Annotated in this window: 48 protein-coding genes, 2 tRNA genes and 1 pseudogene; 34 read left to right on the top strand and 17 right to left on the bottom strand. The window is 41.1% G+C overall.

The window, feature by feature from the left end:
• Window positions 1–232 precede the first annotated feature (232 nt).
• From rpsF to alr, 9 genes are all read left to right on the top strand, one after another.
• Window positions 233–574 carry a 30S ribosomal protein S6 gene (gene rpsF, locus MSC25_RS19445; RefSeq protein ID WP_004588455.1) on the top strand — a complete coding sequence of 114 codons (342 nt, stop codon included), beginning with the start codon at window positions 233–235 and terminating at the stop codon, window positions 572–574.
• Between the two features lie 43 nt (window positions 575–617).
• Window positions 618–935: a primosomal replication protein N gene (gene priB / locus MSC25_RS19450; protein ID WP_004588456.1), complete on the top strand. Its 318-nt coding sequence runs from the start codon at window positions 618–620 to the stop codon at window positions 933–935.
• Between the two features lie 12 nt (window positions 936–947).
• On the top strand, window positions 948–1,175 hold the full coding sequence (gene rpsR / locus MSC25_RS19455; RefSeq protein ID WP_002962753.1) for a 30S ribosomal protein S18: 228 nt from the start codon (window positions 948–950) through the stop codon (window positions 1,173–1,175).
• 35 nt (window positions 1,176–1,210) lie between these two features.
• Window positions 1,211–1,663 carry a 50S ribosomal protein L9 gene (gene rplI, locus MSC25_RS19460; RefSeq protein WP_004588457.1) on the top strand — a complete coding sequence of 151 codons (453 nt, stop codon included), beginning with the start codon at window positions 1,211–1,213 and terminating at the stop codon, window positions 1,661–1,663.
• Between the two features lie 210 nt (window positions 1,664–1,873).
• Window positions 1,874–2,422: an RNA polymerase sigma factor gene (locus MSC25_RS19465; protein WP_004588458.1), complete on the top strand. Its 549-nt coding sequence runs from the start codon at window positions 1,874–1,876 to the stop codon at window positions 2,420–2,422.
• Window positions 2,415–2,891 (top strand): hypothetical protein, encoded by a 477-nt coding sequence (locus tag MSC25_RS19470; RefSeq protein WP_248444372.1) that lies wholly within the window; start codon window positions 2,415–2,417, stop codon window positions 2,889–2,891. The genes MSC25_RS19465 and MSC25_RS19470 overlap by 8 nt, the downstream gene beginning before the upstream one ends.
• Window positions 2,892–2,900: 9 nt before the next feature.
• A complete protein-coding gene (locus tag MSC25_RS19475) occupies window positions 2,901–3,839 on the top strand; it encodes a DUF4097 family beta strand repeat-containing protein (RefSeq protein WP_248444374.1) in 939 nt (312 codons plus the stop codon).
• Window positions 3,840–3,952: 113 nt separating this feature from the next.
• Entirely contained in the window at window positions 3,953–5,332 is a 1,380-nt protein-coding gene (gene dnaB, locus MSC25_RS19480; RefSeq protein WP_004588461.1) for a replicative DNA helicase, read from the top strand.
• Window positions 5,332–6,411, top strand: coding sequence for an alanine racemase (gene alr / locus MSC25_RS19485; protein WP_248444376.1), 1,080 nt, complete (start codon window positions 5,332–5,334; stop codon window positions 6,409–6,411). The genes dnaB and alr overlap by 1 nt, the downstream gene beginning before the upstream one ends.
• A 14-nt stretch (window positions 6,412–6,425) precedes the next feature.
• Here alr and MSC25_RS19490 read toward each other — a convergent pair whose 3' ends face one another.
• Window positions 6,426–6,665 (bottom strand): DUF2960 domain-containing protein, encoded by a 240-nt coding sequence (locus MSC25_RS19490; RefSeq protein ID WP_004588463.1) that lies wholly within the window; start codon window positions 6,663–6,665, stop codon window positions 6,426–6,428.
• Between the two features lie 98 nt (window positions 6,666–6,763).
• On the opposite strand from MSC25_RS19490, the gene MSC25_RS19495 reads away from it, so the two are divergent.
• From MSC25_RS19495 to MSC25_RS19505, 3 genes are read left to right on the top strand one after another with little or no spacing between them, the layout of a single operon-like run.
• A complete protein-coding gene (locus tag MSC25_RS19495) occupies window positions 6,764–7,015 on the top strand; it encodes a hypothetical protein (RefSeq protein WP_004588464.1) in 252 nt (83 codons plus the stop codon).
• Between the two features lie 41 nt (window positions 7,016–7,056).
• The gene (pnuC, locus tag MSC25_RS19500) at window positions 7,057–7,674 is read left to right on the top strand and encodes a nicotinamide riboside transporter PnuC (RefSeq protein ID WP_004588465.1); all 618 of its coding nucleotides are present in this window, start codon (window positions 7,057–7,059) and stop codon (window positions 7,672–7,674) included.
• Window positions 7,675–7,677: 3 nt separating this feature from the next.
• A complete protein-coding gene (locus MSC25_RS19505; RefSeq protein ID WP_248444377.1) occupies window positions 7,678–8,484 on the top strand; it encodes a phosphotransferase in 807 nt (268 codons plus the stop codon).
• Here the strand turns inward: MSC25_RS19505 and MSC25_RS19510 are convergent.
• Window positions 8,481–8,663, bottom strand: coding sequence for a helix-turn-helix domain-containing protein (locus MSC25_RS19510; protein WP_248444378.1), 183 nt, complete (start codon window positions 8,661–8,663; stop codon window positions 8,481–8,483). The genes MSC25_RS19505 and MSC25_RS19510 overlap by 4 nt on opposite strands.
• Window positions 8,664–8,897: 234 nt before the next feature.
• Between MSC25_RS19510 and MSC25_RS19515 the strand changes: the two genes are divergently transcribed.
• A tRNA-Arg gene (locus MSC25_RS19515) sits at window positions 8,898–8,972 on the top strand.
• Between the two features lie 151 nt (window positions 8,973–9,123).
• Window positions 9,124–10,350, top strand: a complete 1,227-nt coding sequence (locus MSC25_RS19520) for an HD-GYP domain-containing protein (RefSeq protein ID WP_029772471.1) — start codon at window positions 9,124–9,126, stop codon at window positions 10,348–10,350.
• Here the strand turns inward: MSC25_RS19520 and MSC25_RS19525 are convergent.
• A complete protein-coding gene (locus tag MSC25_RS19525) occupies window positions 10,310–10,633 on the bottom strand; it encodes a hypothetical protein (protein WP_029772472.1) in 324 nt (107 codons plus the stop codon). The two genes, MSC25_RS19520 and MSC25_RS19525, sit on opposite strands and share 41 nt — an antisense overlap.
• A gap of 281 nt (window positions 10,634–10,914) precedes the next feature.
• Between MSC25_RS19525 and MSC25_RS19530 the strand changes: the two genes are divergently transcribed.
• Complete coding sequence (locus MSC25_RS19530; protein WP_248444379.1) at window positions 10,915–12,216, top strand: outer membrane protein transport protein; 1,302 nt, start codon at window positions 10,915–10,917, stop codon at window positions 12,214–12,216.
• 105 nt (window positions 12,217–12,321) lie between these two features.
• On the opposite strand, the gene MSC25_RS19535 is transcribed toward MSC25_RS19530, so the two are convergent.
• The 3 genes from MSC25_RS19535 to pepA form a co-directional block, all read right to left on the bottom strand.
• A complete protein-coding gene (locus tag MSC25_RS19535; RefSeq protein ID WP_248444380.1) occupies window positions 12,322–15,174 on the bottom strand; it encodes a valine--tRNA ligase in 2,853 nt (950 codons plus the stop codon).
• Between the two features lie 55 nt (window positions 15,175–15,229).
• On the bottom strand, window positions 15,230–15,676 hold the full coding sequence (locus MSC25_RS19540) for a DNA polymerase III subunit chi (RefSeq protein ID WP_024031635.1): 447 nt from the start codon (window positions 15,674–15,676) through the stop codon (window positions 15,230–15,232).
• A gap of 269 nt (window positions 15,677–15,945) precedes the next feature.
• Window positions 15,946–17,457, bottom strand: a complete 1,512-nt coding sequence (gene pepA, locus MSC25_RS19545; protein WP_029772475.1) for a leucyl aminopeptidase — start codon at window positions 17,455–17,457, stop codon at window positions 15,946–15,948.
• Between the two features lie 308 nt (window positions 17,458–17,765).
• On the opposite strand from pepA, the gene lptF reads away from it, so the two are divergent.
• Together lptF and lptG are read left to right on the top strand one after the other, a co-directional pair.
• Complete coding sequence (lptF, locus tag MSC25_RS19550) at window positions 17,766–18,878, top strand: LPS export ABC transporter permease LptF (RefSeq protein ID WP_024031637.1); 1,113 nt, start codon at window positions 17,766–17,768, stop codon at window positions 18,876–18,878.
• The gene (lptG, locus tag MSC25_RS19555) at window positions 18,875–19,942 is read left to right on the top strand and encodes an LPS export ABC transporter permease LptG (RefSeq protein WP_031289389.1); all 1,068 of its coding nucleotides are present in this window, start codon (window positions 18,875–18,877) and stop codon (window positions 19,940–19,942) included. Before lptF ends, lptG begins: the two co-directional genes overlap by 4 nt.
• Window positions 19,943–20,239: 297 nt before the next feature.
• On the opposite strand, the gene MSC25_RS19560 is transcribed toward lptG, so the two are convergent.
• A complete protein-coding gene (locus MSC25_RS19560) occupies window positions 20,240–20,740 on the bottom strand; it encodes an RDD family protein (RefSeq protein ID WP_248444381.1) in 501 nt (166 codons plus the stop codon).
• 306 nt (window positions 20,741–21,046) lie between these two features.
• Between MSC25_RS19560 and MSC25_RS19565 the strand changes: the two genes are divergently transcribed.
• Together MSC25_RS19565 and MSC25_RS19570 are read left to right on the top strand one after the other, a co-directional pair.
• A tRNA-Leu gene (locus MSC25_RS19565) sits at window positions 21,047–21,131 on the top strand.
• 158 nt (window positions 21,132–21,289) lie between these two features.
• A complete protein-coding gene (locus MSC25_RS19570; protein WP_248444382.1) occupies window positions 21,290–21,652 on the top strand; it encodes a hypothetical protein in 363 nt (120 codons plus the stop codon).
• Between the two features lie 80 nt (window positions 21,653–21,732).
• Here MSC25_RS19570 and MSC25_RS19575 read toward each other — a convergent pair whose 3' ends face one another.
• From MSC25_RS19575 to MSC25_RS19600, 6 genes are all read right to left on the bottom strand, one after another.
• Complete coding sequence (locus MSC25_RS19575) at window positions 21,733–22,506, bottom strand: polysaccharide deacetylase family protein (protein ID WP_248444384.1); 774 nt, start codon at window positions 22,504–22,506, stop codon at window positions 21,733–21,735.
• Window positions 22,506–23,222 (bottom strand): GDSL-type esterase/lipase family protein, encoded by a 717-nt coding sequence (locus MSC25_RS19580; RefSeq protein WP_248444386.1) that lies wholly within the window; start codon window positions 23,220–23,222, stop codon window positions 22,506–22,508. The genes MSC25_RS19575 and MSC25_RS19580 overlap by 1 nt, the downstream gene beginning before the upstream one ends.
• Before the next feature lie 78 nt (window positions 23,223–23,300).
• Entirely contained in the window at window positions 23,301–23,594 is a 294-nt protein-coding gene (locus tag MSC25_RS19585; protein ID WP_055254763.1) for a hypothetical protein, read from the bottom strand.
• Window positions 23,594–24,061: a DUF4405 domain-containing protein gene (locus MSC25_RS19590; protein WP_055254761.1), complete on the bottom strand. Its 468-nt coding sequence runs from the start codon at window positions 24,059–24,061 to the stop codon at window positions 23,594–23,596. Before MSC25_RS19590 ends, MSC25_RS19585 begins: the two co-directional genes overlap by 1 nt.
• Window positions 24,062–24,382: 321 nt before the next feature.
• On the bottom strand, window positions 24,383–26,338 hold the full coding sequence (locus MSC25_RS19595; protein ID WP_248444387.1) for a TonB-dependent receptor: 1,956 nt from the start codon (window positions 26,336–26,338) through the stop codon (window positions 24,383–24,385).
• Between the two features lie 108 nt (window positions 26,339–26,446).
• On the bottom strand, window positions 26,447–27,361 hold the full coding sequence (locus MSC25_RS19600) for a LysR family transcriptional regulator (RefSeq protein WP_024031645.1): 915 nt from the start codon (window positions 27,359–27,361) through the stop codon (window positions 26,447–26,449).
• A 125-nt stretch (window positions 27,362–27,486) separates the two neighbouring features.
• On the opposite strand from MSC25_RS19600, the pseudogene MSC25_RS19605 reads away from it, so the two are divergent.
• A pseudogene (locus MSC25_RS19605) lies at window positions 27,487–27,825 on the top strand (LysR substrate-binding domain-containing protein); the annotation flags it as partial.
• 4 nt (window positions 27,826–27,829) lie between these two features.
• On the opposite strand, the gene MSC25_RS19610 reads toward MSC25_RS19605, so the two are convergent.
• The gene (locus MSC25_RS19610) at window positions 27,830–28,669 is read right to left on the bottom strand and encodes a LysR family transcriptional regulator (RefSeq protein WP_348983545.1); all 840 of its coding nucleotides are present in this window, start codon (window positions 28,667–28,669) and stop codon (window positions 27,830–27,832) included.
• A 155-nt stretch (window positions 28,670–28,824) separates the two neighbouring features.
• Between MSC25_RS19610 and MSC25_RS19615 the strand changes: the two genes are divergently transcribed.
• Together MSC25_RS19615 and MSC25_RS19620 are read left to right on the top strand one after the other, a co-directional pair.
• Window positions 28,825–29,793 carry an aldo/keto reductase gene (locus MSC25_RS19615; RefSeq protein ID WP_248444388.1) on the top strand — a complete coding sequence of 323 codons (969 nt, stop codon included), beginning with the start codon at window positions 28,825–28,827 and terminating at the stop codon, window positions 29,791–29,793.
• 20 nt (window positions 29,794–29,813) lie between these two features.
• Entirely contained in the window at window positions 29,814–31,553 is a 1,740-nt protein-coding gene (locus MSC25_RS19620; protein ID WP_248444389.1) for an alpha-amylase family glycosyl hydrolase, read from the top strand.
• A 59-nt stretch (window positions 31,554–31,612) separates the two neighbouring features.
• Here MSC25_RS19620 and MSC25_RS19625 read toward each other — a convergent pair whose 3' ends face one another.
• The gene (locus MSC25_RS19625) at window positions 31,613–33,682 is read right to left on the bottom strand and encodes a bifunctional 2',3'-cyclic-nucleotide 2'-phosphodiesterase/3'-nucleotidase (protein ID WP_248444390.1); all 2,070 of its coding nucleotides are present in this window, start codon (window positions 33,680–33,682) and stop codon (window positions 31,613–31,615) included.
• Between the two features lie 135 nt (window positions 33,683–33,817).
• On the opposite strand from MSC25_RS19625, the gene MSC25_RS19630 reads away from it, so the two are divergent.
• The 11 genes from MSC25_RS19630 to MSC25_RS19680 all read left to right on the top strand — a co-directional run bounded on the left by MSC25_RS19630 (window position 33,818) and on the right by MSC25_RS19680 (window position 43,179).
• Window positions 33,818–35,251 carry an amidohydrolase family protein gene (locus MSC25_RS19630; RefSeq protein ID WP_248444391.1) on the top strand — a complete coding sequence of 478 codons (1,434 nt, stop codon included), beginning with the start codon at window positions 33,818–33,820 and terminating at the stop codon, window positions 35,249–35,251.
• A 19-nt stretch (window positions 35,252–35,270) separates the two neighbouring features.
• Entirely contained in the window at window positions 35,271–36,560 is a 1,290-nt protein-coding gene (locus tag MSC25_RS19635) for a M20 family metallopeptidase (RefSeq protein ID WP_096042210.1), read from the top strand.
• A gap of 102 nt (window positions 36,561–36,662) precedes the next feature.
• Window positions 36,663–37,274 carry a TetR/AcrR family transcriptional regulator gene (locus tag MSC25_RS19640; protein ID WP_029771731.1) on the top strand — a complete coding sequence of 204 codons (612 nt, stop codon included), beginning with the start codon at window positions 36,663–36,665 and terminating at the stop codon, window positions 37,272–37,274.
• A gap of 30 nt (window positions 37,275–37,304) precedes the next feature.
• Entirely contained in the window at window positions 37,305–37,718 is a 414-nt protein-coding gene (locus tag MSC25_RS19645) for a GFA family protein (RefSeq protein ID WP_004588484.1), read from the top strand.
• A 371-nt stretch (window positions 37,719–38,089) separates the two neighbouring features.
• Complete coding sequence (locus MSC25_RS19650; RefSeq protein ID WP_024031649.1) at window positions 38,090–38,242, top strand: hypothetical protein; 153 nt, start codon at window positions 38,090–38,092, stop codon at window positions 38,240–38,242.
• An 85-nt stretch (window positions 38,243–38,327) separates the two neighbouring features.
• The gene (locus MSC25_RS19655; protein ID WP_248444392.1) at window positions 38,328–38,912 is read left to right on the top strand and encodes a glycosyltransferase; all 585 of its coding nucleotides are present in this window, start codon (window positions 38,328–38,330) and stop codon (window positions 38,910–38,912) included.
• Window positions 38,909–39,928, top strand: a complete 1,020-nt coding sequence (locus MSC25_RS19660) for a glycosyltransferase (protein ID WP_248444393.1) — start codon at window positions 38,909–38,911, stop codon at window positions 39,926–39,928. The genes MSC25_RS19655 and MSC25_RS19660 overlap by 4 nt, the downstream gene beginning before the upstream one ends.
• Window positions 39,925–40,959: a glycosyltransferase gene (locus tag MSC25_RS19665; RefSeq protein WP_248444394.1), complete on the top strand. Its 1,035-nt coding sequence runs from the start codon at window positions 39,925–39,927 to the stop codon at window positions 40,957–40,959. The genes MSC25_RS19660 and MSC25_RS19665 overlap by 4 nt, the downstream gene beginning before the upstream one ends.
• Complete coding sequence (locus tag MSC25_RS19670) at window positions 40,943–42,013, top strand: glycosyltransferase (protein ID WP_248444396.1); 1,071 nt, start codon at window positions 40,943–40,945, stop codon at window positions 42,011–42,013. The genes MSC25_RS19665 and MSC25_RS19670 overlap by 17 nt, the downstream gene beginning before the upstream one ends.
• On the top strand, window positions 42,003–42,845 hold the full coding sequence (locus MSC25_RS19675) for a galactosyltransferase-related protein (RefSeq protein WP_162985982.1): 843 nt from the start codon (window positions 42,003–42,005) through the stop codon (window positions 42,843–42,845). The genes MSC25_RS19670 and MSC25_RS19675 overlap by 11 nt, the downstream gene beginning before the upstream one ends.
• Before the next feature lie 109 nt (window positions 42,846–42,954).
• Window positions 42,955–43,179 (top strand): hypothetical protein, encoded by a 225-nt coding sequence (locus MSC25_RS19680; RefSeq protein ID WP_248444398.1) that lies wholly within the window; start codon window positions 42,955–42,957, stop codon window positions 43,177–43,179.
• Here the strand turns inward: MSC25_RS19680 and MSC25_RS19685 are convergent.
• A complete protein-coding gene (locus MSC25_RS19685) occupies window positions 43,176–44,378 on the bottom strand; it encodes an MFS transporter (protein WP_248444399.1) in 1,203 nt (400 codons plus the stop codon). The two genes, MSC25_RS19680 and MSC25_RS19685, sit on opposite strands and share 4 nt — an antisense overlap.
• A gap of 101 nt (window positions 44,379–44,479) precedes the next feature.
• Between MSC25_RS19685 and MSC25_RS19690 the strand changes: the two genes are divergently transcribed.
• Window positions 44,480–45,262 carry a helix-turn-helix transcriptional regulator gene (locus MSC25_RS19690; protein ID WP_248444400.1) on the top strand — a complete coding sequence of 261 codons (783 nt, stop codon included), beginning with the start codon at window positions 44,480–44,482 and terminating at the stop codon, window positions 45,260–45,262.
• Window positions 45,263–45,277: 15 nt separating this feature from the next.
• Here MSC25_RS19690 and MSC25_RS19695 read toward each other — a convergent pair whose 3' ends face one another.
• Window positions 45,278–47,338 (bottom strand): TonB-dependent receptor, encoded by a 2,061-nt coding sequence (locus MSC25_RS19695; protein ID WP_096740071.1) that lies wholly within the window; start codon window positions 47,336–47,338, stop codon window positions 45,278–45,280.
• Window positions 47,339–47,525: the final 187 nt, after the last annotated feature.

Consider the following 47,525-nt stretch of genomic DNA (forward strand, 5'->3'; position numbering starts at 1 on the left):
GATAGCTGATAGCTGATAGCTGATAGCTGATAGCTGATAGCTGATAGCTGATAGCTGATAGCTGATAGCTGATAGCTTTAACACTTATCTATCAAAGCTTAAAAAACCTGCTTGCTTAATTATCCATCTAAGCGTAAAATGCGCGCTCATTTCGGCTTTTACACTATTAATTCCTTGCCTTAAACCGACCGGCCGAAACGGTAGAAGGCTCTATTAACCGTAAGGAATATCCATGCGTCATTACGAAATCGTATTCATGGTTCACCCTGATCAGAGTGAGCAAGTATCTGGTATGATCGAACGTTATACTGGTTCTATCACTGAAGCTGGTGGTACTATCCACCGTCTTGAAGACTGGGGCCGTCGTCAACTGGCTTACCCAATCAACAAGCTTCACAAAGCTCATTATGTTCTTATGAACGTTGAAGCACCTACTGAAGTAATCAGCGAGCTAGAAACTACTTTCCGCTACAACGATGCAGTGCTTCGTAACTTAGTTATGCGTACTAAAAATGCAGTAACTGAAGCGTCTCCTCTTGCAAGAGAAGAGAAGAAAGAAGCACCAGCTGCTTAATTGTTTTGAGTCCTAGCATGGCACGTAGTCAGCAGTTAGTGTAATGGTTAGCCCATATATGAATCAGCTGGTTATATCGGGGGTTGTTTGTAAAACACCCAAGTTTAGCCAAAGCCCTGCAGGCATACCGCATTGTATTTTTGTTGTAGAACATAAATCGATGCAAACCGAAGCAGATCTTAACCGTAATAGTTACGTTAGGCTTCAGGTTGTTGCCAGTGGTAAGCAAATGCAACAACAGACTCAACATTTGCACGTTGGGCAGGCATTGCAAGTGAGTGGTTTTTTAAATCGCCACGAAGGTCGTAACGGCCTTAGCCAATTGGTTTTGCATGCTCAGCATATAGAAAGAATTATTTGAGGAATTAATCTCATGGCACGTTATTTCAGACGTCGTAAGTTCTGCCGCTTTAAAGCGGAAGGCGTACAACAAATCGATTACAAAGATCTAGCTACTCTTAGAAACTATGTTACAGAAAGTGGCAAAATCGTACCTAGCCGTATTACAGGTACTAGCGCTAAATACCAGCGCCAGCTAGCAACTGCTATTAAGCGTGCTCGCTACTTAGCCCTTCTTCCATACACTGACTTACATAAGTAAGCAGCGGATTAACAGTTTTTAAAAGGTGTAGAAACATGCAAGTTATTCTACTAGATAAGATCGCTAACCTAGGTGGCCTAGGTGACCAGGTTGTTGTTAAATCTGGCTTCGCACGTAACTTCCTTTTCCCGCAAGGTAAGGCAGTTCCTGCAACTAAAGCAAACATTGAAACGTTTGATGCTCGTCGCGCAGACTTAGAAGCGAAAATCGCTGAACAGTTAACTGCAGCACAAGCACGCGCTGACAAACTAGAAGCATTAGCAGAAGTTACTTTAGTATCTAAAGCTGGTGACGAAGGTAAGCTATTCGGTTCAATCGGTACTCGTGACATCGCTGACGCTATCTCAGCTGTTGGTGTTGAAGTTGCTAAATCAGAAGTTCGTTTACCTCACGGTACTATCCGTGAAACTGGCGAATTCGACGTTGCAATCGCAGTACACTCAGACGTAACAGCTACTATTAAAGTAATCGTTATTGCTGAAGCTTAATTTTTAATTAAGCCCAAAAAGCCGTGCTTTTAGCGCGGCTTTTTTGTATCTAAAATTCCTCTTTAATACCCATCTAATAGCTCTATATAAAATTATTTAACTATTTTTATTATTAGTTTAAACCTTTCTTGTCTGTCTTTGCGTCTTAGTAATCAATACACTCATTAATACACGTTTTTAAATAAAAATAATTAAAAGGCGACATCACGGATGTTACACACAAAACCCGAGCACACGCCCCTATGCGACCTTGCACTCATTGAGCGTGTTAAAGCGGGGGATCAAAATGCTTATAAAGCATTATATGAGCTGCATATAAAGCGTGTTTACGGTTTATGTTTGCGCTTATTGGCCGATGAAGCGCACGCTGAAGATGCCGCCCAAGAGGTGTTTGTACAGGTGTGGCATAAAATAGCGCAGTTTGACGGGCGCTCACAATTTTCTACTTGGCTATATAGCGTAGCAAGCAACATTGCGATTAGTTATGTACGCAAGCACAAAAGCTGGTTAAACAAAGTTGTGAGCATAGAACAAAGCGGTATGGATGAGCAAAGCGCGCAAAGCTGTAAGGGATTAAACGGGTTAGATAAATTAATTGTTCGCCTACCAGAGCGCGCCCGCATGGTGTTTGTTTTATATGCCATTGAAGGCTACCGCCACGAAGAAATAGCCCAGCAATTGGGGATGGCAGTGGGGTCGAGTAAGTCGCAATATCATCGTGCAAGGCAGTTATTACAAGAGTGGTACGAGTATGAGTAAACAAAATTTTGATGACTACTTAAACGAGTCTTTAAACAATTTAAATAAAGACATAGCGCCTAATAAAGCACTTTGGCAGGGCATTGAGCACGCCATAGTTACAGCTAAGCCACCTGCTGTTAAAGCGCCATTATGGCCTAAATTTAGCGCTATTGCTGCGTGCAGTGCAGCGGCGTTATTAGCAATAAATATATTTATGAGCAATAACGAGCCAAGCCAAGTGGCTGCTATGAGCGATTATTTTAAAGCGCAAAAGCAAAGTTTATTAGTGCAGTACAAAAACCAGGATGCACTTACCAATAACTGGCAAGCACAGTTACAAGAGCTTGAAGAAGCAGAGCAAGCAATTAAACAAGCACTTGAAAACGAGCCACAAAATCAGGCATTACTGACCATGTTGGCGCAAGTTTACCAGCAACAACTCGACTTAATTAACAAGGTGCATGCACCGCGTTGGCAGCAAATATAGGGGAATAACATGAAAGCAATTTTACTTGGGCTAAGCCTATTACCACTGAGCGTTTTAGCGGGCGAAAAAATAGATAAGCAAATAGAGGTGCCAAGCGGCGGCACTATTTTTATTGAAAACCAACGCGGCGATGTAAACATAACCGGCTGGGATAAAAATGAATTTAAAGTCTCCGGCGAGCTTGATGATAAAGCACAAGGGTTTGAGCTTAAAACGACAGGCAATAAAACCGAATTTATAGTAAAAATGCCACGCAATTTGGGGTGGGGTAACAATGGAGATGGCTCTAACTTAACGGTATTTATGCCAAAAAGCAGTCGCTTAGAATTTGCTGGCGTAAATGTGTCAGTGACTGCAAAAACACTTAAAAAAGGCGCTGAGGTTGATGTTGTTAATGGTGAAATTACGGTAGATGACATTAGCGGCACTGTTAAATTAAGCACCGTAAATGGCGATGTAAACGCACAGAACTTAAGCGGCAATATTCAATTTGAAACCGTAAACGGTGAAATAAACGATAAGCAATCAAGCGGAGAGCTGCGTTTTAGTGCCGTAAATGGCGATATTAAATCAAGCACAACCGCAAACGACGTACGATTAGAAAACGTAAATGGCGATATCGATTTTACATTATCGAGCATAAAAAGCTTACGTATTAATACTGTAAACGGCGAAGCTGAAATACACATCAGTGAGTTGCTAAAAGGAGCTGATGTTCGCTATGAGTCGGTAAGTGGTGATGCTGATTTTTACTTCCCGCAAAGCGTGTCGGCTCAGTTTGAGATTAAAGCGCACGCCAACGGTAAAATTATTAATAAAGTTACCAACGATAAAGTGACTAAAGCTAAATATGGCCCTTCTAGTGATTTAGAGTTTAGTGCCAATGGTGGCAGCGCAAGTGTTGAAATGGATACTATAAGCGGGCGAATTGAGCTGCGAACTAAATAACGCTAATTAGCGTTAATGATTACAAAAAGCAGGAAAAGATTTCCTGCTTTGCTATTTGCACAGCCCCGCCAAGTCGATAGAATAGAGCCATTCAATTTTAGTACTGTGAAGTTATGGCCAAACCAGATAAGCAAGTCGATACCCTTAAAGTTCCTCCCCATTCAATAGAAGCTGAACAATCTGTTTTAGGTGGCTTAATGCTTGATAACCAAGCTTTTGACCGCGTAGCAGAGCTGGTTGTTGCGCAGGACTTTTATACCCGCACCCATAAGCTTATTTTTGAAGCCATGACCGCGCTTGCTGAAGTGGGCGATCCAATAGATTTAATCACAATTTCAGAAAGTCTTGAAAAAAATAACCAACTAGCAGGCATTGGTGGTTTTGCTTACTTAGCTGAAATAGCTAAAAACACCCCAAGTGCTGCGAATATCGATGCATACGCCAATATTGTGCGTGAGCGCGCGGTAGTACGCGAAATGATTGGCGTAGCTAATGAAATAGCCGAAGCTGGTTTTAACCCAGAAGGGCGCACCAGCCACGACTTATTAGACTTTGCCGAGAGTAAAGTATTTAAAATTGCTGAGCAACGTACAAAAAGTACCGAAGGCCCGCAAAGCATTCATAACATTCTTGAAAAAACCGTCGATAAAATCGAAGAGCTATACCAGTCGCCGCAAGACGGTGTAACCGGTGTAAGCACTGGGTATGCTGATTTAGATAAAATGACAGCAGGTATGCAGCCTTCTGATTTAATTATTGTTGCAGCACGTCCTTCAATGGGTAAAACCACCTTTGCGATGAACCTTGCTGAGCACGCCGCAATGACGCAAGACAAGCCTGTGCTTATTTACTCATTAGAGATGCCCTCTGAACAAATTATGATGAGGATGTTGGCATCACTTGGTCGTATTAACCAAACTAAGGTACGTACTGGCCAGCTAGATGATGACGATTGGGCACGTCTTTCATCAACTATGGGGCTGTTGATGGAAAAAGGCAAAATGTATGTTGATGATGCATCGGGGCTTACACCTACTGATGTACGCTCACGTGCAAGACGTATAGCGCGCGACCACGGTGGTATTAGTATGATCATGGTCGATTACCTTCAGTTAATGCGCGTACCTAGTTTATCAGATAATCGTACTTTAGAGATTGCCGAAATATCGCGTTCATTAAAAGCGCTCGCTAAAGAGTTACAGTGCCCGGTTATTGCGCTTTCGCAGCTAAACCGTACGCTAGAGCAACGTGCCGATAAACGCCCAATTAACTCAGATTTACGTGAGTCGGGTTCGATAGAGCAAGATGCCGATTTAATCATGTTTATATACCGTGATGAGGTATACAACGAAGACAGCACTGAAAAAGGCATCGCCGAAATTATCATAGGTAAACAGCGTAACGGCCCAATTGGTAAAGTGCGCTTAACCTTCCAAGGGCAATTTTCTCGCTTTGATAATTACGCGGGGCCAGCAGTTGATGATGAATACTAATGCGCCTAGCCACTGCCGAAATTAACCTAACCGCCCTTGCGCATAACTTATCGCAGGTAAAACGTTTTGCGCCAAATAGCAAAATAATGGCGGTATTAAAAGCCAATGCGTATGGGCATGGTTTAGTAAAAATTGCCCAGCACTTAAATAGTGCTGATGCTTTTGCTGTTGCCCGAATTGATGAAGCCCTCGCACTGCGCGCCGGCGGTTTAACAAAGCCAATAGTGCTGCTTGAAGGTTTTTTTAATAAAGCCGACTTACCTATTTTATTGGCTAATAATTTTCAAACTATTGTGCACGACGAAAACCAGCTTGCAGCAATAGAAAATGCCACCTTAGATGCGCCAATTACTTGCTGGCTAAAAATAAACACCGGCATGCACCGATTAGGTATAGCACCGGAGCAGTTTGACGCGTTTTATAGTCGCTTGCAGCGCACACCCAATGCTAAAAGCACCATTAATTTGATGACCCATTTTTCGTGTGCCGATGATACGCACAATACTAAAACGGCGCAGCAAATTAGCTTATTTGATACGCTTGTAAAGGGCATAGATCAAGCACATTGTTTATCAAACTCGGCCGGTATTATAGCTTGGCCAGCAGGACACGGTGATTGGATACGCCCAGGACTTATGCTTTATGGGGTGTCGCCAATGGCAAACTGCACAGGGCAAGAACACAATTTAAAGCCGGTCATGCGTTTAACCACAAAGGTGATTGCAGTGCGTGATGTTACCGCCCATGAGCGAGTAGGGTACGGAGGCCGTTGGCAAAGTGATAAACCAACCCAATTAGCCGTAGTGGCTATGGGTTATGGCGATGGCTATCCGCGTCATGCCAAAGAAGGCACACCGGTTATGATTGCAGGGCAGCGTTACGGTATTGTAGGCAGTGTGTCTATGGATATGATAAGCATTGATATAGGCGAAAACGAGCACAATGTTAAAGTAGGCGACAGCGTTACAATGTGGGGGCCGGAGCTTCCGGTTGAAGAAATAGCCCACTGCGCCGATACTATCCCTTACGAATTACTGTGTAATATTACACCGCGCGTAAGTTACGAGTACCAGCGATAGTTAATAAGTGATATTTATTCTTTAATAAAGTAAATATCACTAAAGCCCATGCGGGCAAATTCTTGGTCACGAAAGTTACGTACAGCCGAAGAGCCTTTTGAGGTCATTTCTATTTGGCGTACCATGTTTAAGTAGTTAGTTAAATCAATACCTTCGGCAGCGGCAATAGCTTGATACATGTCGTGGTATTTGTCTTTTGCGAAGTTAATTTCGCGCGGTTGGTTTTTAAATGTATAGGTTATTCTGCGTGCCATAATAAGCTCAGCTAATTGAGTGTGAGTGTAATTTTACACTGTATTGAACTGGCATTGAACGATTTGTTGAAATCAAATAATTAAAAGTAGAGTTTAAAATGAAATTATCAGTAGAGATCAGTAAATACCCACTTCATCAAGATTACATCCCGTTTATTAAGGGCTTTATTGACCGTTTGAACGAATACGACAACTTAAAAGTGATCACCAATACGCTTTCTACGCAAATTTTTGGCGATTACGATTTAGTAATGCAAGTGCTAAACACCGAGATTAAACGCTCGTACGAAGAGTTTGGTAAGGCTATTTTTGTTTGTAAGTTTTTATCTGGCGATTTATCTCCAGAGTAATCGCCTTTATTTAACGTGTATTAAAAACGGTAACCGCACACATGGATTTTTTAACACAAACCTTAAGTGGTTTTACAGCAATGTCGCATTGGGAATATATTGCGGTAGGGTTGTCTATTGCTTATTTATTACTGGCAATAAAAGAAAGCCTATGGTGTTGGCCTGCCGCTTTTTTTAGCACGCTTATTTATACCATAATGTACTGGAATGGCGCGCTGCTTATGGAGTCGCTACTCAATTTTTATTACATGTACATGGCTGTATTTGGCTGGATGGTATGGCGCAAAGGCAAAGCAGATAATATTAGTATTACCTCATGGTCTACACAACGCCACGCCATTCTTATAGGCGCTACGAGCTTAGCGGCCATTATTATTGGCTATGTAATGCAAAACTACACCCACGCCGATTTTGCCTACCTAGATAGCTTTACAACCTGTTTTGCGGTGGTAACCACGTATTTGGTTGCTAAAAAAGTACTCGAAAACTGGCTGTATTGGATTGTTATTGATGCGGCCTCTATGTATTTGTATTACGAAAAAGGCTATTACCCAACGCTCGCGCTATTTATTTTTTACACTATTATGGCCGCGTGGGGATTTAAAACCTGGTACGAAGAGTACGAGCAAAGCCAAGCTAAGCCATTAGCGCAATTATAACGCATGTATCGTAATCCAAATATTGCCGCGTTATGTCGTGAGTTTGTGGCACCTGAGCACGTGCTACAAACCACTAAATTAGTGAATGGTTTAAGTAACGACAATTACCTAATAAAAACCGCACAGCAAAACTACTTATTAAAATGCTACAAATCGCATTGGCCTAAAATAGGGCTACAAGCCCAAACTGCACTTAGCCAACATAACGTTTGCCCTAAACCCATTTGGCTCGATAAGGCTAACAGGCGAGCTGCATTTCGCTATATTTGTGGTGATATTGCTACTAATAATTACAGTATTGACTTAGTTGAGAAGTTGGCACGCGTTCATAGTTACCCTCTAGCTACACAGCCAATGGATATTGCAAAAGAGCTTGCGTATTACGCTACTAGCAATATATATCAACAGCACAGCCGCTTAATTGAAGATACGCTAAGCGCCATTAGTAACATGCCCTACAACAGTGGCTTTTGTCATAACGATTTAGTTAAAGATAACCTAATAGTAAATTCAAGTGGCATGTATTTAATTGACTTTGAATATGCGCAAACAAACGACGTGTATTTCGATTTAGCGGCACTTGCGGTTAGCTTAGAGCTAAATGCGCACGCAGAGCACACTTTGCTTGAGCAATACAGTGCCCAGCAAGCAATACCCAGTGAGTTTTATTGCGCTTATGACAAGCTACGTTACTTTAAAGTGGTGTTTTTGGTGTTGTGTATAGGGTGGTATGAGCAGCGCGACATAAATAATAAGGCAAGCACATTACGCGCGCAGCTAAATAAGTTATTAAGCGAAATAAAAGATTAAAGCCCGCCAAAACGCGCGGCAAGCTCTTTGTACTTCGCTACTTCGTCAGCATCAAATTGGGGCTCACCGTTTTCATCTTCAGACTTGGCAATAAGCAAGCTCTCACGAGCAAGGCGTTTTACCCGCTCGGCTTTTGCACCTAAAAACTCAGCCACTTGCTCAGTCGACATTAAACTCATAATTACATCCTCTATATAATCCGTAAGCATTCAGAACATGTTGCCAAACGGTTACTATTTTTTTATCGAATACCAATAAATAGCTTGTTTTTGGCAAGTTGTGAAGTGTTTTATCAAAAACAGTTTGATTTATAGGCATATAACTCAATGATGCTGGTATTTATTTAAAGATCTCTTTATTATTGCCAGTGCTAAAGCATTGATATCGCGAGTTAGTGTTTTAGCAACAAATGTGCTCTTGTGGTGAAATGGATATCACGTGGCCCTCCGGAGGCTAAGTTCTAGGTTCGATTCCTAGCAAGAGCGCCATTTGCTTTTTATTGTTTTCCTTGTTTACGTCTACCTTCATTTTAGTAGTCCTTTATAGTTATATGGTATTGCCCTCAACTCAAAAAGTAGACTTTTAGGGTTAAATAATGCTATTTAGTAGGCATATTTAATTGTAGAAAACGCTTCTGCCATGCTCATCGCGTTACCCATTTCAGAGCTCACCCCAGGTATGTTTGTTGACAGTGTTACCAAACAGCATGAAGGGCTCAACAGTATAAAAATAAAAACCAGTGGCTTAGTGCGAAACCAGGCAATTATAAAACGCTTAGTAACCGAAGGCGTTTTAGAGCTGCTTATCGACTTTACCAAAGGCGATGCCGCCATACCCGATAAGTACAAACCTAAGAGTGCGCCCCCACAAAAGAGCACCACATCAAGCAGTAAAACAAAACCACCCGCGGTAAAACCTGCGATTACCCTTGAGCAAGAATTTGCCAAAGCTAGCATCAACTTTGAGCAGCATAATCGCAAGCTGCAAGCTTTGTATGGCGATGTAACCACAGGGTTGTCGGTTAATTTAAAGGTGATTGATGAAATGGCTAACGATATAGTCAGCTCGGTATTTAGAAATACCAGTGCAATGACCATTTTAACCCGCATAAAAGACAAACATAGCTACAATTGGCGCCACATGATTAACTGCGCTATTTTCACCGCCGTGTTTGCTAAATATTTAGGATACAAAGAAGAAGCTGTGCAGCAGCTTGCTATGGGCGCGTTACTTCACGATTTAGGCCAAGCTAAACTCCCGCAGGGGATTATTTCTAGGCCAAGTAAACTCACTAGCAGCGAAATGGATATTATAAAACGCCATGTGGCTCAAGGTTTAGGTTTGGTTAAAGGTGAAAAAGGCATTACCCCCCTTATACTCGACATGATAGTTAACCATCATGAGCGATTAGATGGCTCAGGCTATCCGCGTGGTATTACAGCTGAAAAGCTTAGTCGCCCAGCGCGCATAATGGCGATTGTTGATGTGTACGATGCGTTAACAGCCGATAGACCGCATCAAGAAGGGGATGAACCCATTAATGCGCTGCGTTATTTGTTGGCTAACAAAGAGCTATTTGATGCAGAGCTAGTACAGCACTTTATTAAATGTTTAGGTGTGCACCCAGTAGGCACTATTGTTAAATTAACCAATGAGCGATTAGCTCTCGTGCTCGAGGGCAATAAATCAAATCCCATCAAGCCTAAAGTTAAGCTATTTTATAATGCTAAACACGGGCACCACGTCACCCCTAAAGACTTAGACTTAAATGAGCCTGATCAAAGTATTAAAATAGTCTCGAGTATCAAGCCACTCGACTATCAAATTAATTTGGCTCGTTTGTTAAAAGAGCACTTGTTGAATTAGCTTTTTTACAGCGCTTAAGTTTTTCGCGTTTAGCAGAAATATAAGCGCCTAAAAAACAACTCGCCATTAACGTTAGCCATAATAATGTTCCTTGCTGTACATGCAGTGCAATACAGCAAAAAGCTAACGACACTAATGCATTTAGCATGGCCCCTAACCAGTAATGGTTTACGGGGTTATCGCATTGGCCGGCTTGTGTGCAGGCACAATAGTTTGCTTTATAAAAACAAAACACACTGGCGCCACAAAAAATGAGCCCTGCAATAATAAGTAAAATGATCACCTATTTGCTTCCTTTGTGATTTTGTAATGAGTTTAAAATGCAGGGAATTACAAGTCAATCTAAATGATAATTAATTACAATTAGAGTATAAACTCTAATAACACATTTCTGCTCCGATGAGTTTTAAATAGTTGTTAAAATGTAGTTAAAAAACGTGTTTTTTGGTGTTTTTTGTCGCTTTGTTACAGTTTTTTATAAAAAATTAAGGTAGTGTAGCCAAGTTTAAAATCCTAATAACAACACATAGATACCCAAACGCTTGTTTGGTTAAGGACACAACAATGAAATTTTCTAAAACTCTTATTGCAGCTTCGCTTGCATTTGTTTCGGCTGATAGTTTTGCAGCCGCGTTTCAATTAGCAGAGCAAAACGCGTCAGGTTTAGGCCGTGCATACGCAGGTGAAGCATCTATCGCAGATGATGCGTCTGTTGTTGCTCGCAACCCTGCATTAATGACTTTATTTAAAGATAAGCAACTTAGTGTTGCTGCTATTGGTGTAATTCCAGATGTGAGCTTAGAAGGAACCGGTAACGGATATGGTTTCGATAATAGCGTATTAAATGATGACAGTATCGCTCCTAGTGCGATTATTCCGGCTGCTTATTTCACTATGCCTGTAAACGATAAAGTATCGGTTGGTTTTGGCGCGTTTTCTAACTTTGGCCTTGCGACCGAATTTGATGATGACTATGCTGCTGGTCAAATTGCTGGCGAGACAGAAATTTTCACAGTGAACATGAATGCAAGTGTTGCTTATAAAGTATCAGAGCAGTTTAGTTTTGGTATTGGTCTAAATGCAGTGTATGCAGAGGCTAAAATTATTCGTAAGTTCGGTGAAGTACCACCAGTAAACCCTGCAATTGCGTCTATTCCTGCAAGTGCCGATGCTGTTAACCTTGAAGGCGATGATATGGGTTATGGCTTAAACATTGGCTTAATGTATCAGTTAGATGAAAACAGCCGTTTTGGTTTTAACTACCGTAGCGAAACAGACATCACGTTTAAAGGTGAATACTCTAATGAGCTACCTACATTCATTGATGGTGGGTTGGACGGACAAATTGAGCTACCAGGCTCAGTTGAGATTACATTACCTGCAATTGCTGAATTTTCTGGTTCTCACCAGCTAGATGAAAAACTAGGCTTACACTACAGTGTACTATGGACCGGTTGGAGCAGCTTTGATTCGTTAGAGGCGCAAGTAACGAGTCCAACGGGTGATAAGTTTAGCGCATTTGAAAAAACGGAAGATTTTTCTGACGCACTTCGCTACTCGATAGGTGCTGATTACCAATATAGCGAAAACCTGTTATTGCGTGCTGGTTTTGCCTTTGATGAGTCGCCTGTATCACAGAAGCATCTATCAATTTCTATCCCTGATACAGACCGTTTTTGGTTCTCTTTTGGTGGTAATTACGCGATTGATAAAAACTCGAATGTTGATTTAGGTGTGAGCGTATTACGTGGTAAAACACAAACTTTCACTGAAACAGTAGAAAGTGACACTTTACCTCAGCAATGGTCTTTTGAATCTAAAGGTCACGCTGTACTTGTTGGCGCTCAGTACAACTACAAGTTTTAATGTAGCTGTGCCTTGAGGTTAATCGCAGGGCACAAAAAAGCCGCTCACTTTAACAGTGAGCGGCTTTTTTAATGCCTGCTAAATTGCTTTAGCAGGCAACTAAAATTATAAGCTTTCTATTTTAGTTTTTTGCTCAAGTAGCTTGGTTTTAGCATCAGTGAATTCAGCGAGCTTCGCGTTCTCTTTTGCAAGTACGGCTTCTGGTGCGTTATTTACAAACTTTTCGTTAGCCAGCTTGTTTTGCACTTGGGCTAGGCCTTTTTCTGCTTTTTCGAGTTGCTTGTTAATACGTGCAAGCTCTGCTTCAACATCAATTAAGCCCGCCATGGGGATCATAATTTCAAGGTTGCCAACATAGGATGTTGCACACGCTGGTGCATCGTCTTTGTTTTCAAGCAGGGTGAACGATTCAAGTTTAGCAAGCGAGGCAATAAATGACTCGTTCTCGTTAATACGGCGCACATCATCGCTTGATGCGTTAGCTAGCAACACGTTAAGTGGCTTACTTGGGCTAATGTCCATCTCACCACGAATAACACGAATTGCTAAAATAAACTGTTTAACCCACTCTAAGTCGTCCATAGCTTGGGCATCAACGTTTGCTTCATTATAAACAGGGAAGCCCTGTACCATGATGCTGGTGCCTTTAGTTTCAAGTCCTGCAAGTGGTGCAACGCGCTGCCAAATAGTTTCGGTAATGTATGGCATCATTGGGTGCATTAAGCGCAGTAGGCTTTCTAGTACCGTAATGAGTGTATTACGTGTACCACGTTGCTGTGCTTCATTGCCTTTAAATAATACCGGCTTAGTCAGCTCTAAGTACCAATCACAGAACTGGTTCCAAGTGAATTCGTAAAGTGTGTTAGCGGCTAAATCAAAGCGGTAGTTATCAAGGTGCTCAGTGTAGGTTTTAACCGTTGCTTCAAACTGACCTAATATCCAACGATCGGCTAATGAGAACTCTTTTTCAGCATCGTTGAAGCCACAATCTTGCTCTTCTGTGTTCATTAATACGTAACGGCTTGCGTTCCATAGTTTATTACAGAAGTTACGGTAACCTTCTAGGCGGTTCATATCCCAGTTGATATCACGACCGGTTGATGCCATTGCTGCAAGGGTAAAGCGAAGCGCATCGGTACCGTGTGCTTCAATACCATTTGCAAATACTTTGCGCGTGTCTTTTTCAATTTTAGCGGCAAGTTTAGGCTGCATCATGTTGCCAGTACGCTTTTGTACTAAATCTTCAAGCTCGATGCCGTCAATCATATCTAGTGGGTCAAGTACGTTACCTTTTGACTTAGACATTTTATCGCCGTTGTCATCACGTATTAGGCCAGTAACATACACTGTTTTAAACGGCACTTGTGGCTTACCATTTTCATCTTTTATAAAGTGCAGCGTCATCATGATCATACGCGCAACCCAGAAGAAAATAATATCAAAACCCGTTACTAACACGTCAGACGGGTGGAAGGTTTTTAAATCATCCGTGTTCTCTGGCCAACCTTGTGTTGAGAACGTCCAAAGCGCAGATGAGAACCAGGTATCAAGTACGTCTTCGTCTTGGCTTAGCGCAACATCATCGGCAATGTTGTTGTCGCGGCGTACTTCAGCTTCATCGCGGCCAACGTAAACGTTGCCTTCGCTGTCGTACCAAGCTGGAATACGGTGACCCCACCAAAGCTGGCGTGAAATACACCAATCTTGTACGTCGTTCATCCACGAGAAGTACATGTTCTCGTACTGTTTAGGCACAAACTGAATGTCGCCATTTTTAACGGCATCTTTTGCAGGTTCTGCAAGTGGCGCAACACGTACATACCATTGGTCGGTAAGGAGTGGCTCAATGACCACACCAGAGCGGTCGCCGTAAGGTACAGTTAACGCATGGTCTTCGATTTTTTCGAGTAAACCAAGTTCTTCAAATTCTGCGATAATCGCTTTACGCGCAGCAAAACGGTCTAGGCCGTGTAAGCGCTCAGGAATTGGCGCATCAAACTCAAGTTCTTTACCGTCAAAGGTGTATGTTTCACCTTGGCTAAGAATGGCTGCGTTTTTATCGAAAATATTGATCATTGGCATTTTATGACGCTTGCCAACTTCGTTATCGTTAAAGTCGTGTGCAGGGGTGATTTTTACACAACCCGTGCCTTTGTCTTTATCAGCGTGTTCATCTGCAACAATTGTGATACGACGATTTACGATAGGCAGTAAAATCTCTTTACCAATTAAATCTGTGTAGCGCTCGTCTTCTGGATTAACCGCAACACCTGAGTCACCTAGCATGGTTTCTGGACGTGTAGTTGCTACGACAATGTAATCTTTGCCGTCTTGTGTTTTAACGCCATCAGCAAGAGGGTAGCGCAAATTCCACATGTGGCCTTGTTTGTCTTTGTTTTCAACTTCAAGGTCTGAAATAGCGGTGTGTAATTTTGGATCCCAGTTTACTAAGCGCTTACCGCGGTAAATTAGGTTTTCTTTGTGAAGACGTACAAAGACTTCTTTAACCGCTTCAGATAAGCCATCGTCCATCGTAAAGCGTTCACGGTCCCAATCAACCGATGCGCCAAGGCGGCGAAGCTGTTTAGTGATAGTACCGCCAGATTCGTTTTTCCATTCCCAAATTTTATTAATAAAATCTTCGCGGCCTAAATCGTGACGTGTTTTACCTTCTTCAGCGTGTAGTTTACGCTCAACCAACATTTGCGTTGCAATACCCGCGTGGTCAGTACCTACTTGCCATAATGTGTTGTTACCTTGCATACGCTTAAAACGCGTAAGGGTATCCATTATTGTATCTTGGAAGGCGTGGCCCATGTGCAAGCTACCGGTGACATTTGGCGGCGGGATCATGATCGAATACGGTACGCCTTGGCCAGATGGCTTAAAGTAGCCTTTTTGTTCCCAGTCTTGGTATAGCGACTGTTCAATATCTTGCGGATTGTAGGTTTTATCCATTACACAGAACCTTAAATAAGTACTTAAATTAGTTGGTTAGCTTTATCCTAAACGGCTAGCTATTAATCTCTTGCGTGCTGATATTGGCACCAAGTTGGCGCAGCTTTTTAAAGCGCTCACGAGCGGCTTGTTTAGCTACAGACTCTACTGGTACAAAATCAAAAACTTGGCTAAAACGCCTAATAAAATCAGGCAGGTTATTAGCTAAGTTAATTAAAACGTTACGTTTGCCAACAGGAGGCGTGGTGCCTATTTCTACTGGTGCGCCGGCTTTAGGGCCTTCGCCTTGCAGGTTATGCGGCACAAAACTGTCGGGATCAAATGCCCAAATGGTTTCGTCAATGGCATAGGCGGTGTGTTCGTTATCTACAAAAATAAATACACGATGCCCTAATCGATACTGCTCTGCGGCAATTTGAGCTGCTAAAGCAAAATGATCATCAGCTTGCGCTTTAGATTCATCTTGTTGCTTTAGAACGAAAAATTGAGCATTCATGTTCATTGTATCGGGGTTTCCCATGACATTGAATGTGCACATAGTTGTTACACATAAATTAAGAGGCAGATTTTGCCATATAACGGGGTTTGCTTCAATTAATACACGGATAATTACAGCAATAAAAAAGGCGCCAAATGGCGCCTTAATACAAGTTAAATAACCTAAGCTCTGGTTAAAATATTTTTGCCTTATGGCAAATAAATTTAATGCTGTTAGCGCTAAAAATACCTGCTGAGTGGCTTTTCTAAATAAGGCTCAGGTTAATTAGGTTATTAGTCGTGCGTAGCTTCGCTTACACCCGCTCGGTTTAATAAATACTGAGTAAGCATAGGAACAGGGCGACCTGTTGCGCCTTTTTTAGCACCACTGCGCCACGCGGTACCGGCTACGTCTAGGTGAGCCCAGTTATACTTTTTAGTAAACTTAGATAAGAAACACGCTGCGGTAATAGTACCAGCAGAGCGCCCACCTAAGTTTGTAAAATCAGCAAATGGGCTATCGAGTTGATCTTGATAGTCATCCCACAGTGGTAACTGCCATGCACGGTCGCCACTTTGCTCAGACGCTTTTAATAAATCATGTGCAAGTGGATTGTGGTTTGACAGTAAACCTGTTGCGTGTGCACCAAGGGCAACAATACATGCGCCTGTTAGTGTTGCTACGTCAATTACTGTATCTGGGTCAAAACGCTCAACGTAAGTTAACGCGTCACATAATACTAATCGGCCTTCGGCATCAGTATTAAGCACTTCAACGGTTTGCCCCGACATTGTTGTTAAAATATCACCAGGGCGATACGCGTTAGAGCTTGGCATGTTTTCACAGCCGGCTAACACACCAATTACATTAATTGGTAGCTGCATTTGTGCCAGTGCGCGCATAGCGCCAATTACACCGGCTGCGCCGCCCATGTCGTATTTCATTTCATCCATGGCTTCGCCAGGCTTAATTGAAATACCGCCTGAGTCAAACGTTAAGCCTTTACCTACTAGCACTATAGGCGCTTGCTCATCGCTTGCACCTTTGTAGTTAATAACCGACATAACCGATTCGTTATCACTGCCGCGACCAACTGCTAAGTACGAGTTCATACCTAGTTCGGCCATCTTTTCTTCGCCAATAATATCAACGGTGATGTTGTCAAAATTGCTAGCCAGCTCTTGCGCTTGTTCGCCTAAATAAGCAGGGTTACAAATATTGGGTGGCATGTTGGCTACGTCTTTACATAGCTTACTACCTGCGGCAATGGCTAAACCATGCTCAATAGCGCTTTCACCAATGGTCAGCTCGCGACGTGTTGGTACGTTAAACACAATTTTACGAAGTGGACGACGAGGGTCTACTTTTTTGCTTTTTAGCTGGTTAAATGTGTATAGGCAATCTTGTGTTGTTTCTACCGCTTGGCGAACTTTCCAGTAGGTATCACGACCTTTAACGTGTTGCTCTGTTAAAAAGCACACCGCTTCCATTGAGCCGGTTTCGTTTAAGGTATTAATTGTTTTAGAAATTATTTGCTTATATTGCTTATCATCAAGCTCGCGCTCTTTACCACAGCCAACAAGCAATACGCGCTCGCTTAAAACGTTAGGTACATGATGCAATAATAACACTTGCCCCGGCTTACCTTCTAGGTCGCCACGGCGTAGTAAATTTGAGATATAACCATCGCTGATTTTATCGAGTTGTTCACCAATGGGGGATAACCTACGTGGTTCGTAAACGCCAACGACAATACACGCGCTGCGTTGTTTTTCTGGGCTACCACTTTTTACGTTAAATTCCATTGTTACTCCTGGTTGTGAGTCATATACGTTATTAATTGGGGCTAAAAAAATAAAATCTAGTCTTCGCTACGTAACTTATGTAGAGATAATCTTAATTTTAGCTGATTTTTTCTGACTCTTACTGTGTAATTGAACTTTATATGTTTAAGGGCTACTAATGCAACAATATATCGTGCACTTAGGTAGGATAATTAATTTTGTTAGCTTATAATAACGACTTATTTACCAGATAAAACTGGGTAAAATAGCTACTTTATTATCAAATTATCACTATTGTAGTGAAATTCTATGTTTAACAGGGGCGAGCATTGCTTATTTTTCGTTATTTGACCGCTGAGGTTTTAAAATCGCAGGTCGCCGTATTTTTAACTTTAATGACCATTTTTGTGTCACAAAAGTTTGTGGTTATTTTAGGAGATGCCTCTGAAGGGAGCATTCCTGCCAAATTAGTATTATCGATGATTGCGCTTAAACTGCCGCAATTAGCTTCGCTGATCCTGCCATTGAGTATATTTTTGGGCATTATTTTAGCCTACAGCCGCATTTACGCCGACAGCGAAATGACCGTTCTTAAAGCCTGTGGGGTGAGTGAATGGTATGTGGTACGCGTTACTTTAATTTCGAGTGTGGGTTTGGCTATATTAGCAGCCTCTCTTACCATGTACCTTGCGCCGTGGGCGAGTGAGCAAGAGTACCAATTAAAAGAGCAAGCCAAAGCCGATGCGGGTTTATCTGCGTTAAGGGCTGGGCGGTTTCAACAAACCGGTAATGAAAAAGCCGTGGTGTTTATTCATAACATTGAAAACGGCGGTAAAGAGCTTAACAAAGTATTTGTAGCGCAACTGCCGGATACCGAAAAAGATGACCTTGCACGTTTAGTGTATGCCGAACAAGGTGTGGTGGTAGAGGCAATAAACGGTGAGCAACAATTAGTGCTAACCGATGGTAAACGCTACGAAACCGATGGCAAAACACCGGCCCTTAATTTAACGCAGTTTGATGGCTACAGCGTACAAATACGCGAGCAAGAAATAGAGCATCAGCGCCGTAAATTAGAAGCAATACCTACTAATCAACTATTGCCACTCAATACCTCTGAATCTATAGCCCAGTGGCAGTGGCGTATTGCAATACCGCTTTCTATTCCGTTACTAACGTTAATAGCAGTACCGCTAAGTGTGGTTAATCCGCGCCAAGGTAAGTTTGCTAAATTAGTGCCAGCCATTAGCTTGTACTTAGGTTATTTTATCTTACTCAATGCTGCAAAATTTGCCGTAGAAGATGGCAAAATACCGCCTTCAATTGGTTTGTGGTGGATTCACTTAAGCGCTTTATTTATAGGTAGTTTATTAATTATAAAAGGTCGCCCTTTGGGCGCCTGGCTTAAAGCCGTTGTAACAAAACGGGAGTTAAGCGCATGATGAAAACACTCGATTGGTACTTAGGCCGCAGCATTTTACAAACCACCGGATTTGCTTTGTTGGTGCTAGTAGGGATTAGTACATTAATTAAGTTTATTGATCAGCTAAAGTCGGTTGGTCGTGGCAGTTACGATTTAATGACCGCAACGCTTTACACCTTTTACAGTATGCCGGGCGATTTAGTTATATTCTTCCCGATGGCGGCGCTTATTGGTGGCTTAACAGGCTTAGGTGCACTGGCTTCAAACAGTGAGCTGGTGGTAATGCAAGCTGCGGGTATGTCGCGCTTGCAAATTATAGGCTCGGTAATGAAAACCGCCGTGTTTATGGCTGTGTGTATGATGGCTCTTGGTGAGTGGGGCGCACCAGAGGCGCAACAACACGCCAAAGAAATGCGTAATCAGGCAATTTATGGCGGCGATGTATTCAATGCACAAAAAGGCGTATGGGCTAAAGATGGCAACAACTTTATTAATATTGAAGATGTAGATCAAAACGGCCGTTTAAACGGTGTGCACATGTATCAATTTGATAAGTCACTCGATTTAACTCAAATAACCAAAGCTAAAGTGGCCATTGGTCGTGATGAAGGTTGGTTATTACGCGATGTAAACAAGGTTCATATTAGTGATGAGCAAATAAGCAGTGAACACATTGATGAAGAGTTTTACCCTTCGCAATTAACGGGCGAAAAGCTTGGTGTTGTATCGGTAAAGCCTGAGTCGCTTTCCTTTACAGGGCTTTGGTCGTACTTAGGGTATTTACAGCAAAATGAGCAAGATACCAGCACCTATGAGCTGGCCTTGTGGCGTAAGCTAATGCAGCCTGTGTCTGTTGCCGTAATGCTACTGGTTGCACTGTCGTTTATATTTGGCCCGTTACGTACCGTTACTATGGGTGCGCGCATCATTATGGGTGTAGTAACGGGAATTGTATTTCACTTAATAAATGAGATATTTGGCCCTGTGGTAATGGTTTATCAAATACCCGCTATTATAGGCGCGGTACTGCCAAGTATACTATTTATAGGCTTTGCTACGTACATGATGAATAAGCGGGTATAGCCGTTATAAGCGCTTATTTAATACTAAAAAAGGTGGCCTATGGTCACCTTTTTTGTTTTTATAACGCGTTATTCAAAAACTAATACCAATCAGCTTAATTAAGTGATCAAGTTGAGGCTGGAAAAACGTGTTGATAGCTAGGCAAAAAATCGCTATTTAGTTGCTCTCGGCAGTTGCTCCTGCATTGCTCTACCTTCTGCATCCATGCAGCCGTAAATGAGAATTTTTTAACGCAGGTAGCGACAAGTTAGCCCAGCAAAATAATTAAGTATTATTGCGCATTGGTATAAATGGGTATTAATCTAGCTCGCGGTAAATACGTTTGTTTTCTTCTTTTGTAAGAGTAATTACCTCAGTTTTTGAGACATAGTCTTGCAGCGCTTTTTTGTTTTTAAAATCAATTAATACCACAAGATTACCTAAACCAAGCAGGGCACTAAGGCTGCGAACAATAGACTGCGGCCAACTAATTAAGTTTCCTTCATTAGTTTGTACTTTTAAACGCCATGCGCGCATGCCAATAGTTTGCCCGCTTTTAGTCCAAAAATAGCCAAAAAATACTAAAGTAACAATAACAAGTAAGGCACTTCGAATACTCGACAGCAGCAGTGACTCTTGAATAAGTGCCGATACATCTTCAGCACCATTTAAACTAATAACATCAAGTGAAATAAGCCCTTGTACGGCAAACAAATAGAGCACAACCGTTAACATAGCAAACGCAATAATAGCTAACGTATCATAAACTAACGACGCAAAACGACGCCAAAAACCAGCTCGTGGAAACTCACCCGACATAAATACACTCTCACTGTTAATATGCGCGCTAGTTTAGCAAAAAAGCTCACAAATACTAAGCGCTATAGTTCAGTGATATACCTTAGCGTTATTATTAGCTGTATTTAATACTTCAACCAGTAAACGACATTTTGCACAGGCTGTCTAAATGTTAAGCGGTTGATCAGGCTAATGTCATAAAACGCTTGCTGCCACCCCTATTGTTTGTATAATGCTTGGCATAGAGACGAAGGTACATAAATAATCCTTAGCTCTAAAGTGGTTTTTCTTTATCTTCTCGTGTTTAGAAGGTTAAAGAAAAATGACGCCAGCGTGATGAAATTGGTATACATGGGGGATTCAAAATCCCCTGCCGAAAGGCGTGCCGGTTCGAGCCCGGCCGCTGGTACCACTTTTTATGACCCTAACCAAATTGGTTAGGGTTTTTTTATGTCTGAAATTAATTTTTATTTTTGTTTTATGTGTATTTGTTCTTAATTATCAGATAGTAAGTTACGGCATTTAGTTGTAGCCCAAGAAATGGGCATTAAATGGAAAAAAGGAAAAGTAATGAAAAAGGTAGTTGGTTTATTAGTTGCAACAATGGCGCTTTCTGGTTGTACTCACCGCATTGGAGATTTTACCGTTGCTTCAACAAAAAATATGAATCACACAAATAGTAATCATAAAGTTGATTACAACGAGCGAGTAACAGGAAAGGATGTTAAACATACAGTATTGATTTTCCCTACAGGCAGAAGCAATATGAAAGAAGCTATGGATAACGCCATTGAAAAAGCACCTGCAGCAGTTGGTCTTTCAAATGTAACAGTAAAAATTATTGATTGGTACATACCACTTATTTACGGACAAAGATATTACGAGATTGAAGGGAACCCAATTTACGAAGTAAAAGAAGAAAAGGCTAATTGATAGCTAAATAAATTTTATATGCCATGATAATTTATCATGGCATTTTTATTTAGAGAGTAATAAATTTCGACTAATAAACCTTACTTATTCTCTAAAAACGCGATGAACTCTCCAGCCGATACATACCAAATATCATCTTTATTTGAGATTGTTTGAACGAGCTGCTCGGCGTAATCCCAGTTATTATTTTTAGTGTTTTTGTCAAATTCCCACGAATGGCCCCAAATCATCATTACAGTGAGCTTATTGCTTTTAAGCGCAATATATTGCTCTATTAATGGCATTGCGTTTGAGTGGTGAACGGTTGGGTTCCATGCCATGTAGTTAGTAGGGAGCTCAAAATTAAGAGTGTCGTTTACGGTTCGGGCATTAGTAAAGCCTGCTTGCTTTACTAATTTCATAGCGGTTTTATCGTAAGACCCTAAAGGGTATGCAAAAGAGTGTAAGGGGCTGCCTTTTATGGGCGATAAAATGTGCTTATCGCGGGCTAATTGTAATTTTAATTCTGCTGTATCTAAGCCCGCAAAGCCCGGATGTGAGTAACTGTGGCTTGCTATTTCATGGCCTTTATAAAGTGTTTTTACTTCACTTTGCTTTATATATTCGCCCTCTTTACCGGTAAAGGCTTTCATCCACGGTAGCTTTTTAGCAAATAAACCTGAGTTTAAATTAAATGTGCCAACAACCTGGTACTTATTAAATAGTTCCACCAGCTTTTTGTCTTGTATAACGCCATCATCGTAACTAAAAATAACAGCTTTAGTCGTGCCGTAAGGGTAGCTTTTTAAAGGTGCTTTACTGGCTGCACATGTAAAGCTTAGCGCTATTAACATACCTATTAATAAGCACTTCATTATAAAGTCTTCATTATGGGAGTTAATTGCTCAGCCCAAAGGGCGTAGCCTGCTTGGTTCAAATGGGTGCCATCGGTAGTGAGCGTTTCATTAAGCGTGCCTTGAGGGCCTAAAAATGCGGGGTGTAAGTCTATATAGGTAAAATTTGCGTGCTCAATTGCTTTAACTTGTTGGTTAACCGTTTGCGCCATTTGCGTAATAAAATCGCGATGATCGGGCAAAATACTTTGTACATAAATTTGTGTATTTGGGAGTGAGTCATTGAGCTGAGTCACTATTTTTTCGATATTTTCACTCACCGACGCTAAGTCTTTAACTTGCTTTATATAATGGTAATTAAAAATATCGTTAACGCCAATTTTTAAAAATATAGCTTTAGGAGGGGCTGCTTTTAATTCGTTTAAACGCGCTAAAACACCGTAGGTCATATCGCCACTAATACCGCGGTTTCTTACGCGTAGGTCGTTAAACCGAATGCTCCAATTTAGCCCTTGCTCTGTAATGCTATCGCCAATAAATACAATATCGCCTTTGCGTAAAGGTTGTAGCTTAAAATGGGCTATACGCTCAGCATAGTGGTTTTTTAGCCATTGCGATTGAAAAGGAATTGCCTTTTCGGCATTAGCTTTAAAGCTTATTAATACAGCACCTATAATTAATGTGCCAAGTAGAAAACTGATGTGTTGGAGTGTGTAATTACTTGGTTTATAACTCATAAAAACCTGCGCTTATAGACATACTAACTTAGCAATGTATCTATAAACGCCGGTTTTTGATACGTGTTGCATTCGTATTCAGGCTTTGTTTTTAACCACCCTTTTTATTAAGCCTAATAGTTTTGCAATCCCTAAAGTAAGTAACATAGGTACGCCTATTAAAATAAGCTCTTTTACAAAGGGTAAAATGTACATCAAAATAGGGGCTATTTTCGGCTTTTCACCCTCAGCTGCACCGTGGGAGTATCCCTGCTGATTTATTTGTGCGGCCCAATCGGTAAGCTCTAAACTAACCAGTAAAAGGCTCACTAAAACAGATACAACTAACACAATGCTGGTGCGGGTTTTCCACTGTTGTTTTAGGTGCTTCATTATTTAGCCTCCTTGGCAAACATGCGTTTAGTCAGTTTTACTATCCAAGAAAAATTAAGCGCTAAATGCACACCTAGCATGGGCATAATAAAGGTGGCTGAATCGTGATGTATTTTCGACCAAAAGTCTTGAATGTTTAAACTAATATTAAGTGCGGGTAGTAGAGCCACCGACACTAAAAAGCCGCTTACAAACACTAATAACATCATTATATAAAGTAGGTAATCCCACACTATATTAAAGCGCTCACGTGCTGTTATATTGGCAAATAAACGGCCAAAACTGCGTGTTACCCAATCCCAGTGCAGTAGTAAGTGAATAACAAAAGGGATAATAAAAAATAGGCTAAACCATTCGTGTAAAGGGATGCCAGTAGCTTGAGGTGCACTTACTAGCATAAAGCTAATAAGCAGTAAGGTGTCCATTACATAACGGAACTTTTGTAAGTTTTGTTTCCAATCAGACATTATTGACCCTGAAATAATTTATTTATAATACCCATCCGCATAATTAAGTGAACTATTTTGAGGATGGAAAAACGTGTTGATAGCAAGGCAAAAAATTCGCTATTTAGTTGTTCTCGGCAATTGCTCCTGCATTGCTCTATCTTCTGCATCCATGCAGTCGTAAATGAGAGTTTTTTAACGCAGATAGCGACACGTTTAGCCCCTAAAAATGATTAAGTATTATTGCGGATTGGTATGGTTGGCGCTATTTAAGGTACACCCCCTTAAACAGCAAAAGGCTCAATAAAATATTGAGCCTTAAATCATGCGCAAATTATTAAATTAAAAAACGTAAGACGCGCTTAATTTAACATTACGACCCGCTTCGTAATCTTGCACTGTGTCGCTTGAGTATGAAGCGTGAGAGTAATACGTTTTATCAAAAATATTCTCAACACCTAAGGTCATGCTTAGTGCTTCAAGCTGGCTTGGTAGCCACTGCATGCTGATGTTATGAACCTGATAACCCACTTTATGAATATCAGCACCGCTTGATACTGAGTCATCAGTTCTGTTAACTAGGCTGGTCCAGTTAAATTTTAAGTCGTATTTTGGTACTTCGTAGCCAAGGTTTAGTGAAATGCTATCACCTACTTCATAACGCAGTTGCTCGCCAGTCTCTAGTTGTTCAGAGTCTGACTTAGAGTAACTTAAACGTGCACTAAATAGCGCTTTACGCAGTGAAAGCGTTGATTCAAAACCATCTATATCGTAATCACCCGAGTTTTCATAGGTACCAATAGGGCGACCTTTACCAATTGCCCAGTTGTCTATGTAATCTTCTATACGGGTTTTAAACAGGTTTAATGAAAAACCAAATGAGTCTAAGCCCATAATATTTTGATCTTTAAAGGCAAAACCAATGGCGTTATTTACACCGGTTTCTGCTTTTAGGTCTTTATCAAAGTTAGTACTGTAATCAACATAGCTTTCGCGCAGGCCAGGACCTTGAAACAGCTCTGTAGAGCTTGCGTTAACACTCCAGTTATCGTTAATTAGGTATTTAGCCGCTAAACCAAACGTTAACTCGTTCCACGATTTATCTAACGAATCGTTAGTACCGGCTGAGTACATGTCTACTTTAAAGTAGTTGTAACGCACGCCAGGGGTTACAAATAACTGATCGGTTACAGCGATTTCGTCTTCAATATAAATAGCGTGCGAGTCGGCAGTGTCTTTATTGGTTTGTACGTGGTTTTCTATACGTTTTGATACTTGCTCATATCCTTCGCCGCCATAGCGTAATGTATGATTAAAACCAGCAAGTGCAATTTTAGATGTTGCAAGGGCAGTGTAGCCCGTATGCTCAGAGTTACCCTCAGTTCCTAGTGCAATATAGCTTAGTTCGTTGCGATAAACGCTAGCGCGTAGGGTAATGGCATCGCCTTTATCTAGCTCGTAGGCAAGTGAAGTGCTGGTACGTGTGTAGTCAATATCTTCTGTTTGCGCGTCTGAATCTTCAGCAAAGCCTGCACCAAAGTTGGTTTTTACGTAGTAATCGCCTTCATCGTTATACCTGTCGTATGAGAACACTAAACGGTTACTCTCATTTACATCCCAGCCGAGCTTGAAGATGCCATCTACCGTGCGGCCTTCGTTACCTGTAACTTCTCTACCATTGCCGTTTTCAAAGTTATTTCTGTCGGTGTAGGTGTAGTAGGCAAGGGCGTCTATGTTGTCGGTTAGCTGACCATATACCGCAGCAGAGCCACCTGCGTAATCATTGGTACCTAAGTTTGTGTATAAGCGTGCGCCAAAATCTTCACCTGGCTCTAGTAAATCTTTAGCATCTTTGGTTTCAAAGGCTACACCACCAGAAAGGCCGCCAGTTAGCACCGAGTTAGTGCCTACTTTTATATCTACTGCTTTTAAAATATCAGCATTAATAAGTAAGTTGCCTGAGTGGTGGAACATATTATTGTTTTGGCTAATACCATCAACAGTAATGTTGAGGTCTAAATCGTCAACACCACGAATATTAATACCTTGTACAATAGAGTGCGAGCCACCTACGTCAATACCAGCTTGGTCACGGAGTAAATCACTTAAATGGTTGGCTTGTTTTCTTTCAATATCGTCTTGTAGTAGCGAGTCATTAGTAATTGTTGTGCCCCATACTTCAATGGTTTCTGAGGTATCGGGAGCTTGTTCCGCTAAGCTTATGAATGACATACCAGTACACAAAGTACCAATAACAACGTTAAGCGCATGCTTATTAAATGGGAGCGTGTTTTTCATGGTGAGTATGTTTATCTAATTTTAATATTATTAAGAATGATTCGTATTAAACCGTTCACCGCCTTAAATGGCAATTTAAAATACATACCCTACATGAATAACAGTTATTTAAACTTCAAATACTTTATTTTTTACAAGCTCTCTAAACCATTGACATACAGGGTCATTATGGTGGCGTTGATGCCAGTATAAAGCCACTTGTGCATACTCTGAGCTAAGCTCTGGGGGCGGGGTTCTGGCAACTACGTCATGCTGTTGGCACACATCTGCAGCAAAATGATTGGGCACATAAAATATTAAATCAGTGTTTTCAGCAATGCTGCCAATACTGTAAAAGTTTTTTAAGCGTATTGGCGTCGCTATATTATCAATGCCTAGCGCGGCAAAGTTTTGTGCAATAGTTAATGCTTTTTCACCCTGAATTGATATTTGCCCAAAATTACAATCACGCAATAAATCAACGCTTAATTCTTGTTTAGCCAGCCTGTGGGAGCGAGCCATTACTAATTTAAACTCGCGCTCAAACAACGGCTGTTGATATAACTTACCCTCTGAATTAGCGGGCTTGTGGCCAGTAATCACAAAGTGCGTATCGCCTTTAAGCAAATCAGAAAACTGCGGCTTAGGCAGGGTGTCTATTTCAAGGGTGATATTAGGCGCTTGCTCGCGAACATCTTTAATTATTGTTTTTATAAATAAATGCATTTGCGGCGGTAGGCCAAACAGTTTAATGGTGGCTGTGCTGGTTTTAGGGTCGAAGGTTTGCTTATTAACCAGTGTTTCTACCATATTTAAAATAGAATTTAGGTCTTGCTGAATTGATTGCGCTTTTGGTGTTAGCTCATACCCTCCGGCCATTCTTATTAATAATTGATCGTCAAACAAGGAGCGTAATTTACTTAACGAGCGGCTTATAGAAGGTTGGCTCATGCCTAAAGTTAAGGCGGTATTGCTAATATGTTTTTCGTTTAAAAGCTGCTTTAAAATAATAAGAAGGTTTAGATCGAGCTGATTTAAATTCATAGTTAGGTTTGCAAGTTATCAGTATTTCAAGCCATTATCCTAGCACTTAATTAGTTAGGTAGGTAAAGATGTTTATTTTTCAGGTGCTGAAATAGGCTTAATTGTTTTAATATGATCTTAAAAATTTTAATTGCCTCATAAACACGGTAGTCGCTAATGCAAAGCGTTGGAGTTATACGCTTGATGGTAAAAATACCATTGTAAAAGTCTCAGGTAGTTTAGAGGTTAACGACTCACAAAGTTTAAAAGCGTTTGCTTTAGCAAGCCAAGGTATAGCGCAATTACCTAATTTTTACGTTAACCAAGCACTTAAAAGCGGTGAGCTGGTAGAGGTGCTAAGTGAATACGCGCCAAGCCCGCTGCCTATTAATTTACTTTATCCGTCTCAACGTTTGTTAAGCCCAACTGTTAAAGCTTTAGTCGATTATTTAGTAAACCACTTATCTCAATATAAAAGTAATTAGTAAGCTAGTTTCTAAACCAGTTGGTAGTAAATTTAATAAAATGGCTAATACGTGCTGATTCGTTAATTAGCTGAGGGTGAATTAGATACACATCAGATTGCGGATACTGTAACTGCGTTAATAGCGGCTTCAAAGTGTGCGCGTTAATTTCTAAATCTACTAAATACTCCGGGGTGTATATAATTCCTTGACCTTGCAATGCAAGGCTTTTAAGCATGTGGTTATCGTTAATGCTTAGTTTTCCTTCAAGCTCAATGGCCCTATCGGAAAAATGCCACAGGCTAAATTGCGTGCTGGTTAAACAGCTATGCTTTAATAAATCTTCAACGTCGCTTGGCTCACCATTTTTAGCAATATAACTAGGCGAGGCACAGCACACCTGTTTATAACTAAAAAGCTTTTTGGCAATCATGTTTTGGGGCGGATTAAGGGTTGATCTAAATGCAATATCGTAATTGCTTTGAATCAAATTGTGAGGGGTGTAGCTGCAGTCTATATTAAATTTAACATCAGGGTACTCTTGGTTAAATTGCTCGCAAATAGTTAGCAGGTATCTATTGGTAAATTGGCTCGGCGCGGTAATTCTAATGTTGCCGGCAATAGCCTCGTGTTCATGGGCTAAGGTTCGTTCAAGCTCTAATAATGTGCTTTTAATATTTCCCATACAACTAAGCACATGCTTTCCCTGCGGGGTGAGCTTTACACTGCGGGTTGTGCGAATAAGTAGGGCTCTTTGGTATTCTTTTTCGAGCGCTTTTATTTGCTCAGACAAATACCCTCGGGAGATCCCAAGCGCTAAAGCTGCCTTTGAAAAGCTTAAGTGTTTGGCTACTTCGTTAAACAAAAATAACCGTTCAAATTTTTTATGTTCTCTCAGCATATAAATGAGCACTGTGTTTTTATTGTTTGTTATAGCAAATAATGAGTTTTATTTTTAGTATTTAGTTGAATAATTTAATCGGTAAACTACAAGTCACTCTTTTTTAATACCGATAACTCATGACCAATAAAACTATTTCTCAATTTATACCCAATGCTAGCGAACTTATTTATGGCTGTATGGGCTTGGGTGGTGGCTGGAATAACAACCCAATAACCAAAGCCGATATAAACCAAGCACATACAGTAGTAGAGGCAGCGCTTGAAAATAACATTAATTACTTTGACCATGCTGATATTTATACTTTTGGTAAAGCAGAGCAGGTATTTGGTGAAGTTTTAAAAACGCGCACCGACCGTGATAAGTTAATTATTCAATCTAAATGCGGTATTCGCTTTGAAGATGAGCATGGCCCAAAGCGTTATGACCTTTCAGGACAGTGGATAGAGCAAAGTGTAAATAAAAGTTTAGCGCAGCTAAAAACAGACTACTTAGATGTACTTATTCTGCACAGACCCGACCCACTCATGTGCCCTCAGGAAATTGCTAGCACTTATAAAAAACTAAAAAGCCAAGGCAAGGTACGTTTTTTAGGGGTGTCTAATATGCAGCAACATCAAATAAAAGCCATTCAACAAGCCCTGTCAGAGCCACTTATTTTGAATCAAGTAGAAATGAGCTTATTAAAAAATGACTGGGTTGAAGAGGGCATATATGCTGGTAACGCGCAAGGCGCAAATATTAACTTTACGCCGGGCTTAATCGAGTTTTGCCAGCACGAGAATATACAGCTGCAGGCGTGGGGAAGTTTATGCCAAGGGTTGTTTTCGGGTGCTGATATAACCTGCGCTGAAACCCGTATTAAAAACACGTACCAATTAGTACAAAGCTTAGCTGCGCAGTACGAAACAAGTGCAGAAGCCATTGTACTGGCATGGTTAAACAGGCACCCTGCAAACATTCAGTCTGTAATAGGGACTACTAACACTGCGCGTATTAAAGCGTGTGCACAAGTAAACAAAATACAATTAACGGCCGCTCATTGGTATGCACTTTACGAAAGTGTAAAAGGTTGCGAGCTGCCATAGTTTAGTAAAGGAGCACTAAAATGATAAAAAACACACTAACAACATTTTTACTAAGCACTGTAGTGGCATTAACGGCCTGTAAAAGTAATCAGCCACCAGCGGCCGGTAACGCAAACACTGCAAGCACTGATAATTATTTACAGCGCGATGTACGCGACGATATATTTTATTTTGTATTACCTGATCGTTTTAAAAATGGCGATCCGCAAAACGATAATGGCAGCAATGAGCATGCTATTTCGGCTGGTGGGTTAAATTTAACAACCACCAGTGGTTTTCATGGTGGAGATATAACAGGCATTGAACAAAAGCTCGACTATTTAGAAGCGCTAGGGGTTACAGCAATTTGGATGACGCCTTTATTACGCAACCAAGCGATTCAATCAGATGGTGTTGCGCACCATGGTTATTGGATTGTCGATTTTAGCGAAATAGACCCGCACTTTGGTGGGAATGCTTCTTTAAAAAAGCTAATTGATGCAGCTCATAAAAAAGGCATTAAAGTATTTTTTGACATTATTACTAACCACACAGCCGATATTATTCGTTACGACGAATGCCACATGCCAAACGGTCAATTTAAAGCAGATTTAACGCATTGTGAGTATAAAGCGCTAAACAACCCTAAGCCGTATAGCCCATTTATTCCTGAGCACTTAAAAAATGTTAAGTACCCACAGTGGCTAAACAATGTCGATTATTATCACAACCAAGGCGACAGCACCTTTAGTGGTGAAAGCTCACTTAATGGCGATTTTAACGGCCTAGACGATTTAAAAACAGAGCATCCGCAGGTGGTGAGCGGCATGGTCGATATTTATCAAAATTTAATAAAAGAGTTTAAGCCCGACGGCTTCAGAATCGATACCGTACGCCATGTAAATCTCGAGTTTTGGCAAACATTTACACCTGCTATTATTGATTACGCTAAAGCGCAAGGGATTCCAAATTTTCATGTGTTTGGTGAGGTGTACGACCCTAACCCTAAAAACCTAAGTGTATTTACTACAGAAGGTAAAATTCCATCGGTGCTTGATTTTGCATTTCAAAAAATAGCGGCCGATGTGTTTTTTAAAGGGCAGAACCCAAGCGCCATTAGCGAGCTATTTGCACAAGACTCACTATACCAAGATGAAGACAGCCAAGCCGATTTACTTATGACCTTTTTAGGGAACCACGACATGGGCAGGCCTGGCTTATTTATAAACCAAACATTTGATCACGAAAGTGATGAGCTTAAATTAAAGCGCAGCCAATTAGCGCATGCATTTATGTTTTTATCTCGCGGTATACCGGTTATTTATTATGGCGATGAACAAGGTTTTACAGGCGATGGCCACGATATTGATGCACGCGAAGATATGTTTGCATCAAATGTTGCAAGCTATAACGACAATAACCTTATAGGCACCACGCAAACAACGGCCGATAATAACTTTAACCAGCAGCACCCATTATTTAAAACTATTGCGCAATTAAGTAAGTTACGAAAAAATCACGAAGGGCTTCGCCGCGGTGAATACAACGACTTATTTTTTGCTAAAAACACTGGCATGTTTGCGTTTTCACGCACAGTAAAAGGTGCAGAGCAGGCGTATATTATTGTGTTTAATAGCGAAAAAACGCCACAAACAATAGAGTTTAATAGCCCGTATAAACACTTTTCGCCTCTTGTAGCTGCCGAGCAACTTGAGCAACAAAATGGCAAGTTAACGGTCACTTTAAAAGGGCTAAGCTATAGTGTGTATATTGCTAAATAATTAAGGGTTTAGGTTAAGTAAAAGCCAGCTGCTAAGCTGGCTTTTTTATGCCTTAAAGGTTATTGCTTTAAATCTATGGTGTATAGCGCAAAACCATTTTCGTCTGTTTTAAGTGGTGAGGTAGGCGCAACAGCAGGGAGTGTTTGTGCAATAGTAGCTACTTCATCAAGCGGTGATGTTCTAAACACAACGTTTAGCTCTGTGCTGGTGGTCACGGTGCTAAAGCGCCAGTTATTATCGGCCGAAGGGTCAATACTGCCTGTGCTACTTTTAGCGGCTTCGCTAATAATATAACTACGCAGCACACCGCGGTTTTCATCTGGGCCTTCAAATGTTTCACGGCTAGTACCGTCAATCGCCGGGAAGTTACCGCCGCCCGATGCACGATAGTTATTAGTTACAATTAAAAACTCTGCCTCTAAATCTATCGCTTCACCTTGGTATTGCAAGTTAGTAATGCGCGAATTGTTTTCACTTATTAATATGCCATCGTTGTCGTATCGTTTTGGCTGAGTGACGTCAATTTCAAAGGTAACACCGTCAATAATATCAAAGTTAAAAGTAGGAAAAGTGGTATCGAGTAGGTTTTGCTCAGCGCTGCTGTTTACATCAATCTGATTAAACTGACCCGCAGAGCGTTCAAGCCACTCTTTAACATCGCTACCTGTTACTTTTACCATACGAATAGTGTTTGGAAACACATATAAACTTACGGTATCTAGTAAGGTAATATCGCCAGCTTTTACATTGGTATAATCTTCAATACCATTGCGCCCAGCTCTAAAAGGGGCTGCTGCCGAAAGCACAGGTAAGCCATCAAGCTCAGTGCCTTGAATAAACGCTTTACCCCACGCTATTTGTGCATCTGATACTATCTGAATTGACGGGTCGTCTTGCACCAAAGCGAAAAAGCTATAAATTGGGTTTGAAATTTCAGCAAATGGTTCGCTTACCCAATCAATCGTTGCTTGGTGTTCAAGCTCAATTGCGGCAGCTACATCGGTATCTACAGCAGCTAAATCAACAAAGTCGCCGTTTTCATCTGTACCACTAATGGCGCGGGTTTCTACTTTTGAGCTGGTTACTTCCCAGCCGCCTTCATCGTTTGGCTCAACAATTAAATCAATAACCCCTAAGTTATTGCCAAAAAAGCCAGGCATAACAGCCGGTACGCCATTAAGTTTACCGTTTACGTTATCAATACCAGCCGATTCATAGCCATCGTACGACGAATCACCCGGAAACAAACGGTGGTTATGACCAAACAATATGGCATCTACGTCATCTACTTTAGACAGGTAAAGGGCCGTATTTTCAGCGAGGTCTTCTTGGGCGCTGGCTGTTAACCCAGAGTGAGGAATGGCAATAATAATATCGGCGCCTTGTGCTTTCATTTGTGGAATGAACTTTTCAGCAGTAGCAACAATATCTTTAGCAATGACCTTACCTTGTAAGTGCGCGCTATCCCATTGCATAATTTGCGGTGGGGTAAGGCCTAAGTAACCAATTTTAATTGTTTGTTCGTTGCCGTTTATATCGAATACAGTTTTATCTTGAAGGTAGTACGGTGTGTAACGGTTTTCATCGTTGCTGTCGTCATCATCACCATCATCAACGTATACATTGGCATTAATATACGGGAAGTCGGCACCACTTATTGTGGCATCTAAAAACTCTAAGCCAAAGTTAAATTCATGGTTTCCTAAGTTAGCAACATCGTAATCAAGCAAGTTCATTGCTTTAAAGGCCACATGGGTTGCGCCATTTAAAATATCGTCTTTACGTACAATCGCTTCGTAATCGCCAAGCGGGCTGTTTTGAATTAAATCACCATTATCAACAAGTACACTGTTTTGCACTTCATTGCGGGCTTCTTTTATAAGGGTAGCGGTATTAACAAACCCTAAGGTTTCTGATGGGGCTTGTGCAAAGTAATCGTAGTTAGATAAATACATGTGTATGTCGGTTGTTTCCATCACGCGCAAAGTAACCGGTGCAGGCTCTGGTGTTTCTACAACGACAGGGTCGTTATTATCGTCATCATCAATGTCGCAGCCACTCAATGCGAGTGCAATAGTCAGTGCCAATGTTGATTTTAAAGCGTACTTTTTAGCGATTCGATTTTTCATAGTCATTCCGTGTAATTTAAAAAGAGTACAGTAAAAAAGATTTATTAAAGTATGATGAATTAAAATGTGAATCCTGATTTACATTTTTAGGTGGTGCATTTATAGTAATGTCTTCTACCAAGATGAGCACACACTATGAGTATATCTATGTACGCATTTAAAAAAATTAAAAAATCTTTATTATTAATTGCTTGCGCTTTAACTAGCTTTACAAGTTATGCAGTTGATGAGCAATTTGTACGTTATCAAGCGGGGCGTTATGCAATTAAAAATATCACGTTAATCGATGGCACCGGCAAACCGGCACAAACTAATCAAACGGTTGTAATAAATAAAAATAAAATTGTGAATATAGGCGCCACAGCAGAAGTAGGCGTCGCTAAAGGTGTGAATATTATTGACGGTAGTGGAAAAACATTAATTCCGGGATTGGTGATGATGCATGAGCACATGTTTTATCCAACTGGCAAGGCTCATTACACCGAAATGCTTTACAGCTTTCCTCGCCTATATTTAGCAGGCGGTGCAACCACAATTCGTACTGCAGGCACCACTGCACCATATGCTGATTTAAAATTAAGAGATGATATAAACGCAGGTAAAAGTTTAGGCCCAGATATAGATGTAACGGCGCCGTATTTAAATGGCCCCGGTTTACCTATTTTAAAAATAAAGTCGCTACGCGATGCAGACGATGCTAAAAAAATGATGGACTACTGGGGCTTAGAGGGGGTTACCTCATATAAAGCGTATATGCATATTAATCAAAATGAGCTTGATGTTGTTATTAAAAAAGCGCACGAGCAAAATAACAAAGTAACGGCTCATTTATGTTCAGTTACATACCGCGAAGCAGCCGCTTTAGGTATTGATAACCTAGAACATGGCTTTTTTGCCGCCACCGACTTTGTTAAAAACAAACAAAAAGATGTATGCCCAAGTAATAAAGACGTACAGCAATCGTTTGTTGAGTTAGATATAAACTCGCCAGAAGTAACGAGTCTAATAAATTACTTAGTGGCTAAAAATGTAGTACTTACCTCTACACTTACTGTATTTGAAACCTTTACTAAAGGTCGCCCTAAAGCCTACCCAAAAGCACTTGATGCATTAATACCGCAAGTACGTGATCAGTACGAGTCGCGCTTTGAAAAAATAGCAAAGCAGAGCGAATCTAGTTGGCCTTTAGTATTTAAAAAAATGATGCAGCTAGAAAAAATGTTTGTAGCCGCTGGTGGTAAATTAATGGTGGGCACCGACCCAACAGGTTATGGCGGCGTTATTGCTGGCTTTTCCAACCAGCGTGCAATTGAATTACTCGTAGAGGCTGGGTTTATGCAGCCACAAGCAATAAAAATAGCTACGTTAAATGCAGCGCAGTATTTAAATAAGCAAAATACAATAGGTAGTATTGAAGTAGGTAAACATGCCGACTTGGTTATTGTTAATGGCGACTTTACTAAAGATGCGTCGGCGATCCGTAATATGGAAACTGTATTTAAAAATGGTGTAGGCTATAACTCAACAGCACTTTTCGATAACACTAAATCGGTTGTTGGGCTTCATTAAAATAATAAAGGAAATCAGGATGAAAAAATCATTACTCTCAGTGGCATTAGGTTTTGCTGCACTTGGTGCGTTTAACGCGCAGGCAAACCTTGATCAACACGTTAAAAATGTAGAGCAGCAGGTAATTGAATGGCGACGCGACTTTCACCAAAACCCTGAGCTTGGTAACCGCGAAACGCGTACCGCAGGCATTGTGGCTAAACATTTAAAGTCGTTAGGTATGCAAGTACAAACCGATATTGCTTACACCGGTGTTGTTGGTATTTTAAAAGGCGCAAAGCCTGGCCCTACAGTAATGCTACGCGCCGATATGGATGCACTACCGGTAACAGAAAAAACAGATGTGCCATTTAAATCAACCAAAACCACAAACTTCCGTGGCGTTGATGTAGGCATAATGCACGCTTGTGGCCACGACACGCACGTAGCTATGTTAATGGGCGCAGCCGAAGTATTAGCAAATATGAAAGATGAGCTGCATGGCAACATCATGTTTGTGTTTCAGCCTGCTGAAGAGGGCGCACCTTTAGGCGAAGAGGGCGGTGCAGAGCTAATGCTTAAAGAAGGTATATTTAAAAAATACAAACCTGACGTAGCCTTTGGCCTGCATATTACATCGAGCCTACACACGGGGAAAATTGGCTATCGAAGTGGGCCGTTTATGGCCAGTGCCGATCGCTTTGAAATAACCGTACATGGTCGCCAAGCACATGGCTCAGCACCGTGGACAGGCGTTGACCCTATTGCTGCCGCTGCGCAAATTGTAACGGGCGTTAACCACATTGTGAGCCGCCAAGTAAATATAACCAAAGAGCCTGCTATTGTGTCGTTTGGTAAAATTGCCGGTGGTGTGCGTAATAATATTATTCCTGAAGAAGTTGAAATGGTTGGTACTATTCGTAATTTTGATATGGATAACCGCGCGCAAATCTTTGAAAATATTAAAACAACCGCTACGCATATTGCTAAATCATCGGGGGCAACGGCCGATGTGCATATTCACGAAGGTTACCCGGTAACGGTTAATAACCCTGAGCTTACTGCGCAAATGTTACCTAGCCTTGAAAAAGCAGCCGGTAAACAAAACGTGCAAGAAATGGGTAAAATAACCGGCGCAGAAGACTTTTCGTTTTATGCCCTAGAAATACCCAGTGTATTTGTGTTTTTAGGTGGTACGCCTGACGATCAAGACTTAAAAACGGTAGCAAGTAACCACTCACCTTATTTTTACGCCGATGAGTCATCGTTTAAAGTGGGTACCAAAGCGCTTAGCCAATTAGCGGTAGATTACTTAAATAGCCACAAATAATGCCGTAGTTACCCAGCGAGTAAAGTAATTGCTAGCTGGGTATTGTTGTTTATATTAACAAGCTGCACTATGTGTGCACTTTAACCTAACACGTTTAAATTTATGTCTGATCAACCCTTTTTGGCACCTAAGCAACAACGCAGTCAACAAACCCAAGAAAAACTATTAAAAGCGCTGCATCACAGTTTAAAAAGTAAGTTTTTTGAGCACATAAGTATAAAAGAGCTGGCCGATTACGCCGAGGTGTCGGTAGGTACGTTTTACCGTCGCTTTAAAAATAAAGAGTCGCTGCTGCCCATGTTGTATCAAGACTTTGGTATTGCATTAGATAACTGGGTAACAGAGCTTGAGGCGCAGCACTATAAAAACTTAGACGATGTAGTTAACACTTTATGCCATAAAACCTATGTGTTTTTATCATCACAGCAGGGGGTATTTAGAACGCTACATTTAAATTCGCGTTTGCACAGCGAGTTATTAGGCAGTGATAAACACATAAACAGACGAGTAATTTATCAGCGTTTAGCGCAATTAATTAGCCAAACAGATACCAAAGTGAGCGAGGCGGCGGCAGGTACGGCAGTATTTTTAATTGTCAGCTCATTGCTTGATAAAGTGCTGTATCATGATTTAACCCCTGCGATAGCCTGTGATTTATCGGCACAGCAATACGCGCAAGAACTACCTAAAATTATTTTAGCTTATTTAGGTTAAACACCTTTAAACATACTCAAGGAGAGTAAAATGAAAATTACTGGAAGCTGCTATTGTGGTGAAATTAAATACCAAGCTCAGTCGCAAAATAATAACGTACTTGTATGTCATTGTAGCGATTGCCAACGCATGTCGAGTGGGCCATTTAGAGCGGTAATTATGGCTGAGCCAAACTCGGTGGTATTTACTAAAGGCGAGCCAAAAGAGTATGTTAAAACAGCACAAAGCGGTAATAAACGCGCACAAGGTTTTTGTGGTACGTGCGGCACTACACTTTACGCAACCAACGAAGCAAAAGCCGATAGAGTGTACGGCCTGCGCATAGGGGCAGTTGATCAGCGTGATGAGTTTACCCCAGCTGCGCAAATTTGGTCGCAATCAACGCTTACATGGCTAAACGATTTACACCAAGTGCCGGCTTTTGAAACTACGCCTCAATCATAAGCGCAATGGGCGCTGAGTAAATAAAACGCCTTATTAGCCATGCCTTGCTAGTGGGAGAGTCCCACTAGCAGCAATTTAAATTACCCTTCCTTTTGTATTCTTTTTTATATTTAAATCTGTTTATTGTTGCTTTAGAGCGTTTTTTTAACGCGAGTGATTAAGTATTTATAAGCTAAAGCGCTTTGTGAATTATTTTCATATTTTATTGAAATATATGCCTATGCCCCCCTTTATAAAAACACCTTTCCACTTTTTAAAAATATAAGCTTTTGATATTTATTAATAAATATTTGATTTTTAGCTGTACCTATTTGGCTTGTTATTTGCTGATAAATTCTTATGGACTGCATATTTATTATGAGGTGAAACAAATGAGAATTTTATCTACAAGCGAAGTGGGGGCTGAATTAGAAGCGGCCAAATCACGTTTAAAAAAACTACCACACTGGAAACTCTCTGAAAAATTAGCCTTAGAGCTGCGCTTAAAGCAATTAAGTGCTTATTTTAACGATTACAAAAGTTAGCGCTTAATTTATTAGCGTAATAGATACGGAAATTAATGCCCTTGTTTAAAGCGGTTTTAAATAAAAATGTGGCTAAGGAAGAATAATGAAAAGCAAAAGATACTGTAAAACTGCCATTGTGTTAGTAACTTACCACTGCAATGAAGGTGTTATAGATCGGGTTAAAGAAATACAAAAATACGCCAGTAACTGCATCATAACCATTGTTGATAATTCAACGCAAAAGTACAAACAAAGGTATAACTTACGCCTAAGGTTAAAGGCGATTGACCCAGGCATTATTTATATTGATCACCAGCTAAACTGTCGGTTTGCGGCTTATAATGTGGGGCTGCAAGCTACGTTGAGTGACTTTGTGGTTTTTCGTACAGATGATGACGTATTTGATGAAAAGCACACTTTTAAACTAATAAACGAAGGCTTTGAAGAGGACTTTGTTTTTACTCCTTATTACTTTGATAACACAAAGAAAGTAGAGCACACCTATCAAAGGCCGCTGGAAAGCATAATATTTAAAAAAGATTCTTTATTAGAGTTTTTACCCTTTGAAACAGCGCCAAGCAGTGATTGGCAGTTAATGAAAAAAATGTTTACTGCAAAAAGCAAAAAGGAATCGTCATTGGTTCTTTTGTATAAAAAGCCGCACGGACGCGAGGAGCTTGCAGTATGAAACTTGCGATTATAGCTCACCCTCGATTTCCTATTAAATCGCCCTATGCTGGTGGGCTAGAAGCCTTTACTGGTGCACTGGTTGAATACTACCAATCAGTGTATGAGGTTACTTTGTATGCTCACCCAGACAGCGAGGTTAACTGTAATTTAAAATCGTTTCAGATAGATAACAGCCAATATCAACAATATCCCGATATAGTTGAAAACGATTTTATGCTCAAGGTAATGGCCGATATAACTAAAGAGCAGTTTGACGTAGTACATAATAACTCTCTTAATCCCATCCCTATATTGTGGGCCAGTAAACATAACATTCCCATGTTAACCACATTGCATACGCCGCCTTATTCAAAACTTAAAGCGGTTGTGGGGCTGGCTTCTTACTCGCCGTTTATACACTTCACCGCAGTGTCGCATTCTTTAGCTGAGGCGTGGAAGCCCTTTATAAACGATAAACTAGAAGTTACTTACAATGGTATAGACCTTAAACGTTGGCAGGTAACAAAGAACCCTCAAGATTATGTGTTTACTTATGGCCGAATATTACCGAGTAAGGGCATTGATATAGCAATATCTACAGCGCAACAAATGGGTATTGCTATTAAATTTGCCGGCCCCATCGCAGATAAACACTATATGGATGATGTAGTACGGCCTTTGCTAAGACCCTGCGATAGCTATTTAGGGCATCTTGATCACCACAGTATTAAACTCCAATTGGCAAATGCCAAAGCTGCTGTATTTGGCACCCGCTGGGATGAGCCATTTGGGCTTTCTACTTTAGAAGCTATGGCAACAGGTACGCCAGTGGTGTCGTTTAATCGCGGTGCGTTTGCTGAAATAGTCAGTGAAGGGGCAGGCGTACTGGCTAAAGGTAATAACGTAAACAGTTTAGCCGCCGCGCTTGAAGCTTCTTTTTCGTTAAATAAAAATGATGTAATTAAAAGCGCGCGTAATTTCCCTATAGCTAAAATGTGCAGCGAATACAGTAACATATTAGGGAGAATTGCATGAGAATACTAATGGTCGCAAGCCCTATAGTTTCTTTGCGACAACCTTTTAAGGGGGGTACAGAGGCCTTTGTTGCTAATTTAGCTAACGCACTTTGTAAAAAAGGGCACACTGTTGATGTGTTGTGTAAAGACGCTGATGAAGAAAACGAGTTTAACATTTTACAGTTAGATGAATCCCCCCTGCGCATGAAAGACAACATAACCACAGAAGAAGAAGGCCAAAAACTGTATCAGGCCGCCCAGTTTGCGCTAATAGATAATTCGTATTACGACGTGGTGCATTATCACAGTTATTATCATGCGATATATGATGTTGCATTACTGCACAATATAAAAAGCGTGATTACTTTACATGCCCCTGTATCACCAAAGCTTGGCTTAATACATAAGCTGCATAAAGCGCGTAGCGATCATCGTTATATAGCCGTGTCTAACCGGTTGTGTAAAGAGTGGGAGTCTCAGCTTGGTAGCGCAATTAAAGTGATTTCAAATGGCGTTACTATACCCAAAAGGGAATGTGTACTAGAGGAAAATAAAACCCATGATTTGTTTTGGATGGGGCGTATTAACGCCGAAAAAGACCTAGTATCGGCGATTCAAATAGCGCAAAAGTTACAGCGCAATTTATCTATAGCTGGCCCCATTGAAGATGAAGAATATTTTAAAGCTAAAGTTGAACCCTTACTTACAGACTCCGTTTGTTATTTAGGGCATTTAAAACATGATGAGTTATTTGCAGAGCTTGCTAAATCTCGCTTATTTTTAGCCACCTCTAAGTGGCACGAACCTTTTGGCCTAACAACCATTGAAGCGCTTGCTCATGGCATACCGGTTGTAGGCTTTAAAACAGCCATACCTGAAGAATTGCGATTTTCTAATGTCTGCACCGCACTAAACAATGTGGATGAAGCTGTATCAGCCATTAAAAAACTGGGCAAAATAACGCCGCAAGCGTGCCAATCATTCGCTAAAAACTTCGACTTTAACGTTACTGTTTCAAATTATGAGGCCGAATATGCAGCACTTATATGAGCCAAATTATGAGCCAAATTTACCGACTGTATTTTTTTATGTTCATCATCATGGCGCGGGCCACATTACACGCGCTGAGTTACTTATAAATAAGCTTCAAAATAGCTATAACGTAGTAGTGCTCTATGGCGATTTAAAAGTCAAAATGGCTTTAAATAAAGTGTGTAAGCGGGGCGTTTTTGAAAAGCTGCCTTCAAAATGGGTAGGGCAAAGCTCAGTGCAAAGGAGCTATAACGCAGCGTTTGAAGGAATAGAATATAGCGAAGCGCCACTTGAGCGCTCTATAACTTTTAACTTATTAGCGCAGCAATACAAACCGGTATTATTTATAAGTGATGTATCGGCCGAACTCACTATTATGGCCAGAAGTATTGGTATACCTGTTTTAATGCAGCGCCATTCGGGTGATATTAGTGGCGACCCTACTCAAGTGTTTGCCTATGAATGCGCGACTAAATTATACGCCCCGTACCCAAAGCAGTTAGAAACACCTCACTACGGCTATTTTAATAAAACCCATTATTTGGGGTTTATATCAAAATTCACAGGTTGTGAAAACGCCTCAAAAACAGGTTTTGGCAATCATATTACTTTGCTAATAACAGATGCCCGAAGAGCGGCATTAATTGCACGTGTACTTACTAATTACACATATCACGTTGAGGTTATTGGCTGCCACGGCGAGCCTATTAAAGGAGTAACCTATAAAGGGATGGTGGCTAATATAAGCCAAGCGATTACTGCAAGCGTTGTAGTTACAAGTGGTGGCAATAATGCAGTATCACAGTTGTTAGCACTGGGAAAAAAGCTGATTGTTATACCCGAAAACCGACCCTACCAAGAGCAAGATGAAAAAGCGCGTATGTTAGCTAAAAATAATCTTGCCGTGCATTTACCTTTTTCAGCGTTTTTACAGCAAAACAATGCCCTAATAGAGGCCGCATTAATTGATGCAAGAAAAACCCAAATGAGTAAAACACAAATAATAAGTGATACAGATCAGTTTATTAGCGAATTTATTGCGTTAGTTGAGGAGGTTGCAATTGAGCCATAAATTTTCAGTCGTTACTATTGTAAAAGGGCGTCACCAGCAACTTGCTAACCTTATTCATAGTATAGAAAATAGTACGCTGCGCCCAACCGATATGGTGGTGGTGTGGATGGATGAAAAAAACAGCCACAATGTTACCCCAAGCACGTCTTTTTTAACCAAAAATGTATATATGCAAAGCACAGGTTTACCCCTTGCTAAAGCGCGTAATACTGGAGTTAAAAATGCCCAGCAAAATAACGTTATATTTATAGACGTAGACTGTATTTGCTCCCCCACACTTTTTGAAAACTTACTGACTAAATTAACCCATAAATTAGTGGTAAGTGCCAAGGCAAAGTATTTACCGTATGTGCCTTGTAATGGTAACTACGAGCTATTAGTGGAGGAGGCTGTTGATCATCCAAAACGCAAAAACCTGCCTATAAACGAAAATGTAGATTTTTTAACTTTTTGGTCTTTAATTTTTGCGATTAATAAACGTGACTTTAATAAAGTGAATGGCTTTGATGAGCAATTTATTGGTTACGGCGCTGAAGACACCGACTTTGCTATGCAGTGTAAAGTTAACAACATAAAGCTTAATTACATTGATGATTGGGTACTGCACCAATACCACGACAAGTTTACGCCTCCTATAAACTACGCCGAAGATATTTGTAATAACGCCAACACCTTTGCAAAAAAATGGCAGTTTTTACCTATGTTTGGTTGGCTAAAAAAAATGGCCGTTATGGATATAGTTAAAATTGACGAAAAGAGCCACAGCGTTAAATTTTTAAAAAAACCGACCCGCGATGAGATAGAAGCATGTCGCTCTACCTCGCCGTATTAAATGAGGTGTGCTAAAAGCTAAACAGCATAAAATGATAAGCAAATATTATTAATTGAAATTTTTTAACCAAATGACTGTCTATTTATAAGACAGTCATTTGGAGAAAAATATGTGCAGTTCACCGAAAAGTAGCCGAGCAGTTAAAAAGTCAGCCATTAACTTTAATGACGAACTAACCCAAGAGCAGCGTTTGCGCTTTGCTGCAAAAGCTAATTTAGCACAGCTGCGCCGCGAACAACGACAAGCTACAAATAAGCGTTTTGAGCAAAAGCATCGCCCCGCTAAAAAGCCAGCAACGGGCTTGTTTTCATGGTTACAGCAGCTAGTAAGTTAACTATTATTAAGCGTGGTGTTTTTGCCGCTAAACCATCCACATGTAGCACATAACACACCTGCACCTGCACATAACCAAAGCGGCGCACTCCAGCTGCCGGTACTTGTATGTAGCGCCCCAGCTACCATAGGGCCAATAGCCGCCAACAAATAGCCAATACTTTGTGACATACCTGAAAGGGAAGCCGCTTGCGTGGAGTTATCGGTACGTAGGCTAATAAACGACAGCCCTAAAATAAAACACGCCCCCGAGCTAAAGCCAAGTAGTAGCGTCCACACTAATGCAAAGCTTGGCATATAAAGTAGCCCTAGTGCACAGCACGCACTAAGTGATGCAAGTATAAAGCTAAGCGCACTTTGATCTTTTAATTTTCCTAGTAAAGGTATAAGCACAAGCCCAGGTATGGCGGTCGCAATTTGAAAAGCACCATGATACGCGCCTGCTTGCGTTGCGCTTTGGCCCGCTTCGGTGAGTATGCTAGGCAGCCAAGTAATAATGATGTAATTTAAAAATGAATTTAGCCCCAGTAACAAGGTAATTTGCCAAGCAAGTAGGTAGCGCCATACGCTTTTATTAAGTGTTGAGGCCTGTGCTGTTTGTGCCGGTTTTGTGTGTTTATTTAATTGCGCCATCCACACAATTAAAGTGGTAATTGTAATCAGTGCACTTGCCCCTAATGCAAACTGCCAGCCTAACCCTTCATATTGGCTAAGCGGATAAACTAATGCTGAAAAGCCACCCGAGGCAATGCCCATAGTGAGTACATAAGCAGAGGTCATTACCGCAACTTTTTCCGCAAAGTCGCGTTTTATTATACTTGGTAGCAATACGTTAGCTATGGCAATACCTGCGCCTATTATGGCTGTGCCTACAAAGAGCATAATGGATGAGTTAACCACCCGTGCGGCAATACCCAGTAATATTAAAAATACAGCAAAAAACAATGTGCGCTCAAGCCCTTGGCGTTTAGCCAGGCTTGCAGCCATAGGCGATATAATGGCAAAGGCAATTAGCGGTAAGGTGGTAATAAAGCCTGCTTGCGAAGCGGTTAAATTAAAATGCGCAATTATTTGTTCAAGCACAGGGGCAACCCCTGTAAAAGGCGCACGTAAATTGGCAGCAATAAGTAAAATACCTATAACAAGTAATACGCTTGAAAAGCGCGACGTACCAGCATTACTGTGAGGTGTTTGAGTCATTATTACAAAATAAGTTAGCTAATTATTGGCGCTAGTATAAACAAATCAGCAGTATTATAATTTAGCTATACTGACATTAAATAACTAAAAACTGACAAAATATGTTTGAGCCTAAAGGGTGGGGATACCTACAAAACTACGAGCACATGGTACAGCCTATAATTGCCAAAGTAGATACCGCACAAGGCAGTAAAGAATACCCGTTACACACTCACCCTAAGGGGCAGCTAATTTTAGCGCTTGATGGTTATGTAACCTGCGAAGCGGCTAATAAAATGTGGATGGTGCCAACGCACAGTGCTATTTGGGTACCTGCAAATACCTTACACAGCAATCGCGCATCTGATAACGCCAAATTATGTTTTGTATTTATTGATGCCAATAAGCACGGCATGCCACAGCATACCTGTACATTAGCAATAACGGGGCTGGTAAAAAGTTTAATGCTAAAACTAGCAAGCGAACACCAAGCCTATAATGAAGGCTCTAAAACAGCACGCTTAGCTCAGGTACTGTTTGATTTATTAATTGAAATGCCCGCCCAGCCGCTCGACTTTGTGCTATCTAAGCATGCGGTTATTCAAGCTATGGGGCAGCAGTTACTCGCACAGCCAAATAATCGTAAAACCCTTGTGCAATGGGCACACGATTTTGCTTTAACCGAACGTACGTTGGCACGGCTTATAAAAAAGCAAACCGGTATGACCTTTGGTAAGTGGCGAATGCAATTACATATAATTACAGCGCTGCAAGCACTATCAGATGGACAAAGTGTACAGCAAGTGTCGGCATTATTGGGGTACGAATCGGTGAGTGCGTTTATAACTATGTTTAAAAAGGTAATGGGAAAATCGCCCACTAAATATATGGGCGATTTAAATTAACCTTCATACATGGTTTTACCACGTGTACGTAGCCGAAAGCATGGCGTTACGTGGTTTACCCGGGAAGTACCTATCGCCAGTAAAGCTGGTGTAATCAGCACGCTCTGCATAAGCTTCATCGGTAAGGTTAATTATACGTGCAAGCACTTCTAAATTATTGGTAACTTGCCACTTTGCACGTAAGCTTAAAATATCATGCCCCTCGTAGCTATGTAGGTTTTCTGGGTCGGTATAGTAACTACTTACGCTATGCCATTGCAGTGCAAGCGCTAGGTTATTAAAGGCTTGCCAAGTTAAATCAAGGTTAGCCACATTGCGAGGCGCGGTGTCTACGTTGTTACCGTTTATATTTAGCCCATTAATTAACTGATTATTGGTATACGTGTGCTTTGCATGTGTACCTGCAAATTGTAAGTTAAGCGTTTTGCTTAATGCATAATCTACTTCAAGTTCAATACCTCTGTGACGTGAACTGCCATCATTAACGTTAAAAAAGTCGCTATCGCGATAAATAGTATTGTGTTTGCTCATAGCATACACAGCCAATGCGTAACTTACATTGCTGTAATATCCTTTTAAGCCAAGCTCGGCATTATTGGCTATTTCGGGGTTTAAATCGGCGGTGGTTTGTTCGCGTTGTAATTGGTAAAGCTCTGCCGCTTGCGGCGCTCGGTAGCCACGCGAAAAGTTAGCGTATAGCGTATTATTTTTGTTGGCCTTGTAGCTCACGCCAAATTTAGGTGAGGTATTGCTAAAGCTATTTTTACCACTGGCTGGGCGACTATAACGGCAACCGCCAAAACCACATTCTGTGCCGTCTTCTGTTGTGCGCCCTGTGAGCATATTATTAGTGTAATCGTACTGCATATGCTCATACCTGAGGCCGGCGCTAATAAACCATTTATTTAATTGCCACTCAACTGATGCAAACGGCGCATATAGAGTTGCGTTTACGTCGTAATCGTAGTGTTTGCCTTGCGGTACTGTGGCTACTAAAAATGCAGAGCCTTGAGTTGGCTCGTTTTGGCTTTGAGTAAAATCGCTGCGAGTGTATTCGCCATCAAGCCCTAGGTTTACTTTTACATTACTTTGCAAGTTATGTTGATAAAGCGATTGCACACCTATGCCTGTTTGACTGTTGGTTTCAAGCGGGGTGCCAGGTAAAAAATGCTTAAAAAAGTCCATGCTTTGGTCGCGCACATAAGGCGTAATAGAAAGCACATTGCCGTTTTTTAATTGCCACTGGGCGTTGCTCCACGCTCTAAATGAGCGGGCTTTTCTAAATGCATCGGGGTCAAAGTTTTGCTGTGCTATGTCTTCGTTTTTATAGCTTTCAAAACCGGTAATAAAGCCCGCAGTGTGCTGATCTAAATTTGTGTATGTAAGGCCAGAGGTAAGCAATAGGTTTGAGTGCTCAAAGCGGTGGCGAATATTTATTTTTTGCTGTTTAACGCTTTCATCATCACGGTAACCAGTATCGTCGGTAACACTGGCGTTTATGCCAATACCACTGTTGCCGTAGTCTTGCCCAGCGCGAAGCTTATAACGGGCATATCCGTATGAGCCATAATCAAGCCCGACTAATCCACCGCCTTGCGTGGTATCGGGCGTTATTACATTAATAACACCATGCACAGCATTTGAGCCATAAAGTGCAGAGCCGGGGCCTTTGAGTACTTCTATGCGCTGCGCCATTTCGCTATGCGCTTCAAATAGCTCGTTAATATTACAAAAGCCTGCAGCACGCAGTGGAATGCCATCTTCAAGGGTTAGTATGCCGCCACAGGCTGCCGCGCCCGAAAGCACCGGCGAGCGAAGGGCCGGTAGGTATTCTTGCCCATTTCCGCGCTGTACGTTAGCACCTGCAATACGTTGTAACGACTCTTCAACATGAGTAGGCGCAATGCTATTTAACTGCGCTTCAGATAAGGTGCTAATAGTAAGTGGATAGGGGGTAGCCAGTGCTTCTGTACGTGATGCGGTGGTTGTTATGGTTTCTATTGCATCATCGTTTTTATTATCAGCAATTGCAACGTGGCTGAGAGGCAATAACAGCGGCAAAATATAAGGTTTCATACATTCCTTTAAGGTGAGTAACGCTTTATTAACGCCATGGTAAGGTGTTTTAAACAGTTTTTAAACCGGTTGCGTTAAAGTGCGCGTATTCTATATACCCGATAAGTTAGTGAATCGCCCCGAGTTCATCGGAGACCAGTTTGTTTAAGTCAGGCCACTTTACCTGACTCGTTTAAATTATCATAGT

It is taken from the genome of Pseudoalteromonas sp. 1CM17D (assembly GCF_023161805.1).
Lineage (GTDB): Bacteria > Pseudomonadota > Gammaproteobacteria > Enterobacterales > Alteromonadaceae > Pseudoalteromonas > Pseudoalteromonas atlantica.

Excerpts from the sequence above, each read along its gene's own strand:
- rpsF (WP_004588455.1), top strand. The coding sequence starts at position 233 with ATGCGTCATTACGAAATCGTATTCATGGTTCACCCTGATCAGAGTGAG.
- priB (WP_004588456.1), top strand. The coding sequence starts at position 618 with ATGGTTAGCCCATATATGAATCAGCTGGTTATATCGGGGGTTGTTTGT.
- rpsR (WP_002962753.1), top strand. The coding sequence starts at position 948 with ATGGCACGTTATTTCAGACGTCGTAAGTTCTGCCGCTTTAAAGCGGAA.
- rplI (WP_004588457.1), top strand. The coding sequence starts at position 1,211 with ATGCAAGTTATTCTACTAGATAAGATCGCTAACCTAGGTGGCCTAGGT.
- MSC25_RS19465 (WP_004588458.1), top strand. The coding sequence starts at position 1,874 with ATGTTACACACAAAACCCGAGCACACGCCCCTATGCGACCTTGCACTC.
- MSC25_RS19470 (WP_248444372.1), top strand. The coding sequence starts at position 2,415 with ATGAGTAAACAAAATTTTGATGACTACTTAAACGAGTCTTTAAACAAT.
- MSC25_RS19475 (WP_248444374.1), top strand. The coding sequence starts at position 2,901 with ATGAAAGCAATTTTACTTGGGCTAAGCCTATTACCACTGAGCGTTTTA.
- dnaB (WP_004588461.1), top strand. The coding sequence starts at position 3,953 with ATGGCCAAACCAGATAAGCAAGTCGATACCCTTAAAGTTCCTCCCCAT.
- alr (WP_248444376.1), top strand. The coding sequence starts at position 5,332 with ATGCGCCTAGCCACTGCCGAAATTAACCTAACCGCCCTTGCGCATAAC.
- MSC25_RS19490 (WP_004588463.1), bottom strand. The coding sequence starts at position 6,665 with ATGGCACGCAGAATAACCTATACATTTAAAAACCAACCGCGCGAAATT.
- MSC25_RS19495 (WP_004588464.1), top strand. The coding sequence starts at position 6,764 with ATGAAATTATCAGTAGAGATCAGTAAATACCCACTTCATCAAGATTAC.
- pnuC (WP_004588465.1), top strand. The coding sequence starts at position 7,057 with ATGGATTTTTTAACACAAACCTTAAGTGGTTTTACAGCAATGTCGCAT.
- MSC25_RS19505 (WP_248444377.1), top strand. The coding sequence starts at position 7,678 with ATGTATCGTAATCCAAATATTGCCGCGTTATGTCGTGAGTTTGTGGCA.
- MSC25_RS19510 (WP_248444378.1), bottom strand. The coding sequence starts at position 8,663 with ATGAGTTTAATGTCGACTGAGCAAGTGGCTGAGTTTTTAGGTGCAAAA.
- MSC25_RS19520 (WP_029772471.1), top strand. The coding sequence starts at position 9,124 with ATGCTCATCGCGTTACCCATTTCAGAGCTCACCCCAGGTATGTTTGTT.
- MSC25_RS19530 (WP_248444379.1), top strand. The coding sequence starts at position 10,915 with ATGAAATTTTCTAAAACTCTTATTGCAGCTTCGCTTGCATTTGTTTCG.
- MSC25_RS19535 (WP_248444380.1), bottom strand. The coding sequence starts at position 15,174 with ATGGATAAAACCTACAATCCGCAAGATATTGAACAGTCGCTATACCAA.
- MSC25_RS19540 (WP_024031635.1), bottom strand. The coding sequence starts at position 15,676 with ATGAACATGAATGCTCAATTTTTCGTTCTAAAGCAACAAGATGAATCT.
- pepA (WP_029772475.1), bottom strand. The coding sequence starts at position 17,457 with ATGGAATTTAACGTAAAAAGTGGTAGCCCAGAAAAACAACGCAGCGCG.
- lptG (WP_031289389.1), top strand. The coding sequence starts at position 18,875 with ATGATGAAAACACTCGATTGGTACTTAGGCCGCAGCATTTTACAAACC.
- MSC25_RS19560 (WP_248444381.1), bottom strand. The coding sequence starts at position 20,740 with ATGTCGGGTGAGTTTCCACGAGCTGGTTTTTGGCGTCGTTTTGCGTCG.
- MSC25_RS19570 (WP_248444382.1), top strand. The coding sequence starts at position 21,290 with ATGAAAAAGGTAGTTGGTTTATTAGTTGCAACAATGGCGCTTTCTGGT.
- MSC25_RS19575 (WP_248444384.1), bottom strand. The coding sequence starts at position 22,506 with ATGAAGTGCTTATTAATAGGTATGTTAATAGCGCTAAGCTTTACATGT.
- MSC25_RS19580 (WP_248444386.1), bottom strand. The coding sequence starts at position 23,222 with ATGAGTTATAAACCAAGTAATTACACACTCCAACACATCAGTTTTCTA.
- MSC25_RS19585 (WP_055254763.1), bottom strand. The coding sequence starts at position 23,594 with ATGAAGCACCTAAAACAACAGTGGAAAACCCGCACCAGCATTGTGTTA.
- MSC25_RS19590 (WP_055254761.1), bottom strand. The coding sequence starts at position 24,061 with ATGTCTGATTGGAAACAAAACTTACAAAAGTTCCGTTATGTAATGGAC.
- MSC25_RS19595 (WP_248444387.1), bottom strand. The coding sequence starts at position 26,338 with ATGAAAAACACGCTCCCATTTAATAAGCATGCGCTTAACGTTGTTATT.
- MSC25_RS19600 (WP_024031645.1), bottom strand. The coding sequence starts at position 27,361 with ATGAATTTAAATCAGCTCGATCTAAACCTTCTTATTATTTTAAAGCAG.
- MSC25_RS19615 (WP_248444388.1), top strand. The coding sequence starts at position 28,825 with ATGACCAATAAAACTATTTCTCAATTTATACCCAATGCTAGCGAACTT.
- MSC25_RS19620 (WP_248444389.1), top strand. The coding sequence starts at position 29,814 with ATGATAAAAAACACACTAACAACATTTTTACTAAGCACTGTAGTGGCA.
- MSC25_RS19625 (WP_248444390.1), bottom strand. The coding sequence starts at position 33,682 with ATGAAAAATCGAATCGCTAAAAAGTACGCTTTAAAATCAACATTGGCA.
- MSC25_RS19630 (WP_248444391.1), top strand. The coding sequence starts at position 33,818 with ATGAGTATATCTATGTACGCATTTAAAAAAATTAAAAAATCTTTATTA.
- MSC25_RS19635 (WP_096042210.1), top strand. The coding sequence starts at position 35,271 with ATGAAAAAATCATTACTCTCAGTGGCATTAGGTTTTGCTGCACTTGGT.
- MSC25_RS19640 (WP_029771731.1), top strand. The coding sequence starts at position 36,663 with ATGTCTGATCAACCCTTTTTGGCACCTAAGCAACAACGCAGTCAACAA.
- MSC25_RS19645 (WP_004588484.1), top strand. The coding sequence starts at position 37,305 with ATGAAAATTACTGGAAGCTGCTATTGTGGTGAAATTAAATACCAAGCT.
- MSC25_RS19650 (WP_024031649.1), top strand. The coding sequence starts at position 38,090 with ATGAGAATTTTATCTACAAGCGAAGTGGGGGCTGAATTAGAAGCGGCC.
- MSC25_RS19655 (WP_248444392.1), top strand. The coding sequence starts at position 38,328 with ATGAAAAGCAAAAGATACTGTAAAACTGCCATTGTGTTAGTAACTTAC.
- MSC25_RS19660 (WP_248444393.1), top strand. The coding sequence starts at position 38,909 with ATGAAACTTGCGATTATAGCTCACCCTCGATTTCCTATTAAATCGCCC.
- MSC25_RS19665 (WP_248444394.1), top strand. The coding sequence starts at position 39,925 with ATGAGAATACTAATGGTCGCAAGCCCTATAGTTTCTTTGCGACAACCT.
- MSC25_RS19670 (WP_248444396.1), top strand. The coding sequence starts at position 40,943 with ATGCAGCACTTATATGAGCCAAATTATGAGCCAAATTTACCGACTGTA.
- MSC25_RS19680 (WP_248444398.1), top strand. The coding sequence starts at position 42,955 with ATGTGCAGTTCACCGAAAAGTAGCCGAGCAGTTAAAAAGTCAGCCATT.
- MSC25_RS19685 (WP_248444399.1), bottom strand. The coding sequence starts at position 44,378 with ATGACTCAAACACCTCACAGTAATGCTGGTACGTCGCGCTTTTCAAGC.
- MSC25_RS19690 (WP_248444400.1), top strand. The coding sequence starts at position 44,480 with ATGTTTGAGCCTAAAGGGTGGGGATACCTACAAAACTACGAGCACATG.
- MSC25_RS19695 (WP_096740071.1), bottom strand. The coding sequence starts at position 47,338 with ATGAAACCTTATATTTTGCCGCTGTTATTGCCTCTCAGCCACGTTGCA.